Consider the following 57,671-nt stretch of genomic DNA (forward strand, 5'->3'; position numbering starts at 1 on the left):
AATTTCAGTTAATGATTTTCCATTTAACGTATATTCACCCGCATTTGGTATATCAATTAACCCGATAACATTTAATAGAGTACTTTTCCCTGAACCTGACCGACCCATTACCGCTATCATTTCGCCCTTATTTATTGTTAAATTTATACCGTTTAACGCGAACGTATTGTGATTCTTATTACTATACACCTTCTTAATATCTTTTAGTTCAATTAATCCCATTATTCCATCCCACCTATTAATGTTTTCGGTTCAAGCTTTCTAATAAATAAGAAGACAATTAGATTCGAGACAATGATAATCAGTAATAAGAATAGAAATACTAAAAATAATATAGGCATATCCAATTTAAAGTCTAATACCGTTACTGTTTTTATATCCTTTGACATTTGCAATAGAGCCCCATATCTCCATGAAAAGTAAACTAATGACATCCCTAAGCCAACTATTGCTACAATAATATTTTCTAAAACAATTTGAATAAACATTCCAAATTTACTTTCGCCAAAAGCTATTTTTATACCAAATTCCCGCTTTCTCATCAAGATAGAAATAATAGTCGTTACTACAATTCCGACGATTGAGAATAAAATAAATAAGATTCCGACTATAAGTTGAGGTATTTCAGAATAGCTATCAAGAGTAACCCCTTCATTTATTTCTTCACCTAAACTTTTTAAATAAAACGTACCATCGTTTCCTTTAAGTTGAATTGATTCTTCTAATTTCTTTATATCTGCACCTTTTTCTAAATATAAAACCGTACTTTGATGTAGTCTTAAAAACATCGCTTCATATTTTTCATATCTATTAGATGACATAGGCATTATCATTGCGTAATCCAACTTCAAATATGTGTTGGTCGTATTATTATTTACGATAAATTTATTTTCTGGCAAAAATCCTATAATTGTATATTGATTATTAATTGTATCCCCAACTTGAAAATATTTCTTAAAGTAAGAACCCATTAACACCTTTGTTTTCTCTTCACTATTTTTTTGAAAATCTTCATGTAAGAAGCCTTCTTCAAATTTCAAAGGTAAATGTAACAATTTGTAGTAATTTTCATCTACAAAAATTGTTTTAATAGTAGGTCTGTCATCGTGATACGTTTTATGTTTCAAATCATTGATCATACTGGTTTGAAGTGGTCTATTACTTGACTCTATTTCAATAACTCTCTCCTCGTATGTACCATACGAAATCACATCTTTATTTTGTTGAATCGTTTTATAAACTTCTTGAATTTGTTCTTTATTAAATTTTTTGCTTTGTAACCTATCTGCCGTCGTTTTAAAATTAATTAAATATGTTTTATCCACATTTAATACTGAGCTGGATTTATCGTTTAGATGATGTAAGTTATAAAATACATTAATTGAACTCGTTATAGTTGCTAATCCAAATGTAATCTGAATTAGAAGAAGTACCGAAAATAGAAATCTCTTTTTTAATGCTAGGAACGCACTTTTTATTCTCATCTTTTTTACTCCTTTAATGCTTTAGCAGGTTCACTTTTCAGCACATATACAATTGGTATTACAGAGAGGATAAAAGCTATAGTAAGTGAAAGAAATACACACATTACAATATGAGTAGACTGTAAACTAATGCTATAACTTGTAAACTCTAAAATATTTTCACTCAAAGTTTTAAAAATCCATTGTATGCATATCGCACAGGCTGATGCGGTGATTGCACATAAAAATAATTGACTAAATATAAAAATAAAAAGATTTATATTACTTGCTCCCAAAGCCTTCCTTAACGACAAACCTTTTTTTTTCGTATAAATCCAATAATAACTTACTATTATACTGGTAATGAAAGCTATACATAAAAGCCTATATGGAAAACTGAGTAACTCTTCTACGGCTTCACTTGAGTTTTTTTCCTTCTCATAGTTCTCTTTTTCACTAATCACTTTGGCATTTATATCTTTATTGTTCTGCTTTACATGCTGTATGAAAGTTTCTATCTCTTCTTTAGGGTTTTCGTTAGAACGAACGATCATTTGGAATGTCTTTTCATTTTGTATCATTTGTTTCACTTCATCTGGCATGTCATGTAAAGAGACATAAATTTTCATATCATATTCATATTCGGTATTTACTCCTGCTACGCCTTTAACTGTATATTCCTTATTAAATAGTTTTATTGTTTCCGTATTTTTATAAATTTTCTTCCCCACTATTACACTATTTTCTTCATCTTGTTCCATCTGAGAACCTTTTAGCAATGGTGGAGACCAATTTTTATTAAGGAGACCATTCATTGTTATTCGCCCGATATCTGGAATAGTAATACGAATATCATTTGTAATAACGCTAGCATTTTTAAAATCAGATTTTACTAACGTCTGAAGTTGTTTGAAATTGAATTCCCCCATATTAGTAAGTTGAACGGAATAGTAATAATTAAAATAACCATTTTTACTATCATAAAATCTCTCATCATAATAATCTTTCGTCGACATTGCGATAAGTATCGGCCATATTGTCAATACAAACGCAATAAATAACATACTGAATATCGCTTTGTTCACCACTATTTCTTTTAATACTAGATTCATATATCCTCCTCATTTTAAAAACCGTGAAAAAAATATATATCCTTTTTCACGGTTTTGTTGATTTTTATTTAATTACCATTTCCTTATAGGCGTACGCACTATCATCCTCCACGACTAACCATTCATGCTCCGAATAACCACCCTTCACTTTCCCTTTGGATGAAACTTCAACATTTATACGATCTGATATTCGTGCATCATCCACTTCTGCTTTATTAAAAGAGCCATCACTAAATTTAGCTTTTACAATCATTTTGTACATAAAAGGTTCATTTGATTTTGCAGTGTAGGCAGTTGCCCTAGCTTTTGATCCGGATCCTGACCAGCTTGCACTATTATCCCAACTAATCGAAGCAAATGAAACGGAAGAAACCATACCTAATAAAGAAGCAGTTAGTCCTGTAACAGCTAAAGTTTTTTGAAGTAAGCTTTTCATATAAACTTAATCTCCCTTTTTAAAATATTCACTTAAATATTTAAGTATTTTTAGGCCTTGTCCTCATTATACATAAAAAAAATAACCTCATACCTATAAAACCTAATATTTACATTTTTTAATATTTCTCTTACATTCCCCTGAACTTTTCGTCATAAAACAAAAAGATGGTATGAAACTCCAATTCACACCATCTTTTTACTAAAATTATTTATTTGACCGTATACAAGGAAGAATACATTTCACAATTAATTCCCATCTATCCCGTGCATTTGGTATAACTTCAGAAGCAATTACTACAACCAAATCCTGCTTCGGAATACAACAAATCACATTCCCACCATCACCCATTGCACAGTATGAAAAGATTCCATCCTCTTCTCGTAACCACCATAAGTAACCATATTGATTTTGGTTCATTGTTGTCGATTCTTTTATCCATGATTTTGATAAAATTTGTTTTCCATTATGAATACCTTCATTCAAATACATCTGTCCAAACTTAGCCATATCTTTAACTGTTAACGTTAGTCCCCAGCCGCCTGTCGAAATACCATTTGGATCATGAACCCATCCTTTTACATCTTTTCCGAATAAGTCATCAAATCCAAACGCTTTCATATTGTAGTTTGGAATTTCTCTCATGTCGAGTGGCTGAAATAGCTGTTCATTCGCAAATTCACGCGCACTTTTTCCTGTTGCACTCGTGATAATTGCTGATAGTACATGCGCTCCTGCAGATGAATATTTAAAAGTTCCAATCTCTCCGCCGTTCCCCATTCTATGAAGTGTATACTGTACCCAGTCTGGTTGTGTACATAATTCTTCTAACGGTTCCTGCCAGTCTACAAAAGGATATGGAGCTGTCATTGTAAGTAAGTGTCGCACTGTTATTTCAGATTCCTTACGTTTATATTCAGGAAAAAACTCTATTACTTTTTGATCAACGCTTTTTATATAGCCTTTATCTATACATATCCCAATTAGGGCCGAGATTATCGTTTTTGTGACTGACGCTACATGAAATGCATCATCTGGATCATGCCCGTTATAATAGTTTTCAAAAATAACATTACCTTTCTGCACTACTAACATACCATTCATGTTTTTATATTCTTCTTGTATAATCTGATCTAACTTTTCAGCAGTTTTCATTATTCCTTCCCCTTTAACCTATAATTAAAAAGGTTCGATAGGTACATATATATCAACTATATGTTTATTTTCTGGGTGCTGCCTTGGGTCATTTTTATACATTTCAAAAGGATACGCATCTCTCGGTTTATATCCGCTATTTGGTAGCCATTCACCGTATATAAAATCCCATGCTCCTTTATATTCATCTTGGAATATTTCAAAATGCCCTACTGCATACTTGCCTGAAGGTATTACCATTATTCCAATGTCGCTCGTTTCTACTGCGGATTCATCCGGAATTGTTATACATAAACTAGTCCTTAACTGATAGTCCTCTGTAAATTCATGATGATCGTGGTAAATGGTTAATACTTTCGTATCCTCAAATACATGATAGTTTTGCTTAGCTGCGTAATGAAATAATTTCTCTATCATTTTTGGAAAAGCTATAGTTAACTCTTCATATGTACCTGTATGTCTTATGTATGCGCCGTTTATATCATCCACTGTTACAATTTCAACATTCCCTCGAACCTTCTTACATTCATTGTATTGAGAAGTTCTTCTTAAGTCTTTGCAATTCTTGCTATTATAGTTTCGATATTGAGACGGACTTACTCCGTAATAATTTTTAAATGTACGGGAGAAAACTGCCGAATCTGTGAAACCAAAATGGTAAGCGATGTCAGTAATCGTCATATCCGAACGGTATGTAAGAAGGTTTGTTGCCCTTTCCAGTTTCAATCGGTTTACATACCGAGATAATGGTTCATCTACTATCCCTTTAAAAATTCTATGAAAATGATACTTTGAAAATCCTGCTACATCGGCTAGTTCTTCAATAGATAGTGAACTATCTATGTTTGATTCTATATAATCTTGAACCTTATGTATGCGTCTTACATACTCATATCTACTTTGTTTATTCTCCATACTTCTATCCCCTCACAACAAAAAGGCTAACTATTCGCTAGCCTACTTTTACACATGTTTCAAAAATAAAACTCTACTCCCACCGTTCCCATCATAATTTGTATGTACCGATACACCCTCTATCTCATCGTCCCCAGCCTCAATTCGAAAACCGATTTCTTGATGAAACTGTATCGATTTTTTATTAACTGGTGACGTAATTGCTTTTACAACTTTACGATTATTTGCACGTGCGACATCAAAGAAATACGAATACAATGTCGATGCAATTCCTCTTCTTCTATACTTCGGATTTACCCCGATAAAATGAACGTACGCTTCCTCTTTATGCGTTTGTGAAAAGAATCCGCATAAGAAACCTAACGTTTCGCCATCTTCTTCAATGATAAAACTCGTTTCTTGAAAGTGAACGAAAAACAATTTTGGCAACATAGCAGCCATGTCTCTCCCGCCCCACCAATCATTTAAAACAGAATGAATCTTTACATAATCTTCCCCTTGGATGTTTCTTACTCGCATACGTTTCTCCCTCTCACTCACTTCATTTTTTCATACATTTTAATGACTGTTTCTACTAAAAGGATAAATACCCATATCCCGCAAAATACAAGAACTGACTGAAATATAGAACCTAACATAACAATACTTATTAAACCTAATTCCGATCCCGAAATAGATATTTCATCAAACCCAAGATTATGTATAAATGGACCAGTTGAAAAAGCCATTAAAATTGATCCTATTAAATAAATCACACTCATTATTTTTAATATTTTTATAGAAAGATATGAAGTTTGTTTTTCTTCCACTTGTGATAATTCGATTTCCCCACTCGCAATTCCTTTTTGCAAACAGTCTTCACATAAAAATTCTTCCTTAATTTTTTTACCACCGTGCAATGTACCTGTTATTTCTTTACAGCGCGAACACTTTCGATTTATCATTTTGTTATCACTCCAATCTCGTAAGATTATACTTATACAATTCCATTTTTACCTTATTATCCATTTTATGTATTTTATAGAGAGGTGACGTGTTTTATGATATCTAAACTTACTTTTGGCTATAAAAAGCCTACTGAGCAATATGTATTACGGCCTAGTTGTTATGCAATTATTTTTAACTCAACTTCTTCAAACATTGCTATTATCCAAAAAGGAGAACGCTACTTTTTACCCGGCGGTGGTATGGAAGGTACCGAAACAAAAGATGAATGCTTACATCGTGAACTACTAGAGGAATTAGGATGGGCAATTGAAATTAATCAATATATCGGTAATGCAATGCGATATTTTTATGCGGAAAAAGAAGATACTTATTATTTAAACGATGGGTTCTTTTATATTGCGAACATGGTGCAGAAACGAACTGGAAACTGTGAGGAGGATCATGTTTTAAGGTGGATGTCTCCATTACATGCTATAGAATATTTACTTCACGATCATCAAAAATGGGCGATTGAACAAGCACTTTTATTACGAAATGAAAAATGATCTCCTTCTATATGAAAGAGATCATTTTTACTGTTAGCTTACCTTTTTCAAATTGAGAGCTGGCTTTTGGATTCCGCCTTTTTTTACAACATATAGACCCACAAAGATAATAAGTCCGCCAACCAGTTGCATCATATTGATTTGCTCTCCTATTGTTACTGCCGCAAAAATAACTGCGAACAACGGTACAAGATACATATAAACCATTACTTTCGTTGAGCCTATTTGACTAATACCGACATACCACATTGCAAGTCCGAAGATGGTCGCAAAGACAATTGAATATGCTAGTGATCCCCAGCTTGGCGTATCTACTGGCCACGTTAATGTATTTACGTTGAATAAACAATATATAACGAGAGGTACAATTCCAATTAAAGTAGACCAAGATGTGACTCTCATTGCGGAGTATTTTGTAATAAGAGGTTGTGCTAATATTGGATACCATCCCCAAGCAATTGCTGCGACTAATCCAATTACATTTCCAAGCCACGCATACTCGTAAGTAGCTCCTCCTGTATGTCCTGTTAATAAAACGAATGCTGCACCAATAAACGCTACTATTGAACCAATTTGTACTTTCATCGAAAAACGTTCTTGTTTGTGTAATACTGCTAATATCCCTGTAAATATAGGTGACATCGCAATTAATAATGAGGCGTTCGTTGCTGAAGTATATTTCACAGATAGCATAAACATCGTTTGATACATTGTCGTTCCAACGATGCCGACTGCTACTAATCGTAGCCAATCTTTTCTTTCAATACGTAATGAGCGTTCCATCATAAAAGTAATAAGTAATAATACCGGTGATGCTACTAAAAATCGTAAACTATTAAATTGAATGGATGACATAAATGCCACACCATACTTTCCTATTGTATAATTTGCTCCCCATACTAATGCAACTGATACTAGGAGCCATTCCATTTGCCATCGTTTCATCCGAATCTCCCCTTCCCTATTTAGCATAGTAAAATTGGCTGGATAAAACACCGTCCAATTGGCTGTTTTTTTACCCAGCCAATTTGCTATACTGGATGTATATAAGAGATACGGAGGCGTTTTTTATGGAATGGAAGCTAGATAGTGACAGTAAAATCCCTATTTATCAGCAAGTTGTTGACTTTATTGAAAAACGTATTACATACGGAGAACTTCCTCCAGGTAGCTTCCTACCTTCCGAACGGAAATTAGCTACGCAGTTAAATGTAAACCGAAGTACAGTAACGACTGCTTATAATGAACTACGTGCTATGGGAATTGTAGAAAGTACGACTGGTAAAGGAACACGCGTGAGTACACATATGTGGGGCGTTTCTCCGACATTAACGCCAAACTGGAGAAATTTCGTAGAAGGCGGTACGTTCCTACCAAACTTACCGTTACTTCGCCATATTCGGGCAGAAGTACAACAAAATGAAAATATCATTGATTTTGCAAATGGAGAGCTCGGTTGTAATCTTTATCCTCACGATCAGCTACAAATGATTTTACGTGAACAACCGTTAACGCATTCATTAAGTTACGATCATCCGCAAGGGTACCTCCCGCTAAGACAAGCGGTAGTGAAATATATGAAGGAATATTTAAAAGTTGAAGCGACTGAGCAATCCATTATGATTACATCTGGCGCACAGCAAGCACTTCACCTTATCGTACAATGTTTATTAAATCCAGGTGATGCTGTTGCTTTCGAAAGTCCTTCACACTGTTATTCCTTACCTTTATTCCAATCAGCGGGTATTCGTATTTTCCCATTACCTGTTGATGAACACGGTATTAATCCAGATGATGTGCAAGAGCTATATCGAAAGCATCGTATTAAAATGATCTTTTTAAATCCAAACTTCCAAAATCCTACGGGCACAATGCTGCATCCAAATCGTAGAAAAAAACTACTATCCCTTTGTGCAGACTTACGAATTGCGATTGTTGAAGATGATCCTTCTAGTTTACTTACGCTAGAAAAAAAACAACCTTGCCCTACTTTGAAATCGATTGATGAAAATGGAACAGTCATTTATGTACATTCCTTATCAAAAATGATTGCACCAGGTTTACGAGTCGGCTGGCTCGTCGCTCCGCAGTCTGTAGTAGAAAGGTTATCCGATGCAAGACACCAAATGGAATTAGGTATGAGCATTTTCCCGCAGTGGCTTATGCAGCAGTTTTTCGAAACTGTGCCATTTCAGTCGCATATCGTACCGTTACGAAAACAGCTAGCAGAAAAAAGAGACGTTATCGTTCGAGCCCTAAACGAGAAACTTCATGATAAAATCTCTTTTTCAAACCCGACTGGTGGTATTTATATATGGGGAAAATTAAAAGAACCGATAAACGAAAAACAACTCATTATGCAAAGCTTAAAACAAGAAATTGCTTTTATGCCTGGTAGTATTTTCGGCGCGAAAGATGGTTATATACGTTTATCTTATGGAAAAGTGGATATTGATCAAATTGAGGAAGGTATTTCTCGTTTGCGGGAGGCTATTTTGGTTTGTGGAAAATAAGTAGTATCCTTGCATATCATCAATATAATTTAATTCATTTTTAACTAAGTACATAAACTAAAAAACACTTTAGTTTATTACTTGTATTGGTTCATTTTTTTATTTCAATAAAATATGTATCATAAGATTCTTTCAAAGTATAGCCTAGCTTTTTTGCTAGTTCAACAGATTCAGAATTTGCTCCATCCCAACTAGGATATTTTCCTCTATCTAAACAATCTAATATAATTGCAGATGCTACAATCATAGCTAAACCTTTTCTTCTATGTTCAGGATGACTCGCAATTTCAATCTCGATACCATCATCAAATATACTGAATGATGTTGCAGCAGAAACAACTTGTCCTTTATTTAAAATGGCGTACCCTACGCCCCTATCAATAAAATCATCGATTGAATCAAACTGACTAGTAAAATCTTCTGAGAGTGCATGAAATGAAGATGACTTTGCTATATCTTTATCAATTTTTTTCATTTCGTAATTTTGAGGTAATGTAGACAATATATCCCGTATGTATTCTTTATCTAAATCGCCGGGGTTTTTATTAAATCTAAACCTTTGAAACTTCTCAATTGATCCTTTGTGAACAGTCTCTATCCGTTTTTTCCATTCATCCGAATCAACAATGGCAAGAGTAAAATCAGGTAGATTACATAATAATTCTTCCGCCTCTTCTGCGTTTGGATTCCCGGCATAAAACACAAAAATTCCTACAGTTATTTGAGCAACAGTTGGATTTTCGAGATTGTCTACCCACGCATTTCCCATATGCCCTTGGAGATAGGAAAGTACAATCGTGCTATCGAAATCATCAAACATCTCAACTAACTTTTGCCTTACATTGTTATCTGCTTTATAAATCATTCAATTCCCCATTTCTGAAAATTATTATTATTACACCAATTGTATATTAACATATATTTTTAATTATATACAATTTTTGTAAGTTAAAATACAAAATCCTCGTTTGACAAAACCTAAATCTACCATTATCATCAACACGAACCTAGTTATAGGAGTGATACCAATGAAAATCTATGTTGATGCAGATGCTTGTCCTGTAAAAGATGTAATTATTTTTGAAGCTACGAAGGCAGAAATTCCTGTTACCCTCGTTACAAGCTTTTCTCATTATTCTAATGCAGAGCAGCCAAAAGGCGTGGAAACAATTTATGTTGATTCTGGAGCAGATGCTGCGGATTACCGAATTATGCAGTTAGCCCAAAAAGAAGATTTAATCATAACACAAGATTACGGTCTTGCTTCGCTTGCTTTAGCAAAAGGCTGTATCGTACTACACCATAAAGGTTATAAGTATACGAATGATAACATTGAACAATTGTTACAAACACGATATTTAAGTGCAATGGTTCGAAAAAGCGGTAAGCGTACAAAGGGACCAAAACCATTTACAGCAGAAGATAAAGAAAAATTTAGAGTGCTCTTTAAAAGTATGATTGCACTGTAGAAATGAACCGTCTATTTGTAAAGAAAGAAAAGAAGAGAAGAGAATATCCAAATGAACATTCTCTTCTTAAGACTTACCCGTTTAAAATGAAGGTAAATTATCTAAGTTATTTTCTTTTATTCCATCAGGTTCGCTACGTATAATATCTCTGCCATACTTATGAAATACGTCCACATGAGCTAACTTCCCTGATTTTGCTTCACTAAGAGCAGTCATATAATCTAACTCTCTCCCGCTACTTGTTTTAAACGCTATTAAATCCCCATCATCATTTTTACGAACGGCAACAATTTGTTCTGCTCCTGTATTAACTTCATGGCCTACTTCAAATTGAGCTTGTTCTTCTCCTTGATGTAAATAATCATTATACACTTTTTCAAAATCTTTTTTGTCCATTAAACTCACCTCCAACACATTTTATTAGTATGGTTGGGAGGTGCTGGTTTTATGTAATTTCCTTTTAGCAAAATGGATTTTTAATACCTACGCAAATCCTTCAAAGTTTCCAAAATATCATCTGTAAAGGCTGTGCTACCCTCTGTCTCTAAAACTCTAAAATATAAACTTCTTAAGAAAGCTCTAATATTTTGTACTAAAATATCATACTGAGGATGCGGGATGTCTTCAACAATTGCTATACTATGTAACCAGTTGCTCCACTCTTCTTCTGTTAAAAGATTTTGATTACGTAACGACATAATTGGCGTTACTAATCTCTCATCCTCAAAGTGTATGTAAACATAGTCATTTAGGCGAACTTTCTGACGAACAGCTGCAAGAATCGCATATGAAAACTCACGATTTTGTATTGTACGTGCTAACGCATCGAGCGCATCCGCTGCATGTGCAGTAGAGTGTGCCCATCCTTTTCCTTCTACATAACCTCTTACATCTTCTTCTAAATATACATATTCCAGCACTTGTTCTGCTACACTGTATAGTTGTTCTTCTGATAACAACGGTTCTCTTTCATGAACAGATAAAATAAGTGGTGGAATTAATACAGAGAATGCACGTTTAAAAACAGAGTCTGTTCCCTTTTCACCAATTTTATAAAATAAATAATCAGGACTAATTGCTTGTAGCATTAATCCCCGTAATTCTTTTTGTCTAAATACATCATTTGTAATCCATGTGTGAAGCGTACTATAAATTAAATCATCACGTAATTCAGCATCAGGTGATCCGATATAATCTAGCATCCACTGCGCATATGGATATGCATCTACGTCTTCTGGTACAGCATAATTATTATTTTTAATTTGTAGTAGTTCTTCTTTTAATTCTAGTACTTCATTCATTCTATTTTTCTCCCCTTTTTGCGTTTCTTATTGCCTTATCCCCCGTTTTTCACTTTCTAAAGCTAATATAATTATACGAGAATTATAACTATTAATAAAAGGCTATACATATACTTTTGATTGTGTATTTCTTCCGCTAATTCATTTGCAAATGTTGTTTTTCCTGATGCTGTAATACCGCTTACTCCAACTCTTGTTGGGTGAGTTAAGTTTAATTTTAAAATATGATCTACAATTTCTTTAATTTGTTGTTTTCGGTTCATGATATTTCCCCCTTCGTTTAGTTTACATAACAAAATTATAATTAACTTTCTATGTCACTATTTGTCGGTAAGTCGATATCCTATGTCGAATCGTCGATAAATCGAAAAAATCGTTGATATATTTTAAGTTACGATAGATATATTTGAAAAATCGTTGATATATTTTGATTAGCTTACTTCCCCTTAAACCCTCGATATAAAGCAGTCCGTAACTCTTGTTTGTATTCTTCAATTTCTGGCATATCGAGCTCTTCTGCCAGCCTGATAGCTAATTCAATATCGTACGGTACACGTACAAGTTGGATGGAAAAGCTTGCTGCTTCTTTTTCATTGTAAGTTCCTTCGAATATTAAATAGGAAGCTTGTGTAATTTCAAGCGGATTTCCTACGCTACCAGCATTACATAACGTTTTCCCTCTGAAATTTTGAACGAATGCTTGGTGAACGTCACCGTAGCAAACGACATCTGGTTTTCTTTCTCCTTCTATATTCTCCGTGAGCTCACTGTTTTCGAACATACTAATACGCTCTTCTCTTGAAGCGTGTGGTTGTATTCTTTCATATAAACTTCTCGGTGAAGCATGAAACATTCGAATGAGTTTTCCACTCATATAAAACTCGATTGAAAATGGCAAGCTTCTTAAATAGTCATTTTGTTCTTCCGATAGTTGTTTTTGATGCCATTTTAATGCTTCAAATTCAGTCGGCTTTGTAATAAAATCATCCCAGTTTCCCATTACGACTACTTCACATTCTTTACGAATGATTTCAATTACTTCGCTAGAATGAGGACCTTTCCCTACTAAATCTCCAAGACAAATTATGCGTTTGATTCCTCTCAATTTAATGTCTTGTAGTACAGATTCTAAAGCTGGAATATTACCATGTATATCTGAAATTACTGCTATTTTGTCCATATGAATTCCTCCTTTATTTATTAAATTCACTTGATTGATACCATTTTGGAATATAGGATGAAAATTGATTATGATCTTCTAAAATTTGGTTCAATCTTTCCTTCATATCATCTACTAAATGCGGCGTGCTTCGGTTTGTCCAAACGATATCCGCTGGGAATGTCATTGCTGCATATAATGAGTACAGTTTCCAAAAATGAAGTGATGGTTCCCCTCCGCAATAACCATGGACTTGTCCAACCGCAAATGGTTTGCTTATTCTTGTAGTAAAAATCGCTACGTTATAAAAATCTTGTATAGGATCGCCAAAATCATATCCACCAAAATCGATAACGATAAATTCCTTATTATGAATCATACTATTTGCTGGATGGAAGTCATCGTGTAAAAATGTGATTGGACGATTTTTTAATAAGTCTTTATGATTGTCTACAAAGGTTAATACTGGCTTCAAATCTAGAAAATTCACTTCGTAATTTGCTAATGCCTCTATGTATCTTTCGTATTTATTCCATCTAGATGTTTTCCATTTATTACTTGCACTTTCTTTTTCTATCGAGTGAATCCTCTTTAATACTTCTCCTGCTTTTCTTCCTGCATGATACTGTTCTTCCGCCGATAGCTTCCTTAAACCTTCTTGACCATTTACACCTTGGACCCATTCAAATACTTGAACACATTTATTTAATTCCTCAAGTTTTATGAAATGAATTAACTTCGGCGTTGGAATATGTAATAACTCTAATTGTTTCATATACGTATATTCTTCTTGTTTACGTTCAAAATAAACAGCATCACATACTTTTACAAAATATGTTACTCTATTTTCTAATTTTATTTTATATTTCTCTTCATGTGAAAAACCTTTTGAAATAGCTGTACACTTTACAATACGAGGCCATTCTAGTTTTCTCTCTATCTCTCTAAGTATTTCTTCCAAAGCGTTCACCTCTATCAATATATGTACAAACTACCTAACACTTCATACTCTCGTTTATTTTCCCCTTTAAATTCTACTGCAAATGGATATTCACCATAATTCTTTATGTATTCTTGTACTAGACCTTCTCCAATCGGTTCACAAAACTGTACTTGAATGTCACCAAACGATACACTTTGACACTCCGCATTCCATTCTTCATTTTTCATGACTGGAGTTGCAGTTAGCTCCATGACTGCTTTCCATTTCCGTGCTGTTTCTCGAACATTTTTTACTGCGTAATGGATTGTTTCAATTTGTTGTACTTTATTTTTATGTTCCGTGATTGTTCCAATGTTACGTAAATCTTTTCTTCTTTCTTCATCTGTTTCATTCCACTGTATAAAGAAAGGTAATTTCGGCCCGTTCTCTTCTTGCTTTACAAATAACATTTTCCATTCTAAAAGGCGGCCATCTTTTCTCATACGTTTCCCTTCAAATGGTCCTATTGTTTGTAAACCGTATTTACTAAACTTATCTGCTAATTCTTCAATGGTATCTGTTCGAATTGCGATTTGCAGCATCCCTTCACCATCTTGTAATTTCACTACCGTTTCTTGTACTAACGGATTTTCTGCTTCTTTCGCTTTTTCTTCATGTTGAACTGCTAAAAATTCTATGTATGATAAATCAAAATAACTTAAACTATTCCAAGTACCCCAAGTAGTATGCTCTCCGCCTAGTGCCGTATGAAATCCAAGTTCCTGCATTTGTTTTGCCGCTTCCTCCGGTGTGCCATGAACTGCGTGAACGAGATGATCAAATCGTAACATGTCTTTCTCCCCTTTCTCTCCATCCTTTTATTGTATATTTTATTTTTCTTTCATTCAATTCAAAAAACTTTAAAACCTAGTTGATTTATACGATTAATATGTATTATAATGAAACAAATTTCAATATTGCTGATTGGAAAAACCAAAGGCACTTTTCTCATACGGGAAAAGTGCCTTTTTCATTTACTATTACAGGGGGATTATTTATGCAGAAATTAATTGTCTTTGCTATTATTGGATTTTTCGCTCAATTGATCGATGGAGCGCTTGGAATGGCGTACGGGGTAACGTCTACCTCACTTTTACTAATGTTTGGTATCGCACCGGCTGTAGCTTCCGCATCTGTTCATTTAGCTGAAGTTGTTACAACCGCCGCTTCTGGTGCATCTCACCTCAAATTTGGGAACGTTGATAAATACACCGTTTCCAGGCTTACATTACCAGGAGCAATTGGTGCATTTGTTGGGGCATGTTTTTTAAGTAATTTACCTGGCGATGTAATTAAACCGTACATTTCTGTATTTTTATTTACTTTAGGGGTTTATATTTTATTACGATTCATTATTCAAAAACAAGTTGTTACTTCAAAGAAACGTATGTCAGCTAAACAACTTGTTCCGCTTGGCTTATTCGCTGGATTCGTTGATTCAACTGGTGGTGGGGGCTGGGGACCGATTACGACACCTGTTCTTCTAGCAAGAGGAAATGAAGCGAGAAAAGTTATTGGATCTGTAGATACGAGTGAATTTCCTGTTTCACTCGCTGCAACAATTGGCTTCTTCATCTCACTTGGCTGGGAACAAGTAAGCTGGGTTTGGGTATTTGCGTTAATGCTTGGTGGTATTGTCGCAGCTCCAATTGCTGCATGGCTAGTACGTATCGTACCATCTCATTTACTTGGCGTATTAGTTGGTGGTCTTATTATCTTTACGAATATACGTACACTACTTACTACTTTTAAAGTAGATCCAACTATTATCTCACTTTCTTACGTCGCAGTTGGTCTTGTCGTTATTATTTCTATTTTCATTGCTGTTCGTAATCATTCCAATCGTTCTAACGCATCAACAGCCCAATATCCGAATGATCAAAAACAGATGCTACCTTAATTACTAAAAAACCGCTCAACTTACTTCGAGCGGTTTTTTTCTATTTTCCAATTCATCATTGTTTCTGTCGCATCTACTCTTTTCATATGTAACTTCTCTAACACACGAATCGAACCATAATTATCAAGGAGCGTCTCTGCAATAATCGTTTCTACCTCTCCTGTCTGAAAAGCCCAATCTATTAGTTCTTGTACAGCTTCTGTCGCATACCCTTTATTCCAATATTTCTCAATAAATCCGTAACCAACTTCTACTGTATGTTCCTCATTTGGTTTCCCTTTAAAACCTATATCACCTAGAACGATGTCATCTTCTTTTCGAATGACATACCACGCGCCCCAAGGTAATAAATCCTTATCCTGTCTTACATTTTCTACATGCCCTACAATATGTGGGCCACTATTATATCCTTGCTCGTTAGCAACGTGAATACTCTCTTCTGTACACGGCACTATATAGAGCCTTTCTGTTTCTAATTTCATTTTGATTTCCCCTTTTTTACTTACACGTTACTCTAATTATATCAAAAAATATGACCTGATTATGAATGTCGAATTATATTTTCTGAATTTTCTTTTAATTTTTGAAGGGTTTTTCAATATTTTTTGCGAAACATTTGTATAACAATTTTTTCTTTGCTTATTGTTACATAATAGTAGGTTCGGGTGGAGTTTTGCAAGCGTTTCCTATACAATAACCGATATTTTTTGATTTTTTCCTACAAAATATCTTGCAATATATTCAGAAACTCATTACAATTGCCATATATTAAAAATCTTAGCAATATATCAAATCCTCATCAATCCGATGAGGTAGAGGTTGCGACTTTTAAGAGTAAAACGGACGAGACACAGAGAAAGTCACCGACTCCGTTTGAAAGGAAAAGTTGCCGAAGTTTATATTTCTTCTCTGGAAATATGAGCTGGGGCTGTCTCCGAAAGGAACAGAACTGTCACGTTTACAAAATTACCGTGTAAACGTGGGGTGCTATCTTAACGGAAGGGTATGATGGGGTGGTTATTTGTGAAACGTTCCGCCAAATTCCTTTGGCGGTTTTTTGTATTTTTCTCCCCCGCTCCTTCCTATCTTACAAGAAAAGGAGTGTTGAACATGAATAGCGCAACGAATCAAGCTACCTCTAAAACAGAAGCTACAAAAGGAAAAGGTGAATTAAGACGCGGTCTAAAATCAAGGCACCTTACGATGATTTCTCTCGGCGGTACAATTGGTACCGGACTATTTCTTGCCAGCGGTGGTGTCATCCATTCAGCTGGACCTGGCGGTGCATTAATTGCATACGCCGCAATTGGAATTATGGTTTACTTTTTAATGACAAGCTTAGCTGAACTCGCAGCTTACATGCCTGTTACTGGCTCTTTTAGCACGTACGCAACAAAATTTGTTGATCCATCACTTGGCTTTGCACTTGGATGGAACTATTGGTATAACTGGGCAATTACTATCGCTGCTGAACTAGCGGCTGTAACATTAATTATGAAATTTTGGTTTCCAGATACTCCTTCCCTCATTTGGAGCGGATTATGTTTAGCTATTATTTTCCTTTTAAACTACTTATCTGTTAAAGGATTTGGTGAATCTGAATATTGGTTCGCACTTATTAAAGTAGCTACAATTATTATCTTTTTAATTGTCGGGTTTATGATGATTTTCGGAATTATGGGCGGCGAAACTGTTGGATTTAAAAACTTCACTGTTGCAGATGCACCATTTAATGGCGGCATCATGGCAATTATCGGTGTATTTATGGCAGCTGGTTTCTCATTCCAAGGTACTGAATTATTAGGTGTAGCTGCTGGTGAAACATCTGATCCAGAGCGTAATATTCCGAAAGCAATTCGTTCGATTTTTTGGCGTATCCTTTTATTCTATATCCTTGCGATTCTCGTTATCGGTTTATTAATTCCTTATACAACTGAAAGTCTTGCCGCAAGTGATGTAACAGTAAGTCCATTTACACTTATTTTTGAAAAAGCGGGCGTTGCCTTCGCTGCTTCTGTTATGAACGCTGTTATTTTAACGGCAGTACTATCTGCTGGTAACTCTGGTATGTATGCATCAACTCGTATGCTTTGGGATTTAGCTCGCCAAGGGAAAGCACCAAAGTTTCTTGGTAAATTAGATAGCCGCGGCGTACCTGTTAACGCATTAATCGTAACATCGATTGTCGGTAGTATCGCTTTCATTGCTTCTTTATTCGGTGACGGTGTTGTATACATTTGGTTATTAAATGCATCAGGAATGTCTGGCTTTATCGCATGGGTTGGAATCGCAATTAGTCATTACCGTTTCCGTAAAGCATATATCGCACAAGGAAAAGATTTAAATGACTTACCTTATAGAGCAAAATGGTTCCCATTCGGACCAATCTTCGCATTTGCACTTTGCGTCATCGTAATTTTAGGTCAAAACTACGGCGCATTTATGGGTGAATCAATCGATTGGAACGGCGTACTCGTTTCTTACATCGGTTTACCACTCTTCTTAGTACTTTGGTTAGGATACAAATTTACGAAAAAAACAAAAGTCATTCCACTTGATAAATGTGAACTGAAATAAAGTGAAACTTTAATCCGTGGGGGTTTTCTTCATCCCCCACGGATTATCAGCCCTCACCAATCGGACTTTTATGGGCAGTTGATCCCCCACCTAACTTCTTTTCTTTCGCTGCATTTTGAGGTGGGGGTCTTACTGCCCATTAAAGTCGGATAAAGGGAGACGAGCAAACAAATTTGTTTGCTCGTTTTTTATTACAAACCTCTTTACTTCCCTATTTCTTCTGTTTTTGCAATAATAAAGGAAATATAAATAAAGGTTGGGATACAATGAACATTCGCATTACTGATGAAGCAATAGCAGCTATACATAGATTAGAACGTGAAGATAAAAAAATCATTCGCATTAGAGGGACAATGACAAACTCTTGTAGTATTTTCGTTGATGTCGATTTAATTTGGGATACATATGTTGCAGATGATGTTGTATATGAAGATGCAGACCTTATCGTACAAATGGATTCATTTACGAAAGACTACACTGGTGATACGGTGAAGCTTGATTATAAAACGACAGGTTTTAGTATTACGACTCCGAATGAGACTTTAGTTTATGGATTGTCGATTAAAAAATAAAACTTGTTTTCAACTGACCACTGAGGTGAAAAAATGGGTAAATATGTTCCGCTAAAATTTTTATTTAACGAAGAATTAGCAGAAAAAATGGCTGATTCTATTTGTAAACACGATCCTACTTTCTCTAAAAGAAACTTTGTATCTTCCGTAACATGTAACGTTGAAAATTTAGAGCTAAAGCAGCGTATTGAAGTAATGGCAGATGAATTACACAATGCTTTACAAAAAGATTTTAATGAAGCAATACATATATTACTGAAAACATTAGGACCAGAAAATACAACAGAAGTAGGCACATTTACAAACGGATATATGTACATGCCTATTGCAAAATACGTTGAAAAATATGGACTTAACGAATTTGAAACCTCATTCAACGCCATGTATGAAATAACGAAAAGGAATACTGCTGAATATGCCATTCGGCCTTTTCTTCAAACATACCATGAAGACACACTAAACATATTACAAAAGTGGATTCATGACGAAAACAGCCACATTAGAAGATTAGTTTCTGAAGGTACAAGACCAAGGCTTCCTTGGGCTAAAAAAATAGGAGCCCTGAAAGGTGACTTTAAGTACAATTTACAGCTTCTTGAGCCTTTAATGAATGACCATTCTAAATATGTTCAAAAATCTGTAGCCAATCATATTAACGATATTACGAAAGAAGATAAAGAACTCGTTTTTCAATGGTTGCAGCAATTACGTGATAAACAGCATCCAGTTAATCCTTGGATTATAAAACATGGGTTACGAACGGTGATTAAAAATGGTACTTTACCAAAAGATTTTTGTTTTTGAGTATTTTAAACAAAAACGCGTATGCTTCAAAAATAAAGCATACGCATTTCTTTCTTTTAAATACAGCAATAACAAACGTATTTTTCCAACATTCCACTTCTTCAATGAAAGGTCTATAGTATTATTTCGATAAAGCTAAACCACCTACCATTGCTCATAAAATCTATCCCTATTCCATTTCTACTTGCTTCACATAATATTCCATCGCTTCATTAAGCCATTTTTGTTCATCTTCTGTGAAAGGCGAAGGTATCATATTTTCAAGTTCTTGCATATCCAGTTCTTCCACACTAGTATTAGCTAACTTTTGTATCAAATCTTCACTAAGAAATGAAAAAGACTCTTCTATATATTCCTTTACCATCTCTTGTACTTTCGAATCCTCGACTGGTTTACCATATAATTGCTTAACCTTTTTAGACAATTGAATAAACGTTTGATTCAAAGCAATTTTATCTTCTTCTCGTTTCTTTGATAACTCTTCCACGATATCCGTTAACTCATGACGTTTCATCCATTCTTTATGTGTATGTTCTGTATTCATACCGTAAATAAGACTAAATAATACTATACTATCTATTTCACATTCCTCTTCGACTAACTTCATTACTCTTTTAATCGCTTGCATTGATTGCTCAATTTGTTCTTTTTCTCTTTCTAACACTTGCAAATGGAGAGACAAACTTTCATTCAGATCAACACCAAAACTTGATTCGTGTAACAAATTAGCGACTTTATCTAGACTATAGCCTAGAAATTTTAAACTTATAATTTTTTGTAAGGTTATAATATCTTGATATTTATAAATGCGGTGCCCTGAAGAAGGATTCTTTTCTGGTTGTAACAATCCAATTTCATCATAGTAATGCAAAGTAGGAATTGGTATGCCCGTTTTTTTCGAGAATTCTCCAATAGAAAACTTTTTATCCGTATTCATGTAAATCCCCCTATTAAAAGTATAAACCCATTTTAAAACCTAAAGTAACTAGAGGTTCAAGAGGTAATTTAAGAAAATTCAAAATGTAGAAAATGCATATAATCAATATGTATTGCGCTATCCCATTTTATGGCCCGATTATTGACCAGCAAAACTTTCCCTCACAAATTCAAAGGACTTTCACTTACTTATCCCGAATATATAAATAACCATTCTTACAAGGAGCGAATTTATATGAATCTATTCGAACACGAAACGTAAAACCGTTCCCCTTTCATAAGAGGTCCTCCTTTTTTCTTTTCTCACCATATCATTTACTTACAAAATAGGAGGATACAATTATGAAACGTGATCCATTATTTTTAACTTTATTAGAAAGTGCTAATACAAATTTTAGCGGTTGGGATTTTTCTTTTATTTCAGAAACTGGCCGAATGAAGAGCGAACCTTTATCATGGTCATACGGCAGTACTGCTTTCCAGCTTATGCAGCATGCAGAATCAATGCTCAATATGGGTACTGGCGGCGGAGAGTTTTTATCTATGTTACAACCATTCCCGCCAACTATTTATGCGACTGAAGGTTATGCTCCAAACTTGCCAATTGCTCGGAAGAAATTAGAGCCTTTAGGAGTTACTGTTGTCGAAGTGATTAATGATACTGCTTTACCATTTCAAGATGGTCAATTTAATTTAATCATAAATCAACATGAATCATATACTGCCTCTGAGGTAAACAGAATTCTTTCTCCTAATGGAATGTTCCTTACACAACAAGTTGGTGGTCTCGATTGCGCTGAACTTAATGAACAGTTTGACACACCACTAAATAGCGAATTTGCAAGTTGGTCGCTTGAAGCGGCATGTAATGAACTACAGGAAAATGGATTTACTATCTTAGAAGCAAAAGAAGAATTCCCTTTCCAACGCTTTTATGATATTGGCGCTATCGTCTATTATTTAAAAGCAATTCCGTGGCAAATCCCTAATTTTACTGTCGAAAGGTATTATGAGGAATTATATCGTATACATAAAGTCATCTTACAAAAAAGGTATTTTGATGTGACGCAACATCGTTTTCTGATTAAGGCGATTCGCAGCTAGCAAAAAGGAGGTGGCAAAGCACCTCCTTTTTGCTCCGTTTACGTATGTTCTCTACTCTTTCATAATGAGAAAAGTTATATCATCCCACTTCTTATCTAATTGCAATCTACTAGATTATAAGAGTGATTGTTGTCATATTTTTTCTATTGAGAAACGAGTTGTTTTTCATACCGTTTGTTCGCATTATCATCTGTCAAATATGAAGTTGTGTAAGTAATAATATTCCCGTTATCATATGTGAATATATGCTCTAACTTATTTTCTTCTGTTAATACTATTGGTAAGTATTTTAGTAAATTGGTAACTACACCTCTATTATCCTTATTTAATATCCAATCAATTTCTTTCCATTCTAACAATCCTTCCGCCGTACTTAATGGCGTGTCCATATGTACTCCATCTGGCAGATCAGCAAGGAATACATACATTCCTTCACTCCCCCGAGGCTCGTCCTTACTTTTAAAAACCACATTCCCTTTATACGTTACACTTGGAAGATCTATGCCTGTTTCTTCAAGCGTTTCTCTAATTATCCCTTCATATGGCGTTTCATTATCTTCAATTTTTCCACCAACACCATTCCACATTCCCATATTTGGCTTTTTATTTCTATTTAATAGCAGTATTTTATCGCTTTTTCTAATAAAACAAATTGTGTACTTGTACATACAATCATTTCCTTTCATTTTCACATGAGTTATTTGGCTTATTTTTAAGTAAAAACACTCGCCTTACAATTCCTTACCACATAGTATATAGTACAACTTTCATGCGTAAACACTTTACGTCAAACGAGAGAATCCTTTATAGAAAGGAGAATTTAAAATCGATAATATAAGCAATGAATTTCTAAACCAATATTACGACAGCCTTGTGTGGTTTAAAGATACACACTGGTTCGGTGTTCCAATTTGTAAACTTCCCTCTGATCTCTTTTTGTATCAAGAAATCATTTACGAATTAAAGCCCGATTTAATTATTGAATGCGGGACATTTCATGGTGGTAGTGCACTGTATTTAGCTTCTATGTTAGATTTAATCGGAAAAGGTCACGTACTTACTATTGATATAACTCCGCAGCCAAATCGGCCATCACATAATCGGATTACGTATTTAACAGCTTCTTCTGTTTCTGTACAGGCCATCCAAACAATAGTAAGTATGCGCAAACCTGATGATGTGATTTTAGTTATTTTAGATTCTGATCATAGTAAAGAGCATGTATCCAAAGAACTTTTATTATATAAATCTATCGTCACTACTGGAAGTTATATGATTGTAGAAGATACCTCTATTAATGGAAATCCGCTTCTTCCTGATTGGGGACCTGGCCCAATGGAAGCGGTTGAAGAGTTTTTAGCTACAAACAACAATTTCATAATCGATGAATCTAAGCATAAGTTTTTCATATCGTTTAACCCAAAAGGTTTTTTAAAGAAGATAAAGTGAAACGTTAATAAGTGGGGATAGAGAAACCCCCACTTATTCTATGATCTTCATTTTTGAAAAAGGATAATATACAAATTCCACTTTGCCTATTATATTATCTTCTTCAATATATCCTAAACCGTTTCGACTATCTCTACTAAGTTCACGATTATCTCCCATTACAAATAATTTATTTGGTGGGATTTTTGTCTTTTGAAAGTTATAAAACACTTGCGTATTATTGAATAAATCTTTATTTGTATACGGTTCTTCTTGTTTTTTATCATTCACATATACAGATCCATTCGTTATGTTAATTACGTCACCAGGAAGTCCTATTACTCGTTTTACATAATATTTCGATTCATCCTCTTCCTTTATAATGACAATTTCTCCATGCTCTAAATCAGAAAAGTGTACGGCTGCTTTATTTACAAATACGTAGTCTTCTTCATATAAAGTCGGTTGCATCGATTTCCCTTCCACTTTACATAAAGTAAAAGAATGATAGGCTATTACCAAAACAAACACGAAGAGTATGTATTTCCCCCAACCTCTTTTAATCTCCTGTTTCATATCCATTCCCACCTTATTCAAACGCTTTTTAAATCAAAAAATATATCACTGCACCATATGTCTCAATGCAGTGATATTATTTTTACTGGGCCTTGTTCGGCTGCTCTACTGGGACTGGATTTCCACCTGCTCTTTTCGCTTTCAATTCAAAATACGCATCCAAAATCTCTTTACCAATCGCGGAATTAATTCCTGATTTGTCATCATTTACCCATGGTACAACAACTGAAAAAGCTACTTCCGGATCAGCATCATACGGCGCATAACCGGCAAGAGTTAAATTATAACATTTTTTTCGTTTATTGTTTTCATCTCTTCCAATTTCACTTTCTCCGCCATACACAGTTTCAGCTGTCCCTGTTTTTCCAGCTGGTTTATACGGTAATCCTTTAAACGTTGCAGTACCTGTTCCGTCATTCTCTTGAAAAACTCTTCTAAATCCTTCTTTTACATGATTAATGTATGAAGTGTTCATATCCACTCGATTTAAAATAACTGGTTCAATAGATCGAATAACTTTTCCAACATCCTCTGGTCTATGTGGTTGTTCTCTCACTTCTTGCACAATTTGCGGTTTCATTCTGTAACCACCGTTTGCAATGGTTGAAATATATTGAGCAAGTTGAAGCGGCGTATATGTATCGTACTGTCCAATCGCATAATCAAGTAAAAAACCAGGTATGTTATCCGTTCTACCCATTTGACCAATCGATTCATTCGGCAAGTCAATACCAGTCGGTACACCTAAACCAAATTGTCTAAAATAGTAGCGCATTTTATTAAATGTTTCTTGTTTAATGTCTAATGGATTGTTTGGCACATAATTTATACCTGCCATCTTTAATGCTGTATTAAACATATATACGTTTGATGAAACTTGTAAAGCTCTTAAATCATCAATATCACCAAAGTCTTTCCACGATTTCTTCGGCTTAGAGCTTCCTTTAAAATACATAGGTGCATCAAAGAAATGTGTATACGGCTTAATTGTGTCAGTTTGATAGCCGGCTAATAATGTAGCCCCTTTCACAGTTGACCCTAACTCATAAGAACTTGTCATCGTCCCTAAAGCATAGTCCTCTATTTGCACCCCGCCATCTTTATTTACAATTTTCTTTCCTGCCATCGATAAAATTTGACCGTTTTTCGGATTCATCATTACAACGAATGCACGATCCATCATCGGCTCTGCAGAATGAAATGCTCGTAAATTCTTTTCAAGACTTTCCTCTACTTTTTTCTGTAACTCCATATCTACTGTTAACATTAAATTATTTCCACTTTTTCCTTCGGTCACTTTTTCTGTCCGGATTATATTTCCTGCTTTATCTGTAATGCTTCTAGATTGCTCTTTCGTTCCATGTAATGCGTCTTCATATTGCTTTTCGATGTAACTCTTACCAATGCGGTCATTTCGGTTATAATCACGCACTAAATAATAATCTAATTGTTCCCTTGGCAATCCTTCATTTTCAGTAGAAACGCTACCAAGAATAGAACGAAGTATTTTATCATTTGGGTATTCACGTTCCCAGTCTACTGTCGTATCTACTCCGGGCAAGCTTGCCAATCTTTCACTTACGACTGCATATTCATTTTGACTTACATCTTTTTTAACGATTTGCGGCGTCATTTTATATCCCGCATTCATTTTGCTTTTAATAGCTAGTACTTCTAGGTCTTCTTTTGAAAGTTCGCTTAATTCTTCTTGTGTAATTCTTTCCCTACGTAACTCTTCCACTTTTTTATCTAATTCTTTCCCTTCTATCTCCTGCTTCCTAAATTTACTCTCATCTTCTTTCGTTACTTTTTCTGCTGCCCGCTTTTCATTTAACTGCATCCAAAAATCCTTTTTATCTGTTTCTGTTAACTTGTCTATATCCTCTGGCGACATTTCAATTAACTGGGCTAACTGTCTTGCTACTTGTAAAACTTCTTTCGAATCTACTCCTTTCATTTTCGTATATGTAACAGTTCGTAGTGGTTTATTATTTACAATCACCTGACCTTGTCGATCAAACATTTTCCCTCTAGGAACAGGTGTACTTACCGTTACATCTTCCTTTTTGTTCACTTCATTTCTATACGTTTCTCCATCAATGATTTGTACTTTACCTAATTGAATTATAATAGCTGAAAATAAAAGAAAGACGATAAAAAATAGTACATTTAACCGAAAAGGAATATGAGTCTTTTTCTTTTTCGATTGTTTCTTCTGCTCCTTTTTCTGTCTCATTTCGCTCCCTCGCTTCATTCTATTAACATTTCTACATGGAACCATTATGTATCAAATTTATTTATATGATATATATAGAATTTTATATTAATTATAAAAGAAATAAAAGATTCAATTTTCAGTTTTTTAATTTTATATCCTATTTATTACCATTCACTTAATGCACAATAACATGAATATTATTCTAAAAGAAAAATGGTACAAATTTATTTTTATACCATTAGTTTACATTTATTTGTATACTAAAGAAATAAATTCATAAAAGACATTACTTAAGGAGAGAACGAAAATGACAGATTCATTTACAATACATACTAATGCGCCCCATTGTTTAAACTTTATGATTTATATTCAAAATATTTATCTCAACCAAAAAGAGAAAAAGGAAAATTTAAAATTTCCTTACATAGCAAGACAATTCAATTTTTCTACTAACTTTGAAGCAAATTTCAAAGAATTATGGCATTCACTTCGCAAACAAATGGCTAATGACAAGTATGATTCGCAAATTTTTTATGATGAAAATCATATGTTTTATGAGAAGCTTTTTGATAATCATTTATGTAATGAAGAATTATTCAAAGAATTAATATGTAGTTTTAAAGTATGGCGGACTAGCATAGCAGGTCAGCTTTCATTAGAATGGTCTGTAAGTGATTTTAGTAGACAACTTTACGAAGACTTAGTTTTATATATAAAACAACACCAAATAAAACCTTTACAACAGCTACATATTAGCTTACTTTATGACGATTGTGTATTCGTTAAAAATAATACTACTTCTTACTCTGCTATTTTACCTACGAAACACTTTTTTATTAATTATAGAGATGTTGTTACTACATTATCGACATGTTTTCACGCTGCTTAGTATAACGATTACTCAAATAAAAAACTGAGGCGGATACCTCAGTTTTTTCGATAACTTATTTCCTTGAAGACAATCCGTCAACAAATTCACCAATCTTATTTTGAAAAACATAATCAAAGTTATATTCTTGTCCTGTTAACTCTTCATTTACTAAAACGGTTGTTGCTCCTACTTCCCTCTTTGCGATTTGCGGGAATGAAGCAACAGGTTGTACTTTGAGTGACGTCCCCATAACGATAAGCACATCTGTTTCATATAAACGTTTGACCGCATTTTGATATTGCGGCAACGTATCTCCGTATAAAACAACGTCTGGATTTAAAATGAAATTACACTTCTCGCAGCGCGGCACTTCATGATCAATCATGTACTGCAAATCATATCCCGTTTTACACTTCGGACAATGTGCTGTTTGCAGTGTTCCATGTAAATCAATAACATGTTTACTACCACCTAATTGATGTAAACCATCAATATTTTGCGTTAAAATCGTAATATCTTTCCCTTGCTCTTCTAGCTCTGCTAAAAAGCGATGGCCACGATTTGGCTTATATTGATGAAACGTATTAATTTGAAATATTTCTTTATAATGCTTCCAAAATTCTTTCGGACTTCGGTTATAGTACCCTCTTGATAAGTACATTTCCACATTCGCATCAGCATACAATCCATTTGCTGAACGAAAATCTGGGATACCACTTTCCGTACTTGCACCAGCTCCTGTTAATACTGTCATTTTCTTCGCTTTTTCTAAAATCAAACGTACTTCTTCAAATTGTTGCACAAAAATCACCTCTATGTATATTGCTATACTTATTATACCAGTTGTTTACAGGAGGTGTCGTACGATTCGATTTAATTACTATGTTACATTATCTACACCAAAACTTTTTGGGGCGTAATTAAAGTTCCCAAGATAACTACTGTTCAATTAAAATTAAAATGAAGTTATTTAATTTTAATTGAACAAACTGGCATAAAACTATTGACTATACAAACCAAACGAACTAACATATAGGCGGATTCACAACTGATTACAAATGCGATATTATATGTGTTGGATCAATGTTCCTAGAAAACAAAACACACCTAATAGACTAATAGAACTTGGTAAGAGAGCTGACTATTTATCTAAAATAGAGCTTCTTAAACATAAAGACTGCGTCATAAATTTACTCGATGAACGATACACCTGGGAATACAAGACCAAAACTCCAACTCATTTATGTTTTAAAATACCGATGAGTTGGAGTTTTCTTATTGCTATATTTACAAATAAAATAAAATAAAGATTACTAAAAGTATATATATGTAAAAAACTATTTCTTTTAGAGTGTTTCAATAAAAGAAATAGTTTTTTGAAGTAAATGAAGTCATGTCGAGGGCTACTAAAATACTATCTATCCAACTTATTCTAATAATTTCACCTGAGTTGGAATCCCTTTGCTTTGTAATACGTTATTTGCACTAAATTCCGCCAAGTTTTTATAATCTTCCTGAAGCACATAAATACTCTTTTCCAGTGTATTAATATAGTCTGGATCTTTATTCGGTTTATTTTTTTCTTTTTGTAACATCAAAAGTAAGTCCTTGATTAACTGTTCTTTTTTATCTAGATTTCTCACTAAACCTCGTGCTTTTTCATCAAAAATCCTCTTTTGTTTCTCAATCTTTTCGTTAAATATTGATTGGCATTTAGAATATCCTTCATTCTTAAATTTTAGTTCAGTACTTTTTAGAAATATCATATACATGTCTCCAATCAGAAAATTCCTTATCTAACGGCAAGTGTTTCATTTCATTAGAAGAATAAGAGTTTACATCATCATTAAACACATCTAAACATCTAATCAGTAACTTCATTCGTTCATCATTGTATTCATTTGAACTATCTTTTCTTAGCTTGCTAATAGCTAGTATTAAATGCTCAATTAATCTTTGCTTTTCTATATCAGTTACCTCAAGTTTGAAGAGCCATTTCTCAAATTCAAGGTTTAATCCTGTGATTATTCTATCGTAAACATCACTTGCTGTTTTATAGCCCTCAATTAAATAATCATTTTCTGATTTAAATAATCGTGTATAAATAGGGTCACATTCCCATGAATATTTCTTAGGAATAAGATTTTCCATGCTCTTTATGTCATTCGAATTTCGTTTCATTTTCCTACCCCTTATTTAATATTGAAGTTGTATTCATCACCTTGTATTAGCTGATTGAAATTATTGTAAACGAATTCAGCTTTTACATTTGTTATAAATTTAGTGTCTGTGGCAATACGATATAAAGCACCTAACAATCCCCCGATATCTAATCTTTTTGTAGTTAGTTTTCTTTTTCGCCTAGACTCAAATGCTACGACAATAAGGTTACTTGCTGATGCGATTATATTTGAGTACATTAATATTTTTCTTGTTTTCACTTTATATAAATCTAATGAGCCACATGTTTCTTCGTTATAGAAGATTCTATGAAGCATAGCTATTAATAAATTGATCAACATAGAGTATGTCACTTGTTTACCAACTATTTTTAAATTGCCGGCATCAATACCATAGTGAGCAAGTTCTTGAGAAAATTCTGGTGAAAGTAAAATAGTACCTGGTATCGGTAAGCCGGCTTTTGAATATTCATCAGACTTTATATGTAATCCTTGTTTTATTAATGCAGCTCCAAGTATCTCCGGTTCATTAAAAGCCCGATTTTTTACTTTCTCAAACATAATTGCAGTATCAGCCTCTTCCGTTATTTTTGCTTTTAAATAACCATTTGCCATCGGAGAGGGTGCTATATGATACGTATTTAGCTGCGAGTTAGTTAGAGTACTGGTCATAATGTTCGAAGTTCCGAATATCCAACCTAATAACGGATCATGTCCCAGTGTTCTATAACGATGCGCATTACCACTCAGGCCAAGGCCAAAATCTCGACTGCCAAATTGCGCATCATACGGAACTCCCTTAGCTATTATGTCACTTAGCGAGGCAGAATAAGGTATGCTGTTTCCTTTGTTAGCCTTTTGACTAAACTTGTTATTGAAAATCTCTTTTTCTCTTTTTTTGTATTCCTTTTCACTAACATCGTGAGTATTTCTTTCTTCAAAAGGAGTTAAAAGATACTGCCTTAAACATTGTAAGGATACCGCTAAAAATAAAAAGGGATAATCCTTGATGTCTAATTTCGTTGCTTCAGCAAACTTTCTATCGATATCATTCAAATAAAAATTCGAGTTCTTAGCAATTTCTATAACCCTTTCATTTTCATCTATAACCATTTTCATATCTTTTCGTAACAACTTGGATTCATTATCTAGCTGTTTACTCCTAATAATTAATTTTTCAAATTCATCCATTCAATTCACTCATTTCGTTAATACATTTTTTACACCTAAACAATCACTAATGAAAATATTTATTGATTTATTTTATTATAGGAATTATCACTATAAAAAAGATTATCTCACAAATTATTTACAAATAATAGGTGAGATAATCTTTACAGTCACTCTTAGAAAAACTAAAACATATTAAAATCTGATAATGCCATGTTTGGTTCCCACCATTTCCTTCAGCATAAACAAGGAATCGCTCACTTTCTTTGGCTAAAAGTTTCCTTTTATTTGAAACAATTCCGTATATGTTAGACTGCTCCTATTACAACAATCTCCCTCTTTGTATTCCATACTGCATCTTCATACAAATACAAAAAGAGGGCCACATCAGCCCTCTTTAATCTACTATTATTTAATGCGTCGCACCCCCAATTTCTACTATATCCACCTCAACGGTCATCGTTACCTCAACTGCCAACTCTACCCCTTTACGAATAGTAGAAAGTGACATACTCGGTTGCCCTGGATAATTACTCGCTTGCTCTGGTAAAAACGGAATATGAATAAATCCGCCTTTTACTTTCTGATCCTGTTTCTCTAGTTCATGCATGAGACCATAGAATAAGTGATTACAAACGAATGTACCTGCTGTTTGTGAAACGGAAGCGGGTATGCCCTCTGCTTGTAGTCTTTTTACAATTGCTTTCATCGGAAGTGTAGACCAATAAGCAGCTGGTCCTTCTTCTACGACTGGTACATCTACCGGCTGGTTTCCTTCATTGTCAGCAATTCTTGCATCATCAATATTAATTGCGACACGCTCTATCGTAATATCTGGTCTGCCCCCAGCCTGTCCAATGCATATAATAAATTCCGGTGCTAGTTCTTCTATATACTCTTTTAATACGCTGATTGATTTATAAAATACAGTGGGTACTTGTTTACTAATAATCTTGTATTCTCCGATTGTTTTTTCATGCAAACTTTTTGCGACTTCCCAAGCTGGATTGATGATTTCTCCGCCGAACGGATCGAATCCTGTTAATAATACTGTTTTCATAGTTTTCCCTCCTAATTAGAAACGATATACAAGGCCGTACATAATAAACATATTGATGATAAAGATTGAAAGAGCAATTGGTACTTGCGCTTTAATAACTGCATTTTTATCTTTTAGCTCTAAAAGCATTGCCGGAACGATATTAAAGTTTGCTGCCATTGGCGTAAGCAATGTTCCGCAATATCCAGCAAACATACCGAGTGCTGCCATAATCGCCGGATTTCCTCCGTGCATTTGTACAATTAAAGGTAAACCAATGCCGCCAGTAATAACAGCAAATGCTGCGAAAGCATTTCCCATTACAACTGTGAAAAGCATCATTCCTAAACAATACGCCATAACAGCAACGAACGGATACTCTGTCGGTAATACTTGTCCAACTAAATCTGAAACGACTTGTCCAACGCCAGACTTCGCGAAAATACCGCCAAGAGCTGCTAACATTTGTGGTAAAATAACAGCCCAGCCGACAGCTTGTAATAATCGACTTCCTTCTTGAACAGGTGTTGTTATTTTTGATTTTGTAATACGCATTGCCGCAACGAATGCAAGTAATGCTCCTAGTGCTAATGCAACTAATGTCACTTTATCTGGATCAACAAGGGAGACATTTCCCCATTTGATTTTTCCTAACGTTAACGTACCGATAATTGTAAAAATAGGAATTAATAGTGCAGGCATAAAGATTTTATTTTTTAATTTCTCCGCATGTTTTACACGTTCTTTTACTGGAACTTCTTTCTCCTCTGATTTTGTTACTTTATTTAGTGAAGCTAACACAACCATAGCGAGTACAATACAGCCAACGTAAAACGAAGGGATTACATTTCCAAATAAAAATGTAACTGCAAACAACGCCCAAAATAAACTAGAACCAAATCGGTTTGGATGCTCACGATCAAAGGCAATACGTACAGCGATAAAGGCAACGATTATACCTAATACATAGTAGATTGTATCCATTGTGATGATGTTCATTTTATATTGCCTCCTTCTCTTCTTTTTCTTTTGATTCCATCGTTTTTGCTATATATTTATCAAACCTTTTAAATCTGATCCAGCTTACAATAAGTGCAGATATTGCAGTTGGGATACCCCAAAGCGCCATATCCCATACTCCGACATGCATACCTACTGAATCGAAGAACCCTTTCATTAATAGAATCGCACCAGTTGCGATAAAAATATCTTCTCCGAAAAACCAAGCTGTATTTTCCGCAGCCGCTGCATTTGCTTTAATCTTTTCTCTTAATTTTTCAGGGAGCTTACCGTATTTACCTTGCGCAGCCCCTTCTGCCATCGGTGCAACGAGTGGTCTTACCGTTTGTGCATGACCACCAATATTCAGTCCAAGTGCTGCTGATGATTCTCTTATCGTAAAATATGACATTAATACTCTTCCAGTTGTTGCACCTTTTGATTTCGTTATAAGTGCTTCTGCTCTTTCTTTCAAACCGTAACGCTCTAAAATTCCGATTACCGGTAAAGTTAGTATGATAGGCATAGACATATATCTATTTTCTATGAAAAATTTACCGAACATGCTAATCACATCATAAAAGCTTAATCCTGAAACCATACCAGTAACAATACCTGCAACCATAACGACTAAAAGTGTATTTAATCTAAATAAAAAGCCCACTGCAACTAGTAATATCCCGATTAATTTCACCAATTCCAACACTTCCCCACATTTTTTTATTTCGGTGCACAAATAGAAATACCATTATGTTCGAATGTTCTGTATATTCTTTTCGCAAATTGTACTGCTTTTTCTCCATCACCGTGTAAACAAATCGTTTGCGCTTGAACTGCTACTTTCTGCCCGTTCATCGAATTTACATAGCCTTCTTTCACCATTTGAAGCACTTGCTTTATCGCTTCTTCTTCATTTTTTATAAGCGCATTTTCTTCCGTACGACTCGTTAATGTTCCATCTTGCTTATACGTACGATCTGCGAAAGCTTCTTGTACGAGAGTTATATTGTATTTTTCCGCAGCCTGTATAAACGCCTCACTATTTGCTAATCCGTAAAATAATAGATTTGGATTACTATGATAAATTGCCTTCGCGATTGCATCTGCAATCTCAGGATTAGTCGCTGCCATATTATATAGGGCACCGTGCGGCTTCACATGATGCATCTTCCCGCCTGCCGCTTTTACAAAAGCGTCTAATGCACCAATTTGATATAGAACATAATCGTATACTTCACTTGCTGGAACGTTCATATTCCTTCTACCAAATCCAATTAAATCTGGAAATCCGGGGTGTGCCCCTATCGCAACGTTATGTTGCATTGCCTTTTCAACTGTTTGACGCATAACGGACGGATCACCTGCATGAAAACCGCAAGCAACGTTTATTGAGGAAACGAACGGGAGAATTTCATCATCATTCCCCATTTTATAAGCGCCAAAACTTTCTCCTAAATCACAATTTAAATCAATTGTAGTCACACTGTTTCCCTCCTAATTTCAGCTTCGTAAAGCAATGAATTTCTTTAATAGATTCATATTTACTTCTTGTTCTATGTACAATTGTTCCGCTTCTTCAAGCGAAATTTTCTCAAAAGAAACATAGTCCCCCGGCTTTAGCTGGGCAAGAAGAGGTAAATCTACTGAAATGATATTTCCCATTCTCGGATAGCCACCTGTCGTTTGCCTATCTGCCATTAATATAATCGGCTGTCCACCATTAGGAACTTGAATGGTTCCAAATGTAACAGGACTCGATAAAATCTCTTTTTCTTCCATCCTATTTAATACTTCTCCCTCAACCCTATAGCCCATACGGTCAGCATAATTAGATACCTTATACTCTTTCGTAAAAAATGCCTTTCTACTTTCTTCTGTAAATTGATTATATTCAAAGTCAACTATGACACGAAGCTTAGGATGTTTCTTATACTTTGGTAGTACGCTGTTGCTAATTGCCCATTTCGTTTTTATTCTCTCATCTTTTTGTAAGTCTTGAATGAAACGATTCGCCATTTCTGGTTGTACACCAATTTGGAAGTAGTCACCCTTTTTCAACATTCTTCCTTCTATACCTCCAATCGCAGCACGTATGTAAGTACTTTTGCTTCCCATCGTACGATCAATATGGATACCACCTGCAAAAGTCACATACGTTCTGCAACCACTTTTCACTTTTCCAAAGCAAAGCATACTACCTTCTTCCGCTAAAATGGGACGCCATAATGGTATACGCTCCCCATTTAGTAACGGTTCCATATCCGCACCGCCAATCGCAAGTAACGTCGTTTTCTTTATTAACAATTTCGGTCCCATTATCGTCATTTCGAGTGCCGCTTCATTCTCTTCATTACCAACTAACATATTGATCATCCGAAGTGCACTTTGATCCATCGCCCCGCCAACTGGCACACCGTATTGTTGATAATGAGATCGTCCTAAATCTTGGACTGTTGTAAACATCCCTGCATGCAAAACCTCTACATCCATTCTTTAGCCCCCTCAAGTGATACGTACTCTTCCTTCGTTATTGGGATAAATCGTAAATACATGCCGCTTTGAATAAAGGTTGGTGTTTCTTCTTCCGGATTAAATAAGGAGATTGGTGTTCGGCCAATAATATTCCATCCACCCGGTGTTTCAAGCGGATAAATACCTGTTTGATTTCCGCCGATTCCTACCGAACCAGGAGAGATTTGTAACCGCGGTATTTCTTTTCTAGGTGTTTCTAGTTCTTTTGATAGTCCTCCTAAATATGGGAACCCTGGTGTAAAGCCTAACATATATACAAAATACGTTGTTTCACTATGTATGCGAATGACATCTTCTACTTGTAAACCGTGATAATGTGCGACCTCTTCCAAATCAGGTCCATATTCTCCCCCGTAACAAACAGGTATAGAAATATGTTTCACATCTCGTTTCAGCTCTTCCTTATACGTATCTAACATTCCAGTTATATATTGGCATACGTAATCATATGGTCTTATCTTTCTATCATTTCCCTTCCATACTTCATACAAATTGTAGTAAACGGCCAATGAAGTAAACGACGGAACACATTCAACCATCCCTACAAACGGATGTTGCTGCAACGCTTGAAATAGTCGTTGTACTTTTTCATATACATCCATCCCGATTTCTTCACCAAATGTAACAATAATTGCTTGATCCCCTAACGCAGAAAATTTCATCCTATTCCCTCTTTCTATGCCAAAAAGCCGAGTTCTTTCGAAATGCGATTCGCTGTCTCTTTCACCTTCGCGATAAAATATGAAATGTTACTTTCGCTGTACTCAATTGCTAATCCTGAAATACTAATGCCTGCTACAACCGTTCCATCATTTGCGAAAATAGGCGCTGCTATAGCTGCTGTATGATTTTCTAACTCCGAATAACTAATGGTATGTCCTTCCTTTTTCGCTATTTGTAACACTTCTAGCAATTGTTTTTTATCTACGATTGTTCCATCTGCAAACTGTTTTAAATTCGTTTCCTCTATGTATTTCCGTTTCTTTTCCTCAGAAAAGTACGATAGTAAAATTCTTGGACATGCACCAGCATAAAGTGGCGCCCTTCTTCCAACCGCCGTATACACGCGTACAGGCTGAACGCCTTCCATTTTTTCCACATAAATCGCGTCGTTACCATCTTGAATAATTAAATTAACTGCCTGCCCTAAACTATCTCTAAGCTCTTTCATATATGGAATCGCAATATTTCTTACTGATAGTCTTTGTGAAACAAGTTGACCGAACCGTAAAAAAACAACTCCTAGATGATATTTCCCCTTTTCGTTTTTTTGTAAAAACTCCATTTCTTCTAACGAGCCAATTAAACGATAAACAGATGTTTTCGGCATACTTGTAAGCTGAACCATCTCTGTTAAACTTAGCTCTTCATGCTCATAAAACAACTGTAAAATATCCATTGTCTTAACTGCCGTTTTATTTATACTCATTCTATCTCCTTCTTGTTCTGAATTCCGGAACTTAAATTCCATTTTATGAAACAAACATATAATTTAAAATTATAAAATATTCTTTCAATTCTATCAATATTTTTTTCAAGCACATACTCCGATATATTTGTCAGTCATTTAAAAAACGTAAATAATTAAATACATTTGTAAATTCATACATCAAACTATTACACTTTCAATACATTTCAATTATCATGATATTTGTAAAATAAAATATAAGGAGTGTTTCTTTTGAAAAAGCTGCTAATGATTCCTGCTATTATGCTATCTTTTTGTATAGGTTATAATGTGACATTTGCAACAAACGAGGATACTAAGCTACAACGTGCCATAACTAACGAAGATGTTGCCTTTTTCGGATCAACTACTTATCATTTCAACTATTTTAGTGGAGATAACTTAAGCGTTCTTGTACAAAATACAGGTGATTCTACTTTTAGTTATACTTTGTATAATGCTAAAGGTTCTTGGATGATTGACGGAACTTTAAAACCTGGGGAACAAGCGATAAGTGAATTCGATATTCACTGGACTGATTGGCTTCCTGACGGTGAATATAAAATTATTTTTAAAAATAGAGACGGCTCCCTTTCCACGGTACATGTTGCTACAAAACCGTTAAATTAAAAATTCCAATAAAAAAAGTATGGAAGAATATATATTCCCCCATACTTTTTCTTTATAGCGCTCTTACTTGTTTCAACGGCCAGAAAACAGCTTGTCCTTTTCCGACAATTTCATCTTCTGAAATAAATCCAAACATACGACCATCTTTAGAAACTTCACGATTATCACCTAATACAAACACTTGGCCTTCTGGCACTTTCGTTTTTCCTGTAATTTGTTCTAACGTAAAGTCTGGAGTTAATACACGACCTGCTGCTTTTTCTTTAAACTCTTTTAAATATGGTTCTTCCATCGCTTTTCCGTTTACATATAAAACATCATTTTTATACTCCACTGTATCGCCTGGTAAACCAATTACTCGTTTTACTAAATCGTATCCTTCTTTTCCGTGGAAGACGATAATATCAAAGCGTTCTAATCCACTTATACTATAACCAATCTTATTGACGAGAACTCGTTCGTTATTTTCTAAAGTCGGCATCATCGATTCGCCTTGTACTAATGACGGTGTAAATAAAACACCGCGAATAATTGCGATTAATACAAGGGTAAATCCTATCGTTTTCGCCCATGAGAATAATTCTTTCTTCGTATTTTCCTTCATCGTTTCTCCTCTTTCTTAATTGTTTATTGTATGATTTGAACTAATTCTTGTACGAAATTAGGATCAATTTCAGCAAAACATGATTTCCCTTCTCTTACAGCTGTACCGACATGAGCTTGCGAAATTCCAGTTTCATCTAGCAATCGTTTTATATTTTCTTTCGTCACACCAGCTCCAGCTACAAGCTGAATTTGACCATCGCTTACCTTTTGCATATCTGTAAGCACCGGAATATTCTCTACTATATTTCCTTGTCCACCTGAAGTTAAGACGTGAGTCACTTTATGAAACTTCTTTAACGTTCTCATTGCTTCTACTGGATTTTCCGTGTCGTCTATTGCACGATGATATGTGACATTTATCCCATCTACCACAGATAATAAATTCGCTAGTTTCTCTTCATCCACTTCATTCTTTTCATTTAATACACCTAATACAACACCAGCTACTCCTAATTTCTGAGCAACTACAATATCTTCTTTCATCATTTCAATTTCTTCTTCCGTATATGTAAAAGACTTCGCATGCGGACGAATCATAACGTGAATCGGTATATGTACTGCTTCTACCGCTTTTTTAATAAATGCATAACTCGGCGTTAAACCGCCTTCTGTATAAGATGAAATTAATTCAATTCGCTTCCCGCCAGCTCGTTCAATTCGTTTCACATCTTCTAAACATGTTGCAATAACCTCTAGCATGAGATAACCTCTTTTCGTGCTTTTTTCTTATTATACAGTAGGTGAAATAAGAAGCATAGCATTCTCCTATAAAACGATAAAAAGAAGAATGAAAAGAAAGATTTTTTCAATTGATAACGTGTATTGGTAATCTTATATTTTTCATATTCTACAAAAAAGGAGTAACCCCCTAGAACGCCTAACTAGGTGTCACTCCTTTTCATTTTACAAAAACACTAAATTTCTCCGCTATATTTAGTTATTTTTCTTTGTTACTTCATTATAATAATGGCTAAATGCTTCTACTAATGCGTCTACGGAAGCATACAGTTCTTCTGGAGTATTATCTACCCCTCCCATTTCAATAAGTAATGCATTTGGAGAAAGATCTTGATTATATACTCCATTCCCGCTTTTACGATCTTTAATAAAAATGCCTCGGCTTAAACCGTAATACTTCTCGTCTAAATATGAATTGATTGCTGTTACTATTTTTTTATTTTTTTCATAGTTAGGATTTTCTCGACCTAAAATAAAATAGAGTCGTGCATAATCCTTTCCATTAATCGTTTTCTTCGTAATATTTTTTCGTGCATCGTCCCTATGAAGATCAATGGGAAACATAATATTTTTATCTTGTGCTAATTTATCTTGTAATATTTGACGGGACCCTTTGTAAGATTGGGCCCAGTTTAAATTTTTATTTCGTAGAAAGTCCCTCATATTTGTCGTATCATGTGAAACGCCTATTCCTTTTTCTTCTAACTTTTGTTTTAAATAATTTCCAACAAACGTAATATTCACTTCATTATTTGTACTAGAGGCATCATCAGGTTTAGTAGCACCTGGAATGAGAGGAATAAACGACTCCCAACTATGTGTATGATAAATAAAAACTTTATTTTCACCGTTATTTTGTGTATTTGAATTGTTTTCTTTCTCACTCTTTGGGTGTTTAACAGCAGTACCTTTATCTTGAATATTCTCTAAAGGAATGCTGGATTCTTCAGGAATGTTCGTATAATCTGTTCCTTCCCCGGCAATTAATATTTCTGAATAAAATTGATTCATATTTGGAAGTTCTCGAGTTAATAAGCTCCGGAGGTCATTTACATTAATATTTGTAGAAAGTGAAAGTAAAAAAGATTCCAAAGACGCTCGTCCTTTTTCTTTATGAAATTCTTCGGCAAAATAACGATTTTCACTGCCTATCATATACATAAGGCCTTTCGTAGAATTCGTTCCTAATAATTGATTAATATAATAAGATTTAAATACGTTTGAATTACTAGAAATGAAGAATGAAGTGAGAATACATATAATTGTGAATAAAAGACATATCATTACATACTTTATATTAAATACTTTCAGTTTCACTTTATTCATTTTATATCTCCCTTCATTTACTATATTCTTACGCATAATTTTCAATGAATATGATTACTAATTTAATAGAATCGTCTCAACTACTATTTTTTCAGCTAATCTCTTTCCGTAAAGCAAGTGAGGTTAATTTGTCGTGCGCAAATATCACTAAAGATTTTTAAAAGAAATGAAATAACCTGAGTCTACATTTGTATAGACTCAGGTTATTTCATTTCTTTATTTTCCATGTCAATGCCTAATTCGTCTTTCAAGAACTTCATACCTTTTCTTGTAAGATGGACAGCCCGATTCTTATCCGTTTTTGTAATCCATTCCTGTTCAAAAAATAGTTTTGCTATTGCAGATCCTAACCAACCAGAAATATGGTAGCGTCGTTCACTCCAATCAAGACAAGGTTTTGCAAATATTCTTCTCTTTATATTTGCCGTTTCAATATTTATTCCAAAATTCAGAAACCATCGCTTACCTTGTTCCGTTACAATGTATTCTCCTTTCTCTAAAATGATAAATTCCTTATCTAATAATTTTTCGGTTATCTCTACACCGAGTCTACCTGCAAGATGATCGTAACAAGTTCGAGCATAACGAATTTGTTTTAGTTGATCTGATTGTTTTAAAGACCGAACTTGAACTGTTGGTGCGATTGTTCCTAACTTTTCAAGAACCTCTGCTACCTCTTGATTAGCAAGTCGATAGTAACGATGTCTACCATGTTGTTCAACTGTCAGTAGATTCCCCTCTACTAATTTAGAAAGATGAGAACTAATTGTTGGATGTGACACCTTTGCCATATAAGCTAATTCGCTAGCAGGTAGTGCTTGATTATTCATTAAACAATCTAAGATGATTGCTCTTGTAGGTTCAGCAATAAGTTTAGCTATATATGAGATATTCGGATATACATTCATATTTCGATGATACCCTAACTATTAAATTGATACAATTATTTTAAATTTAACAGTAAAGGAGAATGTATTATGAATGCAATTGATCTTAGTATATTAAATTTGAAAGAAACGAGAAGGCGCTCAGAAAAATTATGGAATTCTCTTCCCGATAATTTTCTTAATTGGAAGCCTGATCACGAGGCTATGTCCTTTGGTGAAATGATTCGTCACGTATGGACCTCAACTTTTTACTATCATATGATTTTAAAAAACAACGGCTCAATAAACGACATACATATCCCGTATGATGACGAGCCAATTACTTGTGTTAAAAAAGAAATTGAATTAGCACAATCATGTTTTGCCGATTTCATAGAATATGTTCAATCAATAAGCATAGCAGAGCTAGATGCAAGACTTATTGATCGAAGCGATGTTGGCTATCAACGATATTTAGGCGATATGCTATTACGAATTGCCTATCATGATGCGGTCCATGCAGGTCAATTTTTACAATATTTACGCATGGTAGATTTGGAAAGACCATTAATTTGGGATTAAATTTAGTAATTATTTATAAAGGTTCCAAATTGGCATTACGATAAGAATTTTTCAACAAGAAACAATCACAAAACCATGATAACCATTTATATTAAAAACCTACATCTCAACTTGGTACGTTCCTGCACATAAAAAGCACGTGTTCGATTACTAATCAAACACGTGCTTTCAAAACAACTATATTGTACATAAACAATAAAATTCAAGTTAAAAAAACTACGATCGAAACGCCGCATCCGCAAGCATAGACAGTGTTGCATCGTCCATCGGCGGATTGTGTAATCCTGCTCTTACGTTTAAATAGTAACGATGAAGCGGATTTTTTTCTGATAAACTTTTTGCTCCTACGATGCGCATTGATTTATCCACTATCGATATCGCCGCATTTGTTACGGCGTATTTCACTGCCGCTAATTCTGCTTGCAGTGACAGTTTATCTTCTGCCTCATCGTATTTTTTTGCAATTTGATATAAAAAGACGCGAGCTTGCATAAGCTCGAGTTCTAATTCTCCAACTAATCTTCTAACATTCGGTAATAAACTAATAGAATGGTTTAAACTATTTGGTTTGTATGATCCCGCAAACTGAACTGCATAATTTCTTGCTGATTGTGCAATTCCTAAATAACATGCTGGTATATGTAGCAACCAGCCAATACCCTTTTGTTTCACTTTCCCGCCTTTTACATCCGTAAAAAAGCGGTTGTCTATCTCTACATTTTGTAAGACAAGGTCGTGGCTAGCAGTCCCTCGCATTGCAACGCTATCCCACGTTTCTTCAATGGATACACCGATTGTATTTCTTGGAATGACAAACTCACCAACTTCTTCTTTGCCCTCCATACTTGCTGAAATAATAAAATAATCAAGTACTGGTGCCATCGTTGTAAAAGTTTTCCTTCCATTTATAACCCACTTCTCGCCTTGTTGAACCGCTATTGTTTCTGGTTTACCGCCACGCGTCGGGCTCCCTGTTTTCGGTTCTGTTGCTGCCCTATTAAAGAGCGCCCCATTTCGCACTTCTTCGCAAAACCATTTAAACATCTCATCATTCCAAGAGCGATTTTCCGCTAGTTCTTTCACAATGCCAAGATGCCAGCCAATCGATAATGCAGTAGCCCCGCAGCCTTCCGCAATTTTCTCTTGAAATAGAACGAAGTCATATAAAGAAATCGCACTACCACCAAATTCCTTCGGTAACGTTAATTTCGTATATCCGATATGTTTCAAATCATTTATATTTTCATACGGAAATGATCCTAATTCACTTAGTTGATGCTCCCTTTCCATGAACTTCGGAATCAATTTATTTATTTGTTCAATAATGAAAGATTGTTTTTCTGTTTCAACAAATGAGAGTGCCATACTATAATCTCCTTTATGTTCGATTCATAAACCGTTCATTTTGTCATTATGATTATATGAAGCTACCTCTCTATTGTTTCACTATTCCGATAAAAATACAATGTTTTTGACTAATAAGAAAAGTTCCTATTTAAAGATAGGTTCTTTTCTTATTAGTCTCCCTTCAATGCCTTTAATGGCAACGAGGTTACATATCCAATATACGAGAATAATTCTTTAAAGAAGAATGGTATTTCTGTATCTAACGTTTTATATGCTGATGTCGGCGTTGGTGAAGCATACGCTTCAATATTAATATGTTTTGCGATTCTCATTGCGCGTTTCATATGAAGTGGATCACTTACAATCGTGTATGTGCGTATGCCGTTCTCTATTCCAACTTCCTTCGCATTCTTTAAATTTTCTTCAGTGAAAAGGGATTTTGTTTCAATTAAAATATCTTCCTCTTTTACACCTTGTTTCATTGCATATACTCTTGCAGTACGCGCTTCCTCAAGTTCGGCCTCGAACTTTGTACCACCTGTAAAAATAATCTTTTTAATATTTCCGTTCTTATATAAAGAAATCGCATGATTAATTCTTTCTTTAAATACAGGAGATGGTTTTCCGTTCCATGAAGCTGCTCCTAGTACAATACCAGCATCCGTTTTTACGTCATCATTTGCTTTAAAACGATAACTCCAAATATCGTAAGCTGCATAACTTACATATAAAATAGCAGAACAAATCATTAGTAAAAATACTTGAAAGATTCGCCTTTTCTTACTCTTCTTATTTTCTTTCATTTGTAATTGCCTCCGTACATCATCCATACTTCTATAAAAAAACATTTATATCAAATCGTTTTGTTTGAGTTTATTTAAAAGAAGGAACTTTACTTGTTATTTATGTATAAAAGGGTTTTCATTTAAAATTGAGGATTATCAATTCATTTTCATTTGCGGTTTTCATTACATGTTTTAAATTCATAAGTTTATTACCATACAACTACATTGTAACGAATTTTTTCTCAGAAGGGAACGATGAAACAAAAGGAATTAAAATAAAGTAGCATTTTGTAAGAAAAAAGGTATATTTTTCATGCCTTACGAACAATATACCTTTCAAAACACGAATTATAGCTTTTCTTTATACAACTCTAATTTTTCTAACAATTGTTCTTTCACGTCTGGCCATTCACTTGAGATAATACTGTACACAACTGCATCTCTCACATAACCATTCGGTAATTTTCTTTCATTTCTAAGCACACCCTCTTTTACTGCGCCTAACCTTTCAATTGCTCGTTGTGCTTTTTCATTTCTTGCATCCGTCTTAATTTGTACCCTGAGCATATGGAGTTTTTCAAAAGCATACTGGAGAAGCATATACTTACACTCTGTATTTATACTCGTACGCTGGACACTTGGATGATACCACGTTTGTCCTAACTCGACTGTTTTATCTTCTACCGAAATATTATATAGACGTGTACTTCCTACAATCTTATTCGTCTGTTGATCCACTACAACGAAAGGTATTTGCGTACCTTTTCCATAACCTTGTATCGCTTTTTGAACATATTGCTGCATATCTTGCACACTATCCATTTTAGAGATTAAATACGCCCAAATTTCCCGATTTCCTTCTACAATCGAAAACAAAGTTTCGACATCATTACCATCCATTAACCGTAGCTTTGCTCTTTCGTGAATGATTTCCATTTGTAAGCCCCCTTTTTCTTACTATATCACAGAAATAAACATTTAATTATATAGATATTAAAACATTAATACTAACTTTTAAATGCACTTAAAATTCAAGTTTTAATACCTTCTTACATAATAATCCGTAAAAGCCTGTAACAAATACCGTGTCCATCCCATTATATCAAGCTACATTTATATTGATTTCATTTCATGTAAGGTTTTTCTTTTTCTAAAGGTCTAGTGTGCATTATTGAAAGATTTGCACACCAAAAACGCTATTATTTCTACAAAAAGATTATTTTTTCAATTTGGTAGTATGGATAATTCTGGATTACACCCAAAAAATACTATATAATAATAAAGTGAAAGTTTTACAGTTAATTCATATGGGGTAAATGGGGGGATATAAAAATGCTAGATCAAATTACTTGGGGAACGCCAGGCAGCTTATTATGCTTAGGATTCTTTTTTGCAGGATTAGGAATTTTCTTAAGAAGTATTACGTCATATTCGAAAAACAAATAAAACATCAAAACAGTGTACATTTTAAAGTATTTACTTGATAAAAACACTAAACAAAAGAATCCTTCCTTTTATAGAAGGATTCTTTTTTATACTTTTCCCCTTTTTAAAGTAACAAATAAGCAATCGGCGTAATGATAAGCAATGTTAATATCGTTCTTTGTACGTACAGAATAATAAGTTCTGATACTTTTAACGGAATATCTGTCGATAAAATACATGGGATGGATGCTGAGAAAAACAATATAGATGATACCGAAACAACCGCAATGACAAACTTTGTCACAAGTGGTGCACTAACTACTAATAATGATGGTAAAAACATTTCCGCAATACCGACGGATGCCGCTTTAGCAGCTAAGTCTGCTTCTGGCAGTTGTAAAGCCCATGTAAAAGGATAAAAAATATAGCTGACCCAATCAAATATTGGTGTGAACTTCGCTAAGACAATACCAATTAACCCTACAGACATAATAGATGGTAAAATTCCCATCGTCATGATAAAACCATCTTTTAAGTTCACTGCGATATTTTTTATAATACTCGGTGCAGTTTTTGATACTTCTAGCGCATCTTCCCAAGCACGCTCTAGCATTTTCTCCTTATAAACGGGCTCTGGGAACCCTTCTTCTGTTACATATGTATCTGGTTTTCTACTAAGGGGTGGAAGTCTTACGGTGATAGCAGTTACGATGAATGTTACAACGAGAGTCGTCCAAAAATAAACATTCCATAAATGCATAATGTCTAATGTTTTTGCGATGATGATCATAAATGTTGCGGATACTGTAGAAAATCCTGTAGCGATAATGGCCGCTTCTTTTGTCGTATATTTTCCTTCTTTATATACGCGATTCGTAATTAATAAAGCCAGTGAATAACTTCCCACAAAGGATGCAACCGCATCAATTGCTGATCGTCCAGGTGTTTTCCATAACGGCCTCATAATCGGACGGCAAAACGTACCGATAAATTCAAGTAATCCATACCCGACTAATAATGCTAAAAAAGCCGAACCAATCGGAACGAGTAAACTTACAGATATGACTAGTTTCTCATACAAAAACGGCCCAACATCTGGCGCAAAGAACCAAGCTGGCCCTACTTTCAAACAATATAATACACCGAAAACAACGCCAACCACTTTTAAAATAGAAAAGCAAATATCTACGATAGATGTATTCCATTTTTTCGTATAAAACGGATAAATTGCACCCATTACCATAACGAGTAGTGCGTAATAAGGTACGACGCTCGGAACCGAAGCTCTAATCCACGACACGATATGATCAATCATTATGGAAGAAGCGCCATTTATCGTAACTGGTACGAAAAACATAAACACCCCAACGAGACTAGCGAGTATAAACCGAAGAATGATGCTCTTCTCACTCCCTGTCTTAATTACATTCCTTTTTAATTCAATTTCACTCAAAATTCGACACCTCCTATTATCTAAATATTCTGTATAATAACGTTGTATTCCTTCTTTCCATTTCTAATATTTAATCATGTGAAAAAGCCTATTTTGAAATAGGCCTTTTCTACTACCCCTTATAATCATCCACAATCACTTGAATCACACGATATGATTCTTCTGCCACTATCTTATTACTAATCTTATTCGCATCATATATAATTAACGCCTTCCAAAGCGCCCATCCTCTCGCTCTATTCCACGTTTCTTCGTCTATTTGCAGTACTTCTTTAAATATCTTTCTACTACTTTTATCAAAAAACGTCCATGACATCGCTGCATCACAGGCCGGATCCCCTACTCCTAAAATACCAAAATCAATGACGGCACAAAACTTTCCGTCCTTAACGAGTAAGTTCCCTGGTGCAATATCTCCATGAACCCAAACTGGCTTACGCTCCCACGTTGACTGAAGTGCTAAAGCCCAAAGATGCTTTAATACTGTTTCATCAAAAACGTCCTTATTATTTTCGATAGCACCTCTCGCCTCTTCATCATATACAGATATAAGCCCACCTCGGTAAAAATTATGTGCTCCAGCTATTGGACCGTTACTCGCATCAATGGCTTGCAATTCCACTAAAAATGAACCTAAGTCCACCGCAAATTCATTTAGGTCACGAACATTTTGTTTCGTAACTGTTTCTCCCTCTATCCACTTATTAATAGACCACGGCCATGGATACACTTCAGATGGATTTCCTTTGGCAATTGGTATAGAAATAGGTATAGAAAGCTCCTTACTTAATAAAGGTAGCCACTTGTTTTCTTTCTCTACTTGCGGTGCATATGCCGCATCACTTGGCAATCTTACACTCATCTTATCACCTAGGTGAAATGTTCTGTTATCATGCCCACTACACTTTACAGGTTTCACCTCTAAATGTGCCCATTCAGGAAACTGTTCCCCTATTAACCTTTTAACTAAACCAGTATCAATTTGATTCATTCACTATCCCCTTTTCTTTTGAAACTTACTAAATCCATCTGTACTGCCAACATAATCAAAATCATTTTTCTTATAAAAATCATTCAACGTACAATTATGTCCAACGCAATCCAACTTCAAAAACTCTTTGTCATGTTGTACATTCTCTTCTATCCACTGTAAAATCCATTCTCCTATTCCGTTACCTTTATACTTTCGTTTTACCGCAAATCTATGAATATATAATGAATTAGAAACTTCCTCTTTACCAAAAATATATTCATCCCATTCATTTTGTTTAGGAGATACTGTAACTGTACCGATAATTTCATCTTCTTTCGTAACCACATATGTATATTTCTCTCTTATACCTTCTAATATTTCAGCCGTAGCTTCTCCTCCTAAAAGGTACTGCCACTGGTCCACTTCTTTATGTTGTAGCCATTGTGCTACTTCTTTTAATAGAGTAATAATGTTATCGCTTTCCTCTTCAGTAGCAGTTCGAATCTTATATTCTTTTGTTATTGTATTGCTCTTCATATTTTCATGTCTCCTTTCAAATTACTACTATACTGATAATCGCGTTCTACCGTCATTTTCGTCTGTCACGTATTCAACGTAAAAATCTTGATTCAGTGCGTTTTCATACATCAACTCAATCGCTTTTTGATCTTTAGCGTAAATTGTGACGTATGTACAATCCGCAACTAGTAAAACTAATTCACACTTGCTCTCTTTAAATTCTTCATATGTTTCAATATCTCCTAGTACTTCCTCTTTTGGATACGCTTTTAAATCTGCAAAAATAACATAATATATATTGTCTTTAAATAATTTTTTCAAATCTGATCCTTCCACCTTCTTAAGTTGCTGGGGATGGTGTGGCATTTAAAAATAAATAACTTTGGCAGATGGAGAGTGGACTTCTTGGATTAGATTGGGCAACTAAAATAGAGCTAATACTTTGCCAATTCCGTCCTCAACAGTGCAGTTCCTCTTAGGTCGTGTCTTTTACATTTACTCCCTCCATGAAGAACAGGGAAATATATTTTATCTGGGTAATATTGCTTTTTTTATTTTTATCTAGGTATAATTGGTAAGGTAATCAGAAAGGCGTTCAGCATGAAGTAATACCCTAACGCGCTTTTTCTGCATGGCATTAGAAATGACTCAAGATTCAACCTAAAGGGGCATAGGGAACATTACGAAAACTCATTGATGAAACTCATAAATAAGGACCAACTAGAACGTTATTTTTATCATTCTTGATTGTCACTTTGTTATTTATCGAGAATTAGTCTTAAACAATATTTTCATTTAAACAGTCCATTTATGTATTTTAAAATTAAATCTATTTTATTTTAAATTAGGAGGATAAAAGATGTTTATTCGAAATGCTAAAATAGAAGATAGAAAAATACTTAGTAATATTGCATATAAGTCTAAAGCACATTGGGGGTATTCCCCTGAGTTTTTGCATGCACTTAAAGAAGATTTGGAGGTAACTATAGAAGACATACAAAATAAGATAGTTTTTGTAGTAGAAGATAATTCTCAATTAGCTGCCTTCTATTGTTTATCTAAAGAAAAAAAGAAATTAGAATCACTATTTGTACATCCTAATTACATTGGTAACGGACTAGGTAATTTATTATGGAACGATATTATTGAAAAGGCGAGAGCGAATGGTATTACAAGTTTCACCTTAGATAGTGATCCTAATGCACTTCAATTTTATTTGAAGATGGGCGCTAAACAAATCGCCGAAATAGAATCCACTCTCTTCCCCAACCGTACATTTCCTTTGATGGAGTTTAAATTATAAAAATATAATATCCTTAAAGAGGATTTTGCCATATCGCTATCAATCTAAGATAAATTTGTATCCATATAATCAAAAAATGCTATTCTTTTTGTAGAAAAATACAGAAAGGATGGCGTTTTGTATCACTCTATCGATTCAAGATGAGTTTCATTTATTCGCTGAAGAATTATAGCGATATCTATCTCCAAGTATCCATTTATTTTTAAAGAATTCACTTCGACTTCACAAAATAATATAAAAACCATACCGCATGATTTTGTTCATCTGCAGCTATTCTCCGCAACAAGTCTTTCATAGATGCATCCGATGTTTCATCTGCAATTTCCAAATAAAAATCTACTGTCTTCTGCTCATCTTGTATAGCGAACTCTAATCCTTGTAAGTACGTATTCGGGCAGTCTTCCGTAATCTGTGGTTTCGGCTACCTACCAATTAAATTCGTATACATTTGTACAAAGTGATGAAAATGCCTTATTTCATCATTTCGGATTTCAAGAATTTGTTTTTGTTCCATTCCATTTGGAGCCATGGTTGCTAATTTCGCATAGCAGTTTATAGCGCTATACTCCCCGTTTATAGCTTTTTCAATATCATTAATCAACTTATCATTCTGCCTATACCAATCATAATCATTCAAATTATACATCGTATCCCCTCCATAATTTCGCTTAACATTTTATGCATTTTGAAATAGTCGGAGCATGTGTATATAACAGGACAACTGTAGATTTTAAATAAAGATTGATACAATGGTCTATTTTGCAAAGGAATTGCTTATTCATAAAGTGAAACTATAATCAGTGGGGGTCTTACTGCCCATTAAAGCGGGATAAAATATCACTATTTTTTTGTACACCGTTGCTATAAATCCGCATCACATCAGGTTTCCAACCAAATGTGATGCGAAGCTATTATGAATACAGTGACATAACTAGGAGGTTCCACTATGCCATCTTTATTTAAACCTATGGCCTTCCAACTGAAAACCGAAAGACTTGAGCTTAGCATGTGGGAGGAATCCGATTCAGTTTGGCTGAGCAAATTAATTGGCGAACGTGGTGTGGACATTCCAGCCGTTGATTCCGTTCGTAACCGGCTCATTGAGATGCGCAAGAAGGCTGACGAAAATGGTATTTCCCTTCTCACTATTCGTAGGCGAGGCGAAGGTGATTTCATCGGATACTGCGGCTTAATTATTGGTCGTTCCACACTTGAAGAGCCGGAGATTGCATACGAGTTGTTCCGCAGCGCTCACGGTAAAGGCTACGCAACTGAGGCAGCATCCGTTGTGCTAGACGCTGCGATTGCTACTGGGCGCCACAAACTTTGGTCGACTGTAGGCGCTTGGAATGTTGCTTCCCTCCGCGTGCTAGAAAAGATAGGTTTTAAGCAGCATCACAGTACGTGGGACGACGAGCGCGGTGAGATTATTTGGAACGTACGCGACCTTTAGAAATCTCGATACTATGGAAAGGACGAAAGGTCATTCACTTAAGCAAAAATCCATTTAAATTTCATCACAAAAACCGTTTCACTACTAGTGAAACGGCTTTTATTTTTAAGCATGTAATTCTGCTTTATGTTCCTTTACTGCACTACGCTTCAATGCCGTTGCTAATATAATAACCATACTTACTATCCCAATCCAAACGAGCACAGTAACAGATGTACTCCAGCTTAACCCTTTTCCGAAGAAGAATATTTCTCTAAGTCCTTCAATCATAAATCGCATCGGCAACCATGTATACACCCAGTCTTGGTAAAATGGAGACAACATTTCAGGCGCTAATGATAATAACGGTGCACCAAAGAATAGTAAGAGAGCAAATATACTGATTCCCTTTAGTCCGACTATTGAAAGTACCGCTGATATCATTAAGAAGAAACTAAACGATGTAATAGATAAAAACAGTGCCGTATCAGTGAAGTTTGAAATATTTAGTCCTACCATCCCATCCGCAATCCATGTAAGACCGAATCCAATTACAATTGTCGCAACTGCTCCAGCTACTATTTGTTTTATTTTTAATACCAAGTTTTCTTTTCTTGAACCTACCGGCATTTTACTAATCGCCATAAAAATAATCGCTGCACTCGCTAAACTTGCGATCCATAACGGCTGGAATAATGAAATTGGTGAGTTACCGTTCGCACTATTTTCCCCGACCTCATTTACATTTGTCACTTTCTTTGTAATAGGTGTTACTAATTTCGCAGCTTCGTCTGTTGTTAAAGTAGCCCCTTTTGCTTTCAATCCTTCTAATAGTTGTGTACGAACATTGTTGTTCATATTATCAACTAGCCCATTTAACATTTGCCCTGCCATAGTTGATGCTGCTGTATTCATTCCTTGATTTATAAATATTTCTACCTCTGGCGAAGATCGCTGTGGTGTTCGTAATGATGATTGTTTTGCGCTAAAGTCTTTCGGAATGACTAATGCTGCGTAATACTCTTGATTATTTAAGCCTTTTTGAACTGCTTCTTTATTGTTCACTTCTATCCACTTCACCGCAGGTTCTTCTTCTGATTTTGATGTCTTTTTCATATTATCAACAATTGTTTGCCCCATATTCATCTTCGGTTGATTCGGAATTTCTACTCCTTGATCCTCATTTACAATTGCGATTGGCAAGTTTTTCGGCTGAGGTTGAACGGTTGGAAATAACGTTAATGAAAAAATAAAAACAACAAGTAGGGCAATAACTGGTGATAATAATAAAAGTTTATTTTTAAACATTTTCTTTTCTCCTCCTATAATTTGATTTATAATAACCAACAACGTGTTGTTTATTTATATTTGAATTATATGTTCGAGTTGAACCTTATACAATAATCAAAAATCGTGAATGTGTCGGTTATAAGACACATTTTCTAAATGTGTTCAGTAAAATTAAGGAGGGACATGCTTTGCGCGATAGTAATTTAGATTTACGTGTTGTTCGTACGAAAACTGCCATACGAAATGCATTGGTGGAATTAATTGAGGACAAAGGTTTTGACGCCATTACAGTGAAAGATATTACAACGAAAGCAAACATTAATCGCGGTACTTTCTATACGCACTATCAAGATAAATTTGATTTAATGACAAAATGCCAAGAAGACATTATGTATGAGTTTTCTAACATTGCAAAAAAGAGATTCCCAGAAGTGATTGCGGATCTCGGATCGAATCCTTCTCCAACAATGCCATTTCTACTTATCACTTCTATTCTTGAATTTCTAAATGAAAATAGTGATTTTATGAAAGCTGTATTAAGCCCAAAAGGAGATTTATCTTTTCAAACAAAGTTGAAAGACTTTATGTGGAAAACATTATTTGAAGATACGAATGGTGCTCTCATTAATAAGGAAAATTTACTTGTTCCAAGCCAATATTTAGCTTCTTATATGGCATCTGCTCATATTGGTGTCATTCAGCAATGGTTAAATAGTGGCCAAAAAGAAACACCAGAGGAAATTGCTCGTATTTTATCAACAATCGCAGTTCATGGACCTTTTTATGCAGCTGGCTTAAAGAAGTGAGTTATTGCAAAATAAAAAGATCATCCACTATTTATAGCGGATGATCTTTTACTTCATTACAACACTTCAATATACCCTTCTGTTCCATGTACTCGTATTCGTTGCCCATCTTTTATTAATTTCGTAGCGTTCTCTACTCCAACGACTGCCGGTAATCCATATTCCCGTGCAATAACCGCCCCGTGAGTCATAAGTCCGCCGACTTCAGTGACTAGTCCTTTTATAGATACAAATAATGGCGTCCAGCCAGGGTCAGTAAAAGCTGTAACTAATATATCTCCCTCTTCTAAATTCGCTTCTTCCATGTTTAAAATAACGCGAGCTCTCCCCTCAACTACTCCAGAAGAAACAGGCAGACCTGCAATCGCGTCAGCTGGGAGGTTTTCTCGTTTATATTTACCTGTAATGATTTCTCCATCAGACGTCATTATACGAGGAGGCGTTAGTTTTTCATATAATTTATAATCATTTTTTTGTTTATGAATAAGCTCATAATTTAGTTTCTTCGTGCGAACAACTTCGTGAAGCTCTTCAAAAGTTAAATAGTATATATCATCAACTTCATGAATGACACCGCTCTGCACAAGTTGCTCAGCTTCTTTTAGTAACGCCTGCTTATATATGAAATAACGATTAATCATACCGTATTTCGGATATTCACGATAGCCGATAAAATTACGGATATTGCGAATCATTCGCTTCGTTTCTTCTACTTTTTGTTTTCCATCCGGCAATTGCTGCAATCGATCTACTAACTCTTCTTCTTTTTTCAAAGCTTCTTGCAGTCCTTCTTCAAATTTCCGTTTACTTGCACCATATTCAAAATCTCTTATATTATTTAAAATCATCGGGATAATGGTTGTTGGCTTCTCACTCCAGCGCGTTTTCGTAATGTCGATTTCTCCGCTACATCTCATTCCGTATTTATTTAGAAAAGCATCTATTGCCTCTCGAGCTTTTTCTCCGCCTTTAAACTGAACGAGTTCATCTAAAAAGCTATCATTTTCTACATGTTGTAAATACGCAATAACTTCTTCGTACGGCCGAATCACATCAGCAACTTCCATTAATGCTAAACCCATTTCCGACGTAATATTATTTTGCACCGATTGAGAAAGGGTGTCCGCTGCATTCTTTTCGCCCAGCCATTGCTCCATTTTTTCATTGATCCATGTTGAAGCATTCATACCTGCCATAATAACTGCTATACTTTGCGGATTAAACAATACTTTCTTTAATTGCTGAATATCTTCCAAAATAAAATCAAGTACGTCCACTCCTGATTTCAGTTGCATAGTTTCTTTTAACTCTTCAAGTGATGCTTCACTATTCTTTATTAATTCCGTAACGATTGCTGGATCATTTTCGATTTCTGGTCGCGAACTTACTGGTGGCTTACTTTTACTAGCACTCTTTTCCGTTTCTTCATCCGGTAACAATGTAATAAAATTATCTCGCTCGACTACAGTCGTTAATGCATCTCTTATGAGCGGATCTGATTTTCCTAACGTATTTATTAAGTAATCTCTGCTAGCAAGTGATGCTAATTGTTGCGTAGCATCCACAAACAGCCTTCCGCCCGCTTTACGCATTGGGGCACTTGTCGTTAACAGAAAAAAAGATAACCCTAATGGTTTCATCGCATCGGTCATCATTTGTTGGTGACCAACTGATATATATACATGATTTTCCCCATCATTTTCTTCCGGAATTGGATATAAAGTCGTTATTGGCCTGCTTTGAACAATATAAAATGTATTACGGGCTAAACACCATTCAATATCTTGCGGACAGCCAAAATAAGCTTCTATCTGTCTTCCGATCTGTTCTAGTTGTAATATTTGTCGTTCAGACAATGTTTGAATCTTTTGCTGAGCCGGATCAATCTGTTTCGTCTCTGTTCCGCCCTCTTTTACAGCATAAATAGCTAATTTTTTAGTTGAAATCACCTTATCGACGATTTTCCCCTCTTTTACTTTATAATTATCAGCAGAGACCAGTCCTGATACTAACGCCTCACCAAGTCCAAAACTGGCATCAATTGATAGCACCTTTCGGTTAGAAGTAACCGGATCAGCCGTAAATAAAATTCCCGAAGCCTGCGGGAAAACCATTTTTTGAACGACTACACATATAGAAACTTGATTATGTTCAAAACCATTTTGCATACGGTACATGACTGCTCGCTCTGTAAATAAAGACGCCCAGCACTTTCTTACATGCTGTAAAATCGCATCTTTTCCGATAATATTTAAATACGTATCTTGTTGACCTGCAAACGAGGCATACGGTAAATCTTCAGCCGTAGCACTAGAACGCACGGCATACGCATGTTCATTTCCAAAACGTGAGAGATAATGAGCTACCGCTTCCACTACATCAGAAGGGATTTGTACTGCCATAATGACTTCTCTAATTTCCTTACTCATTTCACCAATTTGAGCTCGGTCTTCAAGCTTCAACTTGGTCAGCTGCTGCAACAAAGTTTGAAGCTCTTCATTTTGCTCGATAGCTTTTTCATATCCTACCGTTGTCACACAAAATCCTTCTGGCACCTGTATACCTTGAATATTTGTTAACTCCCCTAAATTCAAACCTTTTCCACCGACAAGTGAAAGCTGTGTTTTTTCTATTTCCTGAAAATCGAGAACGAAAGAACTCATATAACATCTCTCCTTACTATGCATGTGTTCTTGATTGTAGCAGGAGTAAATGAGAAGAAACAGTCTATTTCGAATTTGATTTACATGATATAATTAAGTTAGGAAGAGATTAAATAATGCCCTAGTTGCATAATGAAGCAACTAAAGCTTCTTATTTCCTCTCAATTTTAAATTACAATTTGTTCACAACTAACTTCAATGTATTTCTTTTTTCCCCTTTTATTATAGAAACGCCATGAATTATCACACAATTCTTATCTCAACAAATGGTACATAACTCAAAATACGCCTTAGTTTAACCTCCTGTGAGCTTTTTCACAGGAGGTTTTATACATACATATATTATTTATAATTAACTCGTTCTCCTATTTTTCAAAAGCATATTTTGTGTCATAATAACGCTTTTTAGAATTTATATATACCTTCTAATTTTTCTAAAAAGGGATGATTGTATTGGAAATGAAAAAGCTTCAAGGAATGTATGATGATGTTATTAGTTTAGGGGAAAATTGTTATACTACTATTCATCTAAAAAAATATAAGCTGCGGAAATATTCAGGTCCTCTAGATTGGTTTGTATCACCGAATCTTTCTTCTATCAACACATTATTGAAAAATAATTTCATAGACTTTATGGATTTAAAAAACATGCAAGCAATGCCGGAGCAAAATATTGTGTTTAATGATGGCGTGATACAACCTGTTTTTTCTCATATTATAAAAGATACAAAATATAACGTAACATCTTATCATGATTTCCCTGTTATTCCGAATGAAGATTGGTTCATCACATACCATGATTTCAAACAAAAATTAGATCAAAGAATTGATAACCTTTACGAAAGAATGCATAATTCACAATCCATTTTATTTGTTAGATGGGGCGGAAGCTTGACTGAAGCGCTTGAATTACAAACCGTTTTATCAAATATTGTTAAAAATAATTTTAAGATCCTTTTACTCTATCCAACAGGACTTGAAAATGAAATAAACAAATTAGAATGGGCGCTTGATCATGTTTTTCCCGTTCAAGTTTCAAGTAATTATCAAAATAAAAGAACTTGGTATGTCCTCTTAAAAGATATACACTTAAACTCAAAAAAATAATATAAACTACGACTTTAAAATCAATATTCTTTGTTTACATTTTATATAAATTGACATATCTCCCCCTTAATTCTAAGACTAAGTTATTGTTTTTTGTAATCCCCCACTCATTCTTTTTTCAAATGCTCCAAAATGGATTTTCAAAATTAGGGAACTATAATTTCATATTGGAATAAATTAAGGGGGAGAAAAATTGGACAATGAAATGAATTATGGAAGTGATTTCAAGTTTATTCCGGCAACTTCAATTAAAAGTGGTCACGGCATTGAAGTATTGCCTGATTTATTTTCTTATACAATTCAAATCGTCAACATTTGTTTTGTTGGACATCCGCATACCAATGATTTTATTTTAGTTGATGCTGGAATGCCTAAATGTGCAAATGAAATTATCTCTGTCACTGAGAAGCGATTTGGTACAAACAGCCGCCCAAAAGCAATTATTTTAACTCATGGGCATTTTGATCATGTTGGGGGAATAATTGAACTTATCAAGTATTGGGATGTTCCAGTCTATGCCCATCAATTGGAAATACCTTTCCTGACTGGACTACAAAGCTATCCTGAACCAGATCCAACAGTTGAAGGTGGTATGGTAGCGAAAATGTCACCTCTGTTCCCTAATGAACCGATTGATTTAGGAAATAACGTAAAAGTACTACCTGCAGATGGAACTGTTCCTCATATGCCAGAGTTTAGATGGGTGCATACACCAGGACACACTCCAGGTCATATTTCATTATTCCGAGAAAAAGACCGAACATTAATTGCAGGGGACGCTTTTGTTACAGTGAAACAGGAATATCTATATAAGGTAATTACTCAAGAACAGGAAATAAGCGGTCCGCCTCGTTATTTAACAACAGACTGGAACGCTGCTAAAGAATCCATTATTAAATTAGAAAAATTAAAGCCTCTAGTCACTGTTACTGGACACGGAATACCAATGTCAGGTGAATTGCTATCAACAAGCCTTAAAACACTCGTTCAAGAATTTGATAAAATTGCTGTACCTGATTACGGAAAATATGTAGATAAAAAGATACATTAAGCACAAGAAACTTTGGTTTTTATATTAAAGAATTAAAACGGAAAAAATTATTAAGTTTAGTAAAAAAATACTGTACTTAGGCAACATCTCGATTATAAGAGTGGAACGCCCCTTTGTGAATAAAGCTCGATATTCCGCAAATACTATCCATAGTATAAGCCTGCTTCTTACCCAGCTTGTACCTCTTCCCATTAAAGAGTGATTAAAACGGGTTACGCTATATAAAAGCATAACCCGTTTTTAATGAAATATTTTATTCCATATACGTTTAGACAATGGAGGAAAATAATGAAACATATTGTTGCTTTATTAATTAAATACACAGCGATAACTGCAGTATTACTTATCGTACTTGGTATCTTTCAAGGTATTTCCATTCCTAGAGTATTGCTTATTTCTCTCTTCCTAACAGGAGTTG

Annotated in this window: 62 protein-coding genes, 2 pseudogenes and 1 riboswitch (1 of these 65 running past the window's edge); of the genes and pseudogenes, 18 read left to right on the top strand and 46 right to left on the bottom strand. The window is 34.7% G+C overall.

The window, feature by feature from the left end:
• From ACTFNE_RS08770 to ACTFNE_RS08805, 8 genes are all read right to left on the bottom strand, one after another.
• Positions 1-222, bottom strand: a 222-nt coding sequence (locus ACTFNE_RS08770; RefSeq protein ID WP_439997976.1) for an ATP-binding cassette domain-containing protein, incomplete at its 3' end; no start/stop codon positions are given.
• The gene (locus ACTFNE_RS08775) at positions 222-1,484 is read right to left on the bottom strand and encodes an ABC transporter permease (protein ID WP_270705865.1); all 1,263 of its coding nucleotides are present in this window, start codon (positions 1,482-1,484) and stop codon (positions 222-224) included. The genes ACTFNE_RS08775 and ACTFNE_RS08770, both read right to left, overlap by 1 nt.
• Before the next feature lie 5 nt (positions 1,485-1,489).
• A complete protein-coding gene (locus tag ACTFNE_RS08780) occupies positions 1,490-2,575 on the bottom strand; it encodes an ABC transporter permease (protein ID WP_270705866.1) in 1,086 nt (361 codons plus the stop codon).
• 64 nt (positions 2,576-2,639) lie between these two features.
• Positions 2,640-3,011: a hypothetical protein gene (locus tag ACTFNE_RS08785; RefSeq protein WP_270705868.1), complete on the bottom strand. Its 372-nt coding sequence runs from the start codon at positions 3,009-3,011 to the stop codon at positions 2,640-2,642.
• A 207-nt stretch (positions 3,012-3,218) separates the two neighbouring features.
• Entirely contained in the window at positions 3,219-4,166 is a 948-nt protein-coding gene (locus ACTFNE_RS08790) for a serine hydrolase domain-containing protein (RefSeq protein WP_270705869.1), read from the bottom strand.
• A gap of 24 nt (positions 4,167-4,190) precedes the next feature.
• On the bottom strand, positions 4,191-5,081 hold the full coding sequence (locus tag ACTFNE_RS08795) for an AraC family transcriptional regulator (protein WP_270705870.1): 891 nt from the start codon (positions 5,079-5,081) through the stop codon (positions 4,191-4,193).
• 48 nt (positions 5,082-5,129) lie between these two features.
• The gene (locus ACTFNE_RS08800; RefSeq protein WP_001266047.1) at positions 5,130-5,600 is read right to left on the bottom strand and encodes a GNAT family N-acetyltransferase; all 471 of its coding nucleotides are present in this window, start codon (positions 5,598-5,600) and stop codon (positions 5,130-5,132) included.
• 17 nt (positions 5,601-5,617) lie between these two features.
• The gene (locus ACTFNE_RS08805) at positions 5,618-6,025 is read right to left on the bottom strand and encodes a DUF3980 domain-containing protein (protein ID WP_270705871.1); all 408 of its coding nucleotides are present in this window, start codon (positions 6,023-6,025) and stop codon (positions 5,618-5,620) included.
• Positions 6,026-6,121: 96 nt separating this feature from the next.
• On the opposite strand from ACTFNE_RS08805, the gene ACTFNE_RS08810 reads away from it, so the two are divergent.
• Entirely contained in the window at positions 6,122-6,574 is a 453-nt protein-coding gene (locus tag ACTFNE_RS08810; RefSeq protein ID WP_270705873.1) for an NUDIX hydrolase, read from the top strand.
• A 33-nt stretch (positions 6,575-6,607) separates the two neighbouring features.
• Here the strand turns inward: ACTFNE_RS08810 and ACTFNE_RS08815 are convergent, their stop codons facing one another.
• Positions 6,608-7,519 carry a DMT family transporter gene (locus tag ACTFNE_RS08815; RefSeq protein WP_270705875.1) on the bottom strand — a complete coding sequence of 304 codons (912 nt, stop codon included), beginning with the start codon at positions 7,517-7,519 and terminating at the stop codon, positions 6,608-6,610.
• Between the two features lie 125 nt (positions 7,520-7,644).
• Between ACTFNE_RS08815 and pdxR the strand changes: the two genes are divergently transcribed.
• Complete coding sequence (pdxR, locus tag ACTFNE_RS08820; RefSeq protein ID WP_076856480.1) at positions 7,645-9,087, top strand: MocR-like pyridoxine biosynthesis transcription factor PdxR; 1,443 nt, start codon at positions 7,645-7,647, stop codon at positions 9,085-9,087.
• Between the two features lie 91 nt (positions 9,088-9,178).
• Here the strand turns inward: pdxR and ACTFNE_RS08825 are convergent, their stop codons facing one another.
• A complete protein-coding gene (locus ACTFNE_RS08825) occupies positions 9,179-9,952 on the bottom strand; it encodes a GNAT family N-acetyltransferase (protein WP_270705877.1) in 774 nt (257 codons plus the stop codon).
• A 163-nt stretch (positions 9,953-10,115) separates the two neighbouring features.
• Here ACTFNE_RS08825 and ACTFNE_RS08830 point away from each other — a divergent pair, with 163 nt between their 5' ends.
• Positions 10,116-10,556 carry a YaiI/YqxD family protein gene (locus ACTFNE_RS08830; protein WP_000708752.1) on the top strand — a complete coding sequence of 147 codons (441 nt, stop codon included), beginning with the start codon at positions 10,116-10,118 and terminating at the stop codon, positions 10,554-10,556.
• 81 nt (positions 10,557-10,637) lie between these two features.
• Here ACTFNE_RS08830 and ACTFNE_RS08835 read toward each other — a convergent pair whose 3' ends face one another.
• The 6 genes from ACTFNE_RS08835 to ACTFNE_RS08860 form a co-directional block, all read right to left on the bottom strand.
• Entirely contained in the window at positions 10,638-10,952 is a 315-nt protein-coding gene (locus tag ACTFNE_RS08835) for a DUF3892 domain-containing protein (RefSeq protein WP_000358178.1), read from the bottom strand.
• Positions 10,953-11,032: 80 nt separating this feature from the next.
• The gene (locus ACTFNE_RS08840) at positions 11,033-11,857 is read right to left on the bottom strand and encodes a DUF2785 domain-containing protein (protein WP_001006678.1); all 825 of its coding nucleotides are present in this window, start codon (positions 11,855-11,857) and stop codon (positions 11,033-11,035) included.
• A gap of 71 nt (positions 11,858-11,928) precedes the next feature.
• Positions 11,929-12,120, bottom strand: coding sequence for a uridine kinase (locus ACTFNE_RS08845; protein ID WP_001080539.1), 192 nt, complete (start codon positions 12,118-12,120; stop codon positions 11,929-11,931).
• Positions 12,121-12,293: 173 nt separating this feature from the next.
• Complete coding sequence (locus ACTFNE_RS08850; RefSeq protein WP_046199309.1) at positions 12,294-13,037, bottom strand: metallophosphoesterase family protein; 744 nt, start codon at positions 13,035-13,037, stop codon at positions 12,294-12,296.
• Between the two features lie 13 nt (positions 13,038-13,050).
• Positions 13,051-13,977, bottom strand: coding sequence for an aminoglycoside phosphotransferase family protein (locus ACTFNE_RS08855; RefSeq protein ID WP_270705878.1), 927 nt, complete (start codon positions 13,975-13,977; stop codon positions 13,051-13,053).
• Between the two features lie 14 nt (positions 13,978-13,991).
• Positions 13,992-14,789: a VOC family protein gene (locus tag ACTFNE_RS08860; RefSeq protein ID WP_046199311.1), complete on the bottom strand. Its 798-nt coding sequence runs from the start codon at positions 14,787-14,789 to the stop codon at positions 13,992-13,994.
• A gap of 98 nt (positions 14,790-14,887) precedes the next feature.
• On the opposite strand from ACTFNE_RS08860, the gene ACTFNE_RS08865 reads away from it, so the two are divergent.
• Positions 14,888-15,898, top strand: coding sequence for a sulfite exporter TauE/SafE family protein (locus ACTFNE_RS08865; RefSeq protein WP_270705879.1), 1,011 nt, complete (start codon positions 14,888-14,890; stop codon positions 15,896-15,898).
• Between the two features lie 20 nt (positions 15,899-15,918).
• On the opposite strand, the gene ACTFNE_RS08870 is transcribed toward ACTFNE_RS08865, so the two are convergent.
• Positions 15,919-16,380, bottom strand: a complete 462-nt coding sequence (locus ACTFNE_RS08870) for a GNAT family N-acetyltransferase (protein WP_046199313.1) — start codon at positions 16,378-16,380, stop codon at positions 15,919-15,921.
• Positions 16,381-16,703: 323 nt separating this feature from the next.
• Positions 16,704-16,896: riboswitch (Lysine riboswitch) on the top strand.
• 112 nt (positions 16,897-17,008) lie between these two features.
• Between ACTFNE_RS08870 and ACTFNE_RS08875 the strand changes: the two genes are divergently transcribed.
• From ACTFNE_RS08875 to ACTFNE_RS08885, 3 genes are all read left to right on the top strand, one after another.
• Positions 17,009-18,475, top strand: coding sequence for an amino acid permease (locus ACTFNE_RS08875; RefSeq protein ID WP_001083374.1), 1,467 nt, complete (start codon positions 17,009-17,011; stop codon positions 18,473-18,475).
• Between the two features lie 266 nt (positions 18,476-18,741).
• On the top strand, positions 18,742-19,047 hold the full coding sequence (locus ACTFNE_RS08880) for an iron-sulfur cluster biosynthesis family protein (RefSeq protein ID WP_001026159.1): 306 nt from the start codon (positions 18,742-18,744) through the stop codon (positions 19,045-19,047).
• A gap of 33 nt (positions 19,048-19,080) precedes the next feature.
• A complete protein-coding gene (locus tag ACTFNE_RS08885; RefSeq protein WP_270705880.1) occupies positions 19,081-19,851 on the top strand; it encodes a DNA alkylation repair protein in 771 nt (256 codons plus the stop codon).
• 169 nt (positions 19,852-20,020) lie between these two features.
• Here ACTFNE_RS08885 and ACTFNE_RS08890 read toward each other — a convergent pair whose 3' ends face one another.
• Positions 20,021-20,788: a MerR family transcriptional regulator gene (locus tag ACTFNE_RS08890; RefSeq protein WP_270705881.1), complete on the bottom strand. Its 768-nt coding sequence runs from the start codon at positions 20,786-20,788 to the stop codon at positions 20,021-20,023.
• A gap of 341 nt (positions 20,789-21,129) precedes the next feature.
• Here ACTFNE_RS08890 and ACTFNE_RS08895 point away from each other — a divergent pair, with 341 nt between their 5' ends.
• Entirely contained in the window at positions 21,130-21,891 is a 762-nt protein-coding gene (locus ACTFNE_RS08895; RefSeq protein ID WP_270705882.1) for a methyltransferase domain-containing protein, read from the top strand.
• A 143-nt stretch (positions 21,892-22,034) separates the two neighbouring features.
• Here ACTFNE_RS08895 and ACTFNE_RS08900 read toward each other — a convergent pair whose 3' ends face one another.
• Positions 22,035-22,559, bottom strand: a complete 525-nt coding sequence (locus ACTFNE_RS08900; protein ID WP_270705884.1) for an NUDIX hydrolase — start codon at positions 22,557-22,559, stop codon at positions 22,035-22,037.
• A 157-nt stretch (positions 22,560-22,716) separates the two neighbouring features.
• Between ACTFNE_RS08900 and ACTFNE_RS08905 the strand changes: the two genes are divergently transcribed.
• Positions 22,717-23,340, top strand: coding sequence for a cephalosporin hydroxylase family protein (locus tag ACTFNE_RS08905; protein WP_270705913.1), 624 nt, complete (start codon positions 22,717-22,719; stop codon positions 23,338-23,340).
• A gap of 33 nt (positions 23,341-23,373) precedes the next feature.
• Here the strand turns inward: ACTFNE_RS08905 and lepB (ACTFNE_RS08910) are convergent, their stop codons facing one another.
• The gene (gene lepB, locus ACTFNE_RS08910) at positions 23,374-23,895 is read right to left on the bottom strand and encodes a signal peptidase I (protein WP_000806877.1); all 522 of its coding nucleotides are present in this window, start codon (positions 23,893-23,895) and stop codon (positions 23,374-23,376) included.
• An 82-nt stretch (positions 23,896-23,977) separates the two neighbouring features.
• Positions 23,978-26,131: a penicillin-binding protein 2 gene (locus ACTFNE_RS08915; RefSeq protein ID WP_270705886.1), complete on the bottom strand. Its 2,154-nt coding sequence runs from the start codon at positions 26,129-26,131 to the stop codon at positions 23,978-23,980.
• Between the two features lie 289 nt (positions 26,132-26,420).
• Between ACTFNE_RS08915 and ACTFNE_RS08920 the strand changes: the two genes are divergently transcribed.
• A complete protein-coding gene (locus tag ACTFNE_RS08920; protein WP_270705888.1) occupies positions 26,421-27,002 on the top strand; it encodes a hypothetical protein in 582 nt (193 codons plus the stop codon).
• Positions 27,003-27,057: 55 nt separating this feature from the next.
• On the opposite strand, the gene ACTFNE_RS08925 is transcribed toward ACTFNE_RS08920, so the two are convergent.
• From ACTFNE_RS08925 to ACTFNE_RS08975, 11 genes are all read right to left on the bottom strand, one after another.
• Positions 27,058-27,786, bottom strand: a complete 729-nt coding sequence (locus ACTFNE_RS08925; RefSeq protein WP_270705889.1) for an NAD-dependent protein deacylase — start codon at positions 27,784-27,786, stop codon at positions 27,058-27,060.
• Positions 27,787-28,411: 625 nt separating this feature from the next.
• Positions 28,412-28,750 (bottom strand): hypothetical protein, encoded by a 339-nt coding sequence (locus ACTFNE_RS08930; RefSeq protein WP_016717883.1) that lies wholly within the window; start codon positions 28,748-28,750, stop codon positions 28,412-28,414.
• Entirely contained in the window at positions 28,728-29,135 is a 408-nt protein-coding gene (locus ACTFNE_RS08935) for a hypothetical protein (protein ID WP_217653815.1), read from the bottom strand. Before ACTFNE_RS08935 ends, ACTFNE_RS08930 begins: the two co-directional genes overlap by 23 nt.
• A 41-nt stretch (positions 29,136-29,176) precedes the next feature.
• The gene (locus ACTFNE_RS08940) at positions 29,177-30,355 is read right to left on the bottom strand and encodes a hypothetical protein (RefSeq protein WP_046199447.1); all 1,179 of its coding nucleotides are present in this window, start codon (positions 30,353-30,355) and stop codon (positions 29,177-29,179) included.
• A 391-nt stretch (positions 30,356-30,746) separates the two neighbouring features.
• Positions 30,747-31,394 carry a pyroglutamyl-peptidase I gene (gene pcp, locus ACTFNE_RS08945; RefSeq protein ID WP_439997977.1) on the bottom strand — a complete coding sequence of 216 codons (648 nt, stop codon included), beginning with the start codon at positions 31,392-31,394 and terminating at the stop codon, positions 30,747-30,749.
• Between the two features lie 15 nt (positions 31,395-31,409).
• Positions 31,410-32,372 carry a DUF979 domain-containing protein gene (locus tag ACTFNE_RS08950; RefSeq protein ID WP_046199445.1) on the bottom strand — a complete coding sequence of 321 codons (963 nt, stop codon included), beginning with the start codon at positions 32,370-32,372 and terminating at the stop codon, positions 31,410-31,412.
• 1 nt (position 32,373) lies between these two features.
• Positions 32,374-33,069: a DUF969 domain-containing protein gene (locus ACTFNE_RS08955; RefSeq protein ID WP_000239800.1), complete on the bottom strand. Its 696-nt coding sequence runs from the start codon at positions 33,067-33,069 to the stop codon at positions 32,374-32,376.
• Positions 33,070-33,092: 23 nt separating this feature from the next.
• The gene (gene pxpA / locus ACTFNE_RS08960) at positions 33,093-33,854 is read right to left on the bottom strand and encodes a 5-oxoprolinase subunit PxpA (protein WP_270705892.1); all 762 of its coding nucleotides are present in this window, start codon (positions 33,852-33,854) and stop codon (positions 33,093-33,095) included.
• A gap of 18 nt (positions 33,855-33,872) precedes the next feature.
• Positions 33,873-34,862, bottom strand: coding sequence for a biotin-dependent carboxyltransferase family protein (locus tag ACTFNE_RS08965; RefSeq protein ID WP_270705893.1), 990 nt, complete (start codon positions 34,860-34,862; stop codon positions 33,873-33,875).
• Complete coding sequence (pxpB, locus tag ACTFNE_RS08970; RefSeq protein ID WP_144532485.1) at positions 34,853-35,566, bottom strand: 5-oxoprolinase subunit PxpB; 714 nt, start codon at positions 35,564-35,566, stop codon at positions 34,853-34,855. The genes ACTFNE_RS08965 and pxpB overlap by 10 nt, the downstream gene beginning before the upstream one ends.
• Positions 35,567-35,580: 14 nt before the next feature.
• The gene (locus ACTFNE_RS08975) at positions 35,581-36,333 is read right to left on the bottom strand and encodes an IclR family transcriptional regulator (protein WP_270705896.1); all 753 of its coding nucleotides are present in this window, start codon (positions 36,331-36,333) and stop codon (positions 35,581-35,583) included.
• Between the two features lie 252 nt (positions 36,334-36,585).
• Between ACTFNE_RS08975 and ACTFNE_RS08980 the strand changes: the two genes are divergently transcribed.
• Positions 36,586-36,981, top strand: a complete 396-nt coding sequence (locus ACTFNE_RS08980; protein WP_046199440.1) for a hypothetical protein — start codon at positions 36,586-36,588, stop codon at positions 36,979-36,981.
• A gap of 52 nt (positions 36,982-37,033) precedes the next feature.
• Here ACTFNE_RS08980 and lepB (ACTFNE_RS08985) read toward each other — a convergent pair whose 3' ends face one another.
• The 4 genes from lepB (ACTFNE_RS08985) to ACTFNE_RS09000 form a co-directional block, all read right to left on the bottom strand.
• A complete protein-coding gene (lepB, locus tag ACTFNE_RS08985; protein ID WP_000662493.1) occupies positions 37,034-37,585 on the bottom strand; it encodes a signal peptidase I in 552 nt (183 codons plus the stop codon).
• Positions 37,586-37,608: 23 nt separating this feature from the next.
• The gene (locus ACTFNE_RS08990; RefSeq protein ID WP_109629772.1) at positions 37,609-38,286 is read right to left on the bottom strand and encodes a copper homeostasis protein CutC; all 678 of its coding nucleotides are present in this window, start codon (positions 38,284-38,286) and stop codon (positions 37,609-37,611) included.
• Positions 38,287-38,520: 234 nt separating this feature from the next.
• Positions 38,521-39,651: a stage II sporulation protein P gene (spoIIP, locus tag ACTFNE_RS08995; protein ID WP_001045276.1), complete on the bottom strand. Its 1,131-nt coding sequence runs from the start codon at positions 39,649-39,651 to the stop codon at positions 38,521-38,523.
• Positions 39,652-39,854: 203 nt separating this feature from the next.
• Positions 39,855-40,559 carry an ArsR/SmtB family transcription factor gene (locus ACTFNE_RS09000; protein ID WP_046199438.1) on the bottom strand — a complete coding sequence of 235 codons (705 nt, stop codon included), beginning with the start codon at positions 40,557-40,559 and terminating at the stop codon, positions 39,855-39,857.
• A gap of 69 nt (positions 40,560-40,628) precedes the next feature.
• On the opposite strand from ACTFNE_RS09000, the gene ACTFNE_RS09005 reads away from it, so the two are divergent.
• Positions 40,629-41,099 (top strand): DinB family protein, encoded by a 471-nt coding sequence (locus ACTFNE_RS09005; protein ID WP_000991268.1) that lies wholly within the window; start codon positions 40,629-40,631, stop codon positions 41,097-41,099.
• A gap of 216 nt (positions 41,100-41,315) precedes the next feature.
• Here the strand turns inward: ACTFNE_RS09005 and ACTFNE_RS09010 are convergent, their stop codons facing one another.
• The 7 genes and pseudogenes from ACTFNE_RS09010 to ACTFNE_RS09040 form a co-directional block, all read right to left on the bottom strand.
• Positions 41,316-42,464: an acyl-CoA dehydrogenase family protein gene (locus ACTFNE_RS09010; RefSeq protein WP_046199437.1), complete on the bottom strand. Its 1,149-nt coding sequence runs from the start codon at positions 42,462-42,464 to the stop codon at positions 41,316-41,318.
• A gap of 152 nt (positions 42,465-42,616) precedes the next feature.
• The gene (locus tag ACTFNE_RS09015) at positions 42,617-43,249 is read right to left on the bottom strand and encodes a YdcF family protein (RefSeq protein ID WP_046199436.1); all 633 of its coding nucleotides are present in this window, start codon (positions 43,247-43,249) and stop codon (positions 42,617-42,619) included.
• A 330-nt stretch (positions 43,250-43,579) separates the two neighbouring features.
• Positions 43,580-44,167, bottom strand: a complete 588-nt coding sequence (locus ACTFNE_RS09020; RefSeq protein ID WP_000402574.1) for a GNAT family N-acetyltransferase — start codon at positions 44,165-44,167, stop codon at positions 43,580-43,582.
• Between the two features lie 613 nt (positions 44,168-44,780).
• Positions 44,781-46,109, bottom strand: coding sequence for a YjiH family protein (locus ACTFNE_RS09025; RefSeq protein ID WP_046199435.1), 1,329 nt, complete (start codon positions 46,107-46,109; stop codon positions 44,781-44,783).
• 112 nt (positions 46,110-46,221) lie between these two features.
• Positions 46,222-47,100, bottom strand: a complete 879-nt coding sequence (locus tag ACTFNE_RS09030) for an aminoglycoside phosphotransferase family protein (protein WP_046199434.1) — start codon at positions 47,098-47,100, stop codon at positions 46,222-46,224.
• Positions 47,101-47,103: 3 nt separating this feature from the next.
• Positions 47,104-47,619 (bottom strand): GNAT family N-acetyltransferase, encoded by a 516-nt coding sequence (locus ACTFNE_RS09035; protein WP_046199433.1) that lies wholly within the window; start codon positions 47,617-47,619, stop codon positions 47,104-47,106.
• A gap of 27 nt (positions 47,620-47,646) precedes the next feature.
• Positions 47,647-47,955 (bottom strand): annotated as a pseudogene (locus tag ACTFNE_RS09040) (DUF2691 family protein); the annotation flags it as partial.
• A 505-nt stretch (positions 47,956-48,460) separates the two neighbouring features.
• On the opposite strand from ACTFNE_RS09040, the gene ACTFNE_RS09045 reads away from it, so the two are divergent.
• Entirely contained in the window at positions 48,461-48,904 is a 444-nt protein-coding gene (locus ACTFNE_RS09045) for a GNAT family N-acetyltransferase (RefSeq protein ID WP_046199432.1), read from the top strand.
• 211 nt (positions 48,905-49,115) lie between these two features.
• Here the strand turns inward: ACTFNE_RS09045 and ACTFNE_RS09050 are convergent.
• A pseudogene (locus ACTFNE_RS09050) lies at positions 49,116-49,550 on the bottom strand (ferritin-like domain-containing protein).
• Between the two features lie 300 nt (positions 49,551-49,850).
• Between ACTFNE_RS09050 and ACTFNE_RS09055 the strand changes: the two are divergent.
• The gene (locus ACTFNE_RS09055) at positions 49,851-50,357 is read left to right on the top strand and encodes a GNAT family N-acetyltransferase (RefSeq protein WP_270705903.1); all 507 of its coding nucleotides are present in this window, start codon (positions 49,851-49,853) and stop codon (positions 50,355-50,357) included.
• Between the two features lie 105 nt (positions 50,358-50,462).
• On the opposite strand, the gene ACTFNE_RS09060 is transcribed toward ACTFNE_RS09055, so the two are convergent.
• Complete coding sequence (locus tag ACTFNE_RS09060; protein ID WP_141108646.1) at positions 50,463-51,683, bottom strand: YhgE/Pip domain-containing protein; 1,221 nt, start codon at positions 51,681-51,683, stop codon at positions 50,463-50,465.
• 131 nt (positions 51,684-51,814) lie between these two features.
• Between ACTFNE_RS09060 and ACTFNE_RS09065 the strand changes: the two genes are divergently transcribed.
• Complete coding sequence (locus tag ACTFNE_RS09065; protein WP_001205688.1) at positions 51,815-52,432, top strand: TetR/AcrR family transcriptional regulator; 618 nt, start codon at positions 51,815-51,817, stop codon at positions 52,430-52,432.
• 56 nt (positions 52,433-52,488) lie between these two features.
• Here the strand turns inward: ACTFNE_RS09065 and ppsA are convergent, their stop codons facing one another.
• On the bottom strand, positions 52,489-55,095 hold the full coding sequence (gene ppsA / locus ACTFNE_RS09070) for a phosphoenolpyruvate synthase (protein WP_270705907.1): 2,607 nt from the start codon (positions 55,093-55,095) through the stop codon (positions 52,489-52,491).
• 444 nt (positions 55,096-55,539) lie between these two features.
• Here ppsA and ACTFNE_RS09075 point away from each other — a divergent pair, with 444 nt between their 5' ends.
• The 3 genes from ACTFNE_RS09075 to ACTFNE_RS09085 all read left to right on the top strand — a co-directional run.
• A complete protein-coding gene (locus ACTFNE_RS09075) occupies positions 55,540-56,202 on the top strand; it encodes a DUF1796 family putative cysteine peptidase (RefSeq protein ID WP_046199428.1) in 663 nt (220 codons plus the stop codon).
• 193 nt (positions 56,203-56,395) lie between these two features.
• Positions 56,396-57,253: an MBL fold metallo-hydrolase gene (locus ACTFNE_RS09080; RefSeq protein ID WP_270705910.1), complete on the top strand. Its 858-nt coding sequence runs from the start codon at positions 56,396-56,398 to the stop codon at positions 57,251-57,253.
• A gap of 288 nt (positions 57,254-57,541) precedes the next feature.
• Positions 57,542-57,671, top strand: the beginning of a protein-coding gene (locus ACTFNE_RS09085; protein ID WP_046199426.1) for a YndM family protein. Its footprint extends 347 nt past the window's final position; 130 of the gene's 477 nt are visible here — the first part of the coding sequence; the start codon lies at positions 57,542-57,544; its stop codon lies off the right edge, out of view.

The organism is Bacillus cereus group sp. MYBKT111-2 (assembly GCF_051915205.1).
GTDB lineage: Bacteria > Bacillota > Bacilli > Bacillales > Bacillaceae_G > Bacillus_A > Bacillus_A paranthracis.

Bases quoted from the DNA above. Each gene is read 5' to 3' on its own strand.
- ACTFNE_RS08775 (WP_270705865.1), bottom strand. From the start codon at position 1,484: ATGAGAATAAAAAGTGCGTTCCTAGCATTAAAAAAGAGATTTCTATTT.
- ACTFNE_RS08780 (WP_270705866.1), bottom strand. From the start codon at position 2,575: ATGAATCTAGTATTAAAAGAAATAGTGGTGAACAAAGCGATATTCAGT.
- ACTFNE_RS08785 (WP_270705868.1), bottom strand. From the start codon at position 3,011: ATGAAAAGCTTACTTCAAAAAACTTTAGCTGTTACAGGACTAACTGCT.
- ACTFNE_RS08790 (WP_270705869.1), bottom strand. From the start codon at position 4,166: ATGAAAACTGCTGAAAAGTTAGATCAGATTATACAAGAAGAATATAAA.
- ACTFNE_RS08795 (WP_270705870.1), bottom strand. From the start codon at position 5,081: ATGGAGAATAAACAAAGTAGATATGAGTATGTAAGACGCATACATAAG.
- ACTFNE_RS08800 (WP_001266047.1), bottom strand. From the start codon at position 5,600: ATGCGAGTAAGAAACATCCAAGGGGAAGATTATGTAAAGATTCATTCT.
- ACTFNE_RS08805 (WP_270705871.1), bottom strand. From the start codon at position 6,025: ATGATAAATCGAAAGTGTTCGCGCTGTAAAGAAATAACAGGTACATTG.
- ACTFNE_RS08810 (WP_270705873.1), top strand. From the start codon at position 6,122: ATGATATCTAAACTTACTTTTGGCTATAAAAAGCCTACTGAGCAATAT.
- ACTFNE_RS08815 (WP_270705875.1), bottom strand. From the start codon at position 7,519: ATGAAACGATGGCAAATGGAATGGCTCCTAGTATCAGTTGCATTAGTA.
- pdxR (WP_076856480.1), top strand. From the start codon at position 7,645: ATGGAATGGAAGCTAGATAGTGACAGTAAAATCCCTATTTATCAGCAA.
- ACTFNE_RS08825 (WP_270705877.1), bottom strand. From the start codon at position 9,952: ATGATTTATAAAGCAGATAACAATGTAAGGCAAAAGTTAGTTGAGATG.
- ACTFNE_RS08830 (WP_000708752.1), top strand. From the start codon at position 10,116: ATGAAAATCTATGTTGATGCAGATGCTTGTCCTGTAAAAGATGTAATT.
- ACTFNE_RS08835 (WP_000358178.1), bottom strand. From the start codon at position 10,952: ATGGACAAAAAAGATTTTGAAAAAGTGTATAATGATTATTTACATCAA.
- ACTFNE_RS08840 (WP_001006678.1), bottom strand. From the start codon at position 11,857: ATGAATGAAGTACTAGAATTAAAAGAAGAACTACTACAAATTAAAAAT.
- ACTFNE_RS08845 (WP_001080539.1), bottom strand. From the start codon at position 12,120: ATGAACCGAAAACAACAAATTAAAGAAATTGTAGATCATATTTTAAAA.
- ACTFNE_RS08850 (WP_046199309.1), bottom strand. From the start codon at position 13,037: ATGGACAAAATAGCAGTAATTTCAGATATACATGGTAATATTCCAGCT.
- ACTFNE_RS08860 (WP_046199311.1), bottom strand. From the start codon at position 14,789: ATGTTACGATTTGATCATCTCGTTCACGCAGTTCATGGCACACCGGAG.
- ACTFNE_RS08865 (WP_270705879.1), top strand. From the start codon at position 14,888: ATGTATTATAATGAAACAAATTTCAATATTGCTGATTGGAAAAACCAA.
- ACTFNE_RS08870 (WP_046199313.1), bottom strand. From the start codon at position 16,380: ATGAAATTAGAAACAGAAAGGCTCTATATAGTGCCGTGTACAGAAGAG.
- ACTFNE_RS08875 (WP_001083374.1), top strand. From the start codon at position 17,009: ATGAATAGCGCAACGAATCAAGCTACCTCTAAAACAGAAGCTACAAAA.
- ACTFNE_RS08880 (WP_001026159.1), top strand. From the start codon at position 18,742: ATGAACATTCGCATTACTGATGAAGCAATAGCAGCTATACATAGATTA.
- ACTFNE_RS08885 (WP_270705880.1), top strand. From the start codon at position 19,081: ATGGGTAAATATGTTCCGCTAAAATTTTTATTTAACGAAGAATTAGCA.
- ACTFNE_RS08890 (WP_270705881.1), bottom strand. From the start codon at position 20,788: ATGAATACGGATAAAAAGTTTTCTATTGGAGAATTCTCGAAAAAAACG.
- ACTFNE_RS08895 (WP_270705882.1), top strand. From the start codon at position 21,130: ATGAAACGTGATCCATTATTTTTAACTTTATTAGAAAGTGCTAATACA.
- ACTFNE_RS08900 (WP_270705884.1), bottom strand. From the start codon at position 22,559: ATGTACAAGTACACAATTTGTTTTATTAGAAAAAGCGATAAAATACTG.
- lepB (WP_000806877.1), bottom strand. From the start codon at position 23,895: ATGAAACAGGAGATTAAAAGAGGTTGGGGGAAATACATACTCTTCGTG.
- ACTFNE_RS08915 (WP_270705886.1), bottom strand. From the start codon at position 26,131: ATGAGACAGAAAAAGGAGCAGAAGAAACAATCGAAAAAGAAAAAGACT.
- ACTFNE_RS08920 (WP_270705888.1), top strand. From the start codon at position 26,421: ATGACAGATTCATTTACAATACATACTAATGCGCCCCATTGTTTAAAC.
- ACTFNE_RS08930 (WP_016717883.1), bottom strand. From the start codon at position 28,750: ATGATATTTCTAAAAAGTACTGAACTAAAATTTAAGAATGAAGGATAT.
- ACTFNE_RS08935 (WP_217653815.1), bottom strand. From the start codon at position 29,135: ATGGAAAATCTTATTCCTAAGAAATATTCATGGGAATGTGACCCTATT.
- ACTFNE_RS08940 (WP_046199447.1), bottom strand. From the start codon at position 30,355: ATGGATGAATTTGAAAAATTAATTATTAGGAGTAAACAGCTAGATAAT.
- pcp (WP_439997977.1), bottom strand. From the start codon at position 31,394: ATGAAAACAGTATTATTAACAGGATTCGATCCGTTCGGCGGAGAAATC.
- ACTFNE_RS08950 (WP_046199445.1), bottom strand. From the start codon at position 32,372: ATGAACATCATCACAATGGATACAATCTACTATGTATTAGGTATAATC.
- ACTFNE_RS08965 (WP_270705893.1), bottom strand. From the start codon at position 34,862: ATGGATGTAGAGGTTTTGCATGCAGGGATGTTTACAACAGTCCAAGAT.
- pxpB (WP_144532485.1), bottom strand. From the start codon at position 35,566: ATGAAATTTTCTGCGTTAGGGGATCAAGCAATTATTGTTACATTTGGT.
- ACTFNE_RS08975 (WP_270705896.1), bottom strand. From the start codon at position 36,333: ATGAGTATAAATAAAACGGCAGTTAAGACAATGGATATTTTACAGTTG.
- lepB (WP_000662493.1), bottom strand. From the start codon at position 37,585: ATGAAGGAAAATACGAAGAAAGAATTATTCTCATGGGCGAAAACGATA.
- ACTFNE_RS08990 (WP_109629772.1), bottom strand. From the start codon at position 38,286: ATGCTAGAGGTTATTGCAACATGTTTAGAAGATGTGAAACGAATTGAA.
- spoIIP (WP_001045276.1), bottom strand. From the start codon at position 39,651: ATGAATAAAGTGAAACTGAAAGTATTTAATATAAAGTATGTAATGATA.
- ACTFNE_RS09000 (WP_046199438.1), bottom strand. From the start codon at position 40,559: ATGAATGTATATCCGAATATCTCATATATAGCTAAACTTATTGCTGAA.
- ACTFNE_RS09005 (WP_000991268.1), top strand. From the start codon at position 40,629: ATGAATGCAATTGATCTTAGTATATTAAATTTGAAAGAAACGAGAAGG.
- ACTFNE_RS09010 (WP_046199437.1), bottom strand. From the start codon at position 42,464: ATGGCACTCTCATTTGTTGAAACAGAAAAACAATCTTTCATTATTGAA.
- ACTFNE_RS09015 (WP_046199436.1), bottom strand. From the start codon at position 43,249: ATGAAAGAAAATAAGAAGAGTAAGAAAAGGCGAATCTTTCAAGTATTT.
- ACTFNE_RS09020 (WP_000402574.1), bottom strand. From the start codon at position 44,167: ATGGAAATCATTCACGAAAGAGCAAAGCTACGGTTAATGGATGGTAAT.
- ACTFNE_RS09030 (WP_046199434.1), bottom strand. From the start codon at position 47,100: ATGAATCAAATTGATACTGGTTTAGTTAAAAGGTTAATAGGGGAACAG.
- ACTFNE_RS09035 (WP_046199433.1), bottom strand. From the start codon at position 47,619: ATGAAGAGCAATACAATAACAAAAGAATATAAGATTCGAACTGCTACT.
- ACTFNE_RS09045 (WP_046199432.1), top strand. From the start codon at position 48,461: ATGTTTATTCGAAATGCTAAAATAGAAGATAGAAAAATACTTAGTAAT.
- ACTFNE_RS09055 (WP_270705903.1), top strand. From the start codon at position 49,851: ATGCCATCTTTATTTAAACCTATGGCCTTCCAACTGAAAACCGAAAGA.
- ppsA (WP_270705907.1), bottom strand. From the start codon at position 55,095: ATGAGTTCTTTCGTTCTCGATTTTCAGGAAATAGAAAAAACACAGCTT.
- ACTFNE_RS09075 (WP_046199428.1), top strand. From the start codon at position 55,540: ATGATTGTATTGGAAATGAAAAAGCTTCAAGGAATGTATGATGATGTT.